This window comes from Pseudomonas sp. HS-18 (genome assembly GCF_020401845.1).
GTDB lineage: Bacteria > Pseudomonadota > Gammaproteobacteria > Pseudomonadales > Pseudomonadaceae > Pseudomonas > Pseudomonas nitroreducens.
Genome location: NZ_CP084413.1, coordinates 2,036,276 through 2,092,515, shown reverse-complemented (window position 1 = coordinate 2,092,515; position 56,240 = coordinate 2,036,276). Strand labels below are relative to the sequence as shown.

The 56,240-nt window shown below is 67.0% G+C and carries 52 protein-coding genes (2 of these 52 running past the window's edge); 26 read left to right on the top strand and 26 right to left on the bottom strand.

Annotation, left to right across the window (positions count from 1 at the left end; genetic code table 11):
• Positions 1-77, bottom strand: partial view of a phosphogluconate dehydratase gene (gene edd, locus LDJ84_RS09740; RefSeq protein WP_226046265.1) — the 5' end (the start) only. 1,750 nt of this gene lie to the left of the window's left edge; 77 of the gene's 1,827 nt are visible here — the first part of the coding sequence; its start codon is at positions 75-77; its stop codon lies beyond the left edge, outside the window.
• 128 nt (positions 78-205) lie between these two features.
• Here edd and gap point away from each other — a divergent pair, with 128 nt between their 5' ends.
• Complete coding sequence (gap, locus tag LDJ84_RS09735; protein ID WP_226046264.1) at positions 206-1,210, top strand: type I glyceraldehyde-3-phosphate dehydrogenase; 1,005 nt, start codon at positions 206-208, stop codon at positions 1,208-1,210.
• 186 nt (positions 1,211-1,396) lie between these two features.
• On the opposite strand, the gene LDJ84_RS09730 is transcribed toward gap, so the two are convergent.
• A complete protein-coding gene (locus tag LDJ84_RS09730; protein ID WP_024766417.1) occupies positions 1,397-1,579 on the bottom strand; it encodes a DUF1289 domain-containing protein in 183 nt (60 codons plus the stop codon).
• Positions 1,580-1,745: 166 nt separating this feature from the next.
• On the opposite strand from LDJ84_RS09730, the gene LDJ84_RS09725 reads away from it, so the two are divergent.
• The gene (locus LDJ84_RS09725) at positions 1,746-2,525 is read left to right on the top strand and encodes a hypothetical protein (protein ID WP_226046263.1); all 780 of its coding nucleotides are present in this window, start codon (positions 1,746-1,748) and stop codon (positions 2,523-2,525) included.
• Between the two features lie 61 nt (positions 2,526-2,586).
• Here LDJ84_RS09725 and bglX read toward each other — a convergent pair whose 3' ends face one another.
• The 6 genes from bglX to LDJ84_RS09695 all read right to left on the bottom strand — a co-directional run bounded on the left by bglX (position 2,587) and on the right by LDJ84_RS09695 (position 10,364).
• On the bottom strand, positions 2,587-4,884 hold the full coding sequence (bglX, locus tag LDJ84_RS09720; RefSeq protein WP_226046572.1) for a beta-glucosidase BglX: 2,298 nt from the start codon (positions 4,882-4,884) through the stop codon (positions 2,587-2,589).
• A gap of 205 nt (positions 4,885-5,089) precedes the next feature.
• Positions 5,090-6,130 carry an SMC-Scp complex subunit ScpB gene (gene scpB, locus LDJ84_RS09715; protein WP_193453059.1) on the bottom strand — a complete coding sequence of 347 codons (1,041 nt, stop codon included), beginning with the start codon at positions 6,128-6,130 and terminating at the stop codon, positions 5,090-5,092.
• An 82-nt stretch (positions 6,131-6,212) separates the two neighbouring features.
• On the bottom strand, positions 6,213-7,067 hold the full coding sequence (locus LDJ84_RS09710; RefSeq protein WP_226046571.1) for a segregation and condensation protein A: 855 nt from the start codon (positions 7,065-7,067) through the stop codon (positions 6,213-6,215).
• A 519-nt stretch (positions 7,068-7,586) separates the two neighbouring features.
• Positions 7,587-8,762, bottom strand: coding sequence for a tryptophan--tRNA ligase (locus LDJ84_RS09705; protein ID WP_263987031.1), 1,176 nt, complete (start codon positions 8,760-8,762; stop codon positions 7,587-7,589).
• A 100-nt stretch (positions 8,763-8,862) separates the two neighbouring features.
• The gene (locus LDJ84_RS09700) at positions 8,863-9,492 is read right to left on the bottom strand and encodes an L-threonylcarbamoyladenylate synthase (protein WP_024766423.1); all 630 of its coding nucleotides are present in this window, start codon (positions 9,490-9,492) and stop codon (positions 8,863-8,865) included.
• On the bottom strand, positions 9,489-10,364 hold the full coding sequence (locus tag LDJ84_RS09695) for a PHP domain-containing protein (protein WP_193453056.1): 876 nt from the start codon (positions 10,362-10,364) through the stop codon (positions 9,489-9,491). The genes LDJ84_RS09700 and LDJ84_RS09695 overlap by 4 nt, the downstream gene beginning before the upstream one ends.
• A 167-nt stretch (positions 10,365-10,531) precedes the next feature.
• Here LDJ84_RS09695 and LDJ84_RS09690 point away from each other — a divergent pair, with 167 nt between their 5' ends.
• The 7 genes from LDJ84_RS09690 (at position 10,532) to LDJ84_RS09660 (ending at position 15,238) form a co-directional block, all read left to right on the top strand.
• Positions 10,532-11,125: a septation protein A gene (locus LDJ84_RS09690; RefSeq protein WP_037011033.1), complete on the top strand. Its 594-nt coding sequence runs from the start codon at positions 10,532-10,534 to the stop codon at positions 11,123-11,125.
• Position 11,126: 1 nt separating this feature from the next.
• Positions 11,127-11,426, top strand: coding sequence for a YciI family protein (locus LDJ84_RS09685; RefSeq protein ID WP_037011035.1), 300 nt, complete (start codon positions 11,127-11,129; stop codon positions 11,424-11,426).
• Positions 11,427-11,529: 103 nt separating this feature from the next.
• Entirely contained in the window at positions 11,530-11,988 is a 459-nt protein-coding gene (locus LDJ84_RS09680) for a hypothetical protein (RefSeq protein ID WP_037011037.1), read from the top strand.
• A 13-nt stretch (positions 11,989-12,001) separates the two neighbouring features.
• Positions 12,002-12,679, top strand: a complete 678-nt coding sequence (locus LDJ84_RS09675; protein ID WP_065086337.1) for a response regulator transcription factor — start codon at positions 12,002-12,004, stop codon at positions 12,677-12,679.
• A gap of 169 nt (positions 12,680-12,848) precedes the next feature.
• Positions 12,849-13,304, top strand: coding sequence for a Spy/CpxP family protein refolding chaperone (locus LDJ84_RS09670; protein WP_024766429.1), 456 nt, complete (start codon positions 12,849-12,851; stop codon positions 13,302-13,304).
• A gap of 90 nt (positions 13,305-13,394) precedes the next feature.
• Entirely contained in the window at positions 13,395-14,732 is a 1,338-nt protein-coding gene (locus tag LDJ84_RS09665) for a sensor histidine kinase (protein WP_089285866.1), read from the top strand.
• A gap of 26 nt (positions 14,733-14,758) precedes the next feature.
• The gene (locus LDJ84_RS09660; RefSeq protein ID WP_084359809.1) at positions 14,759-15,238 is read left to right on the top strand and encodes a hypothetical protein; all 480 of its coding nucleotides are present in this window, start codon (positions 14,759-14,761) and stop codon (positions 15,236-15,238) included.
• On the opposite strand, the gene LDJ84_RS09655 is transcribed toward LDJ84_RS09660, so the two are convergent.
• Positions 15,219-15,779: an NAD(P)H nitroreductase gene (locus LDJ84_RS09655; RefSeq protein WP_024767432.1), complete on the bottom strand. Its 561-nt coding sequence runs from the start codon at positions 15,777-15,779 to the stop codon at positions 15,219-15,221. The genes LDJ84_RS09660 and LDJ84_RS09655 overlap by 20 nt on opposite strands.
• A 76-nt stretch (positions 15,780-15,855) precedes the next feature.
• Positions 15,856-16,227, bottom strand: coding sequence for a YkgJ family cysteine cluster protein (locus LDJ84_RS09650; protein ID WP_024767433.1), 372 nt, complete (start codon positions 16,225-16,227; stop codon positions 15,856-15,858).
• Between the two features lie 155 nt (positions 16,228-16,382).
• Between LDJ84_RS09650 and LDJ84_RS09645 the strand changes: the two genes are divergently transcribed.
• On the top strand, positions 16,383-17,837 hold the full coding sequence (locus LDJ84_RS09645; RefSeq protein ID WP_024767434.1) for a TrkH family potassium uptake protein: 1,455 nt from the start codon (positions 16,383-16,385) through the stop codon (positions 17,835-17,837).
• Between the two features lie 180 nt (positions 17,838-18,017).
• Here LDJ84_RS09645 and LDJ84_RS09640 read toward each other — a convergent pair whose 3' ends face one another.
• Positions 18,018-19,016 carry an AraC family transcriptional regulator gene (locus tag LDJ84_RS09640; RefSeq protein ID WP_065086467.1) on the bottom strand — a complete coding sequence of 333 codons (999 nt, stop codon included), beginning with the start codon at positions 19,014-19,016 and terminating at the stop codon, positions 18,018-18,020.
• A gap of 144 nt (positions 19,017-19,160) precedes the next feature.
• On the opposite strand from LDJ84_RS09640, the gene LDJ84_RS09635 reads away from it, so the two are divergent.
• Positions 19,161-19,478, top strand: coding sequence for an Mpo1-like protein (locus tag LDJ84_RS09635; protein WP_024767436.1), 318 nt, complete (start codon positions 19,161-19,163; stop codon positions 19,476-19,478).
• A 22-nt stretch (positions 19,479-19,500) separates the two neighbouring features.
• On the opposite strand, the gene LDJ84_RS09630 is transcribed toward LDJ84_RS09635, so the two are convergent.
• Both LDJ84_RS09630 and LDJ84_RS09625 read right to left on the bottom strand, forming a co-directional pair.
• Positions 19,501-21,021, bottom strand: a complete 1,521-nt coding sequence (locus LDJ84_RS09630; RefSeq protein ID WP_226046261.1) for a glycosyltransferase family 39 protein — start codon at positions 21,019-21,021, stop codon at positions 19,501-19,503.
• A gap of 57 nt (positions 21,022-21,078) precedes the next feature.
• Entirely contained in the window at positions 21,079-25,395 is a 4,317-nt protein-coding gene (locus LDJ84_RS09625; protein WP_226046260.1) for a DEAD/DEAH box helicase, read from the bottom strand.
• 112 nt (positions 25,396-25,507) lie between these two features.
• Between LDJ84_RS09625 and LDJ84_RS09620 the strand changes: the two genes are divergently transcribed.
• Complete coding sequence (locus tag LDJ84_RS09620) at positions 25,508-25,876, top strand: hypothetical protein (protein WP_084359812.1); 369 nt, start codon at positions 25,508-25,510, stop codon at positions 25,874-25,876.
• Between the two features lie 76 nt (positions 25,877-25,952).
• Here LDJ84_RS09620 and cheR read toward each other — a convergent pair whose 3' ends face one another.
• Both cheR and LDJ84_RS09610 read right to left on the bottom strand, forming a co-directional pair.
• Positions 25,953-26,774, bottom strand: a complete 822-nt coding sequence (gene cheR / locus LDJ84_RS09615) for a protein-glutamate O-methyltransferase CheR (RefSeq protein ID WP_024764333.1) — start codon at positions 26,772-26,774, stop codon at positions 25,953-25,955.
• Positions 26,775-26,895: 121 nt separating this feature from the next.
• Entirely contained in the window at positions 26,896-27,834 is a 939-nt protein-coding gene (locus tag LDJ84_RS09610; RefSeq protein WP_037011045.1) for a chemotaxis protein CheV, read from the bottom strand.
• A gap of 67 nt (positions 27,835-27,901) precedes the next feature.
• Here LDJ84_RS09610 and flgA point away from each other — a divergent pair, with 67 nt between their 5' ends.
• From flgA to LDJ84_RS09590, 4 genes are all read left to right on the top strand, one after another.
• Positions 27,902-28,660 (top strand): flagellar basal body P-ring formation chaperone FlgA, encoded by a 759-nt coding sequence (flgA, locus tag LDJ84_RS09605; RefSeq protein ID WP_052239092.1) that lies wholly within the window; start codon positions 27,902-27,904, stop codon positions 28,658-28,660.
• Between the two features lie 141 nt (positions 28,661-28,801).
• Complete coding sequence (gene flgM, locus LDJ84_RS09600; RefSeq protein WP_024764336.1) at positions 28,802-29,116, top strand: flagellar biosynthesis anti-sigma factor FlgM; 315 nt, start codon at positions 28,802-28,804, stop codon at positions 29,114-29,116.
• Between the two features lie 43 nt (positions 29,117-29,159).
• Complete coding sequence (locus LDJ84_RS09595) at positions 29,160-29,621, top strand: flagella synthesis protein FlgN (protein WP_024764337.1); 462 nt, start codon at positions 29,160-29,162, stop codon at positions 29,619-29,621.
• A 105-nt stretch (positions 29,622-29,726) separates the two neighbouring features.
• A complete protein-coding gene (locus LDJ84_RS09590; protein WP_038803415.1) occupies positions 29,727-30,476 on the top strand; it encodes a flagellar brake protein in 750 nt (249 codons plus the stop codon).
• Between the two features lie 43 nt (positions 30,477-30,519).
• Here the strand turns inward: LDJ84_RS09590 and LDJ84_RS09585 are convergent, their stop codons facing one another.
• The 6 genes from LDJ84_RS09585 to LDJ84_RS09560 form a co-directional block, all read right to left on the bottom strand.
• Entirely contained in the window at positions 30,520-31,860 is a 1,341-nt protein-coding gene (locus tag LDJ84_RS09585; protein ID WP_024764338.1) for an MFS transporter, read from the bottom strand.
• Positions 31,861-32,147: 287 nt separating this feature from the next.
• Complete coding sequence (locus tag LDJ84_RS09580) at positions 32,148-33,386, bottom strand: glutamine synthetase family protein (RefSeq protein WP_162484004.1); 1,239 nt, start codon at positions 33,384-33,386, stop codon at positions 32,148-32,150.
• Positions 33,387-33,698: 312 nt separating this feature from the next.
• Positions 33,699-35,303, bottom strand: coding sequence for an inorganic phosphate transporter (locus tag LDJ84_RS09575; protein ID WP_226046259.1), 1,605 nt, complete (start codon positions 35,301-35,303; stop codon positions 33,699-33,701).
• Between the two features lie 303 nt (positions 35,304-35,606).
• Positions 35,607-36,524, bottom strand: coding sequence for a polyphosphate kinase 2 (gene ppk2 / locus LDJ84_RS09570; RefSeq protein WP_024764340.1), 918 nt, complete (start codon positions 36,522-36,524; stop codon positions 35,607-35,609).
• A 273-nt stretch (positions 36,525-36,797) separates the two neighbouring features.
• Positions 36,798-39,077 (bottom strand): acylase, encoded by a 2,280-nt coding sequence (locus LDJ84_RS09565; protein WP_024764341.1) that lies wholly within the window; start codon positions 39,075-39,077, stop codon positions 36,798-36,800.
• Between the two features lie 345 nt (positions 39,078-39,422).
• Positions 39,423-40,454: an AraC family transcriptional regulator gene (locus LDJ84_RS09560; protein ID WP_038803413.1), complete on the bottom strand. Its 1,032-nt coding sequence runs from the start codon at positions 40,452-40,454 to the stop codon at positions 39,423-39,425.
• 123 nt (positions 40,455-40,577) lie between these two features.
• Here LDJ84_RS09560 and LDJ84_RS09555 point away from each other — a divergent pair, with 123 nt between their 5' ends.
• Entirely contained in the window at positions 40,578-41,471 is an 894-nt protein-coding gene (locus LDJ84_RS09555; protein WP_024764342.1) for a TauD/TfdA dioxygenase family protein, read from the top strand.
• Positions 41,472-41,482: 11 nt separating this feature from the next.
• Positions 41,483-42,265 carry a 2-keto-4-pentenoate hydratase gene (locus LDJ84_RS09550; RefSeq protein WP_024764343.1) on the top strand — a complete coding sequence of 261 codons (783 nt, stop codon included), beginning with the start codon at positions 41,483-41,485 and terminating at the stop codon, positions 42,263-42,265.
• A gap of 40 nt (positions 42,266-42,305) precedes the next feature.
• Here LDJ84_RS09550 and LDJ84_RS09545 read toward each other — a convergent pair whose 3' ends face one another.
• The gene (locus tag LDJ84_RS09545) at positions 42,306-43,208 is read right to left on the bottom strand and encodes a LysR family transcriptional regulator (protein ID WP_037012587.1); all 903 of its coding nucleotides are present in this window, start codon (positions 43,206-43,208) and stop codon (positions 42,306-42,308) included.
• Between the two features lie 106 nt (positions 43,209-43,314).
• Between LDJ84_RS09545 and LDJ84_RS09540 the strand changes: the two genes are divergently transcribed.
• Both LDJ84_RS09540 and LDJ84_RS09535 read left to right on the top strand, forming a co-directional pair.
• Entirely contained in the window at positions 43,315-44,385 is a 1,071-nt protein-coding gene (locus LDJ84_RS09540; protein ID WP_024764345.1) for an AbrB family transcriptional regulator, read from the top strand.
• A gap of 275 nt (positions 44,386-44,660) precedes the next feature.
• A complete protein-coding gene (locus tag LDJ84_RS09535; protein WP_226046258.1) occupies positions 44,661-45,905 on the top strand; it encodes a flavin monoamine oxidase family protein in 1,245 nt (414 codons plus the stop codon).
• A 121-nt stretch (positions 45,906-46,026) separates the two neighbouring features.
• Here LDJ84_RS09535 and LDJ84_RS09530 read toward each other — a convergent pair whose 3' ends face one another.
• Positions 46,027-46,581, bottom strand: coding sequence for a TetR/AcrR family transcriptional regulator (locus LDJ84_RS09530; protein ID WP_226046257.1), 555 nt, complete (start codon positions 46,579-46,581; stop codon positions 46,027-46,029).
• Between the two features lie 88 nt (positions 46,582-46,669).
• Between LDJ84_RS09530 and LDJ84_RS09525 the strand changes: the two genes are divergently transcribed.
• Complete coding sequence (locus tag LDJ84_RS09525; protein ID WP_024764348.1) at positions 46,670-47,866, top strand: MFS transporter; 1,197 nt, start codon at positions 46,670-46,672, stop codon at positions 47,864-47,866.
• Position 47,867: 1 nt separating this feature from the next.
• Here the strand turns inward: LDJ84_RS09525 and LDJ84_RS09520 are convergent, their stop codons facing one another.
• Positions 47,868-48,662 (bottom strand): LysR family transcriptional regulator, encoded by a 795-nt coding sequence (locus LDJ84_RS09520; RefSeq protein WP_024764349.1) that lies wholly within the window; start codon positions 48,660-48,662, stop codon positions 47,868-47,870.
• A 112-nt stretch (positions 48,663-48,774) separates the two neighbouring features.
• Here LDJ84_RS09520 and LDJ84_RS09515 point away from each other — a divergent pair, with 112 nt between their 5' ends.
• Positions 48,775-49,500, top strand: a complete 726-nt coding sequence (locus tag LDJ84_RS09515) for an SDR family oxidoreductase (protein WP_024764350.1) — start codon at positions 48,775-48,777, stop codon at positions 49,498-49,500.
• A 166-nt stretch (positions 49,501-49,666) separates the two neighbouring features.
• Here LDJ84_RS09515 and LDJ84_RS09510 read toward each other — a convergent pair whose 3' ends face one another.
• The gene (locus LDJ84_RS09510; RefSeq protein WP_024764351.1) at positions 49,667-50,899 is read right to left on the bottom strand and encodes an NADH:flavin oxidoreductase/NADH oxidase family protein; all 1,233 of its coding nucleotides are present in this window, start codon (positions 50,897-50,899) and stop codon (positions 49,667-49,669) included.
• Between the two features lie 91 nt (positions 50,900-50,990).
• Here LDJ84_RS09510 and LDJ84_RS09505 point away from each other — a divergent pair, with 91 nt between their 5' ends.
• Positions 50,991-51,479, top strand: coding sequence for a MerR family transcriptional regulator (locus tag LDJ84_RS09505; protein WP_024764352.1), 489 nt, complete (start codon positions 50,991-50,993; stop codon positions 51,477-51,479).
• Between the two features lie 22 nt (positions 51,480-51,501).
• Here LDJ84_RS09505 and glcC read toward each other — a convergent pair whose 3' ends face one another.
• Entirely contained in the window at positions 51,502-52,272 is a 771-nt protein-coding gene (glcC, locus tag LDJ84_RS09500; protein WP_024764353.1) for a transcriptional regulator GlcC, read from the bottom strand.
• Between the two features lie 228 nt (positions 52,273-52,500).
• Between glcC and glcD the strand changes: the two genes are divergently transcribed.
• The 3 genes in view from glcD to glcF are tightly spaced (each overlapping or abutting the next) and all read left to right on the top strand, a layout consistent with a single transcriptional unit that may run on beyond the window.
• Positions 52,501-54,000, top strand: a complete 1,500-nt coding sequence (glcD, locus tag LDJ84_RS09495; protein ID WP_084359818.1) for a glycolate oxidase subunit GlcD — start codon at positions 52,501-52,503, stop codon at positions 53,998-54,000.
• A complete protein-coding gene (gene glcE, locus LDJ84_RS09490; RefSeq protein ID WP_065086451.1) occupies positions 54,000-55,040 on the top strand; it encodes a glycolate oxidase subunit GlcE in 1,041 nt (346 codons plus the stop codon). The genes glcD and glcE overlap by 1 nt, the downstream gene beginning before the upstream one ends.
• Positions 55,040-56,240, top strand: the 5' portion of a protein-coding gene (glcF, locus tag LDJ84_RS09485) for a glycolate oxidase subunit GlcF (RefSeq protein ID WP_037016817.1). The gene runs 74 nt beyond the window's last position; the window shows 1,201 of its 1,275 coding nt (coding positions 1-1,201); its start codon is at positions 55,040-55,042; its stop codon lies beyond the right edge, outside the window. The genes glcE and glcF overlap by 1 nt, the downstream gene beginning before the upstream one ends.

Here is a 56,240-nt window from a genome sequence, read left to right as displayed (position 1 = left end):
AGGTCGAGGTAGCGCTGTCGCGTGGCCGCGCTGCGGGCCTGGATACGCTGGGTGACTTCAAGCACACGGGGGTGCATGGCAGCATTCTCCTACAGACTATCAGTTGTTGTTTTTACAACATAATTGTTTATTCCAAGGCGTTTACTTTTCAACGACGTGGAAATTTAATGGTTTTTACCACAACAAAAGAAAAGAGACGACCTCAATGACTATACGCCTGGCAATCAACGGATTTGGCCGCATCGGTCGGAACGTGGTCCGCGCGCTCTACTCGGGCGGCTATCGCCAGCACCTGCAAGTGGTGGCGATCAACGACCTTGGCGACGCCGCGATCAACGCCCATCTGCTGCAGTTCGATAGCGTGCATGGGCGTTTTCCCGGCCAGGTCGAGCATGACGCCGAAAGTCTCAGGGTAGAGGGCGACGTGATTGCCGTCACGGCCATCCGCGATCCGGCGCAGCTGCCATGGAAGGCGCTGGCGGTGGATATCGTGCTCGAATGCACCGGCCACTTCACCTCTCGCGACAAGGCTGCCGCGCACCTGCAGGCCGGCGCGCGCCAGGTGCTGATCTCGGCGCCGGGCCAGGGTGTCGACGCCACGGTGGTCTTCGGCGTCAACGAAGGCATCCTGCGCGCCGAACACCAGATCGTCTCCAACGCCTCCTGCACGACCAACTGCCTGGCGCCGGTGGCCCAGGTGCTACACCGCGAACTGGGCATCGAGCACGGCCTGATGACCACCATCCATGCCTATACCAACGACCAGAGCCTCTCCGACGTCTACCACAGCGACCCGTACCGGGCGCGTTCGGCCACCCAGTCGATGATCCCGACCAGGACCGGCGCCGCCGAAGCGGTGGGCCTGGTGCTGCCGGAACTGGCCGGCAAGCTGACGGGGCTGGCGGTGCGGGTTCCCGTCATTAACGTTTCGCTGGTGGACCTCACGGTGCAGGTCGGCCGCGATACCAGCGCGCAGGAAATCAACGAGTTGATGGAGCGTGCCAGCGAGCTTTCGCCGATCCTCGGCTTCAACCGCCTGCCGCTGGTCTCGGTGGATTTCAACCGCGATCCTCGCTCGGCCATCTTCGATGCCAGCCATACGCGGGTGAATGGGCGGCTGGTGAAGGTGATGGCCTGGTACGACAACGAGTGGGGGTTTTCCAATCGGATGCTGGATACGGCGCAGGTGATGGTTGCCTCACGGGGGTAAACGGTACCGGCTGCCCGCAAGAGCCCCTCACCCCAGCCCTCTCCCAGAGGGAGAGGGAGCCGATTGTTCCGGCTGGCGCCATTGGCTCTCCCTGCGCCAAACGGTCCCCTCTCCCTCTGGAGCGGGGCGCGCAGCCAGGGTCAGGGTGAGGGAAAGGCGGGGCACAGAGCTGCCAGGTTGGCCTGTTCAGCGATACAGCCGCTTCCCCTGTGCCTCCAGCACCAGCAGGCGCATGTCGGCCTCGGCCCGGATCGCTTCCTGGCCGAGATGATCGACGCGCTTCCACGCCTTGATTTCCTCGCGGCTGCGGCCACAGCCCAGGCAGATACCTTCTTCGAACTCGCAGACCTTGATGCACGGACTCTTCACGGACTTCCTCGTGGTTTCGGCTGGATGAATGTCAGTGGGTCTCTACTAATGGACACCCGCGCGGCGCCAAGGTCCAACTCGATTTCCCCATCGGCGCCATCGACCCTGGCAATCGAAGGGTGCGCACCTTGCTAGAATCCGCCGTCCACGCTGCCCGACCTCGCCCATGCTCGCCCTCAAGCTCACCCTCGTTCCGCTGTTCCTGCTGCTGGTCTCGCTCTCCGGGCGCTGGTGGGGCCCGGCCGTGGCCGGCTGCCTGGCCGCCCTGCCCGCCATCGCGGGGCCGATCCTCTACCTGATCACCGTGGAGCACGGCCGCGACTTCGGTGCCCACGCCGCGCTGCTCGCACTGGCCGCGATCTTCGCCGCTGAAGCGTTCAACTTCGCCTATGCCTGGATCTGTCGGCGCCATGGATGGCTGCTGGCATTGACCGGCGCCATGCTCGCCTGGCTGGTGGCCGGCTGGGCTCTGACCCAACTGCCCGCCTCGCCCGTATGGGCGTTGCTCGCTGCGGCCGTGGGCGCGTTGACCAGTCAGCTGTGCATGCCCCGTGCCGAGCTGAGCGCCGCCGTCGCTCCACTGGGCCGCTTCGAGCTGGGCCTGCGCATGCTCGCCGGCGCGCTGCTGACGCTGGCCGTCACCGCCCTCGCCGGCTGGGCCGGCCCCAGCTGGAGTGGCTTGCTGGCGGTGTTCCCGCTGCTCTCCATCGTGCTTTGCGTGTCGTCCCAGCGGCTGCACGGGCCGGGGTTCGTCATTGCCCTGTTGCGCGGCATGGTCACCGGGCGCCCGGCTTTCGCGGCTTTCTGCCTGTGCCTGGCGCTGCGTTTGCCAGGCAATGACATCCTGCCCAGCTTTGCCGAGGCGGCACTGCTGGCCGTTCTGCTACAGGGCACAGTGCGCTGGCTGATCGGCGTGCGATCGCGACGACTCGCCAAAGCCGCCTGACAAAGAAAAACGCCACGGCTGAACCAGCCGTGGCGTTTTCGTCTGCAGCAGCGGGTAACGCTTAGAGCAGCGTGAAGCTCTGTTCCTTCACGTTGTCCGAATCCAGGCCGACGTAGACCTTGAACTCGCCCGGCTCCGAGGCATAGCGCAGCTGGCTGTCATAGAAGCGCAGGTCTTCCTCGCGGATCGGGAACTGCACCACCTTCGACTCGCCCGGCTGCAGCAGGATCTTCTCGAAGCCCTTGAGCTCCTTGATCGGACGACTGATGGACGCGGCGACGTCGCGCAGGTAGAGCTGCACGGTGGTTTCGCCGGCGACCTTGCCGGTGTTCTTCACGGTGACGCTGGCGGTCAGCTGGTCGCCCTTCTTCAGCTTGCTGCCCGACAGCTTCACGTCGGAGACGCTGAAGTCGGTGTAGCTCAAGCCGTAGCCGAACGGGTACAGCGGGCCGTTCTCCGAGTCGAAGTAGCGCGAGGTGTACTTGTTCGGGTGCTCGTGGTCGAACGGGCGGCCGGTGTTCAGGTGGTTGTAGTAGATCGGCACCTGGCCCACCGAGCGCGGGAAGGTCATGGTCAGCTTGCCCGACGGGTTGTAGTCGCCGAACAGCACGTCGGCGATGGCGTTGCCGCCTTCGGTGCCGCTGAACCAGGTTTCCAGCACGGCGTCGGCGTTGGCGCTTTCCCAGCGCAGGTCCATCGGCCGGCCGTTCATCAGCACCAGCACCAGCGGTTTGCCGGTGGCCTTGAGGGCCTTGAGCAGCTCGATCTGGCTTTGCGCGATGTGCAGGTTGGTCTTGCTCGACGCCTCGTGGGCCATGCCCTGGGATTCGCCGACCACGGCCACCACCACGTCAGCCTGCTTCGCCTTCTCGACGGCTTCGTCGATCATGGCCTTCGGGCTGCGCGGGTCGACCTTCACATCGTCGCTGTACTCGTTGAGGTATTTGACGATCTCCGGATCGTCGGTGACGTTGGCGCCCTTGGCGTAGAGCAGCGCGGCGTGGCCACGGGTGGCGGTGCCCATGCCTTCGAGCACGGTCACGGCCTGGAAGGCCTTGCCGGCGGCGGACCAGCTGCCCATCACGTCGCGCTTGCTGTCGGCCAGCGGGCCGATCAGGGCGATCACGCCGTCGCGCTTGAGCGGCAGCACACCACCCTCGTTTTTCAGCAGGACCATGCCCTTGCGCGCGATCTCGCGGGCGTCGGCGCGGTGCAGGCGCTCTTCGGCATCGTTATCCACCGGGTCCTTGCCCTGCAGGTAACGGTACGGGTCCTGGAACAGGCCCATGTCCCACTTGGCGGCGAGCACGTCGCGGCAGGCACGGTCGATCTCGTCCTGACTGATCAGCCCGGCCTTGAGCAGCTCGGGCATGTGCTTGCCGTAGAGGTCGTCGTTCATGTTCATTTCGACGCCGGCGTTGATCGCTGCCTGGGTGGCATCGCGCTCCGTGGCGGCCACGCCGTGCTTGATCAGCTCCAGCACCGCGCCGTGGTCGCTCAGGGTCAGGCCCTTGTAGCCCCACTGCTTGCGCAGCAGGTCCTGCAGCAGCCACTTGTTGGCGGTGGCCGGCACGCCGTTGATGCTGTTGAGCGAGACCATTACCGCGCCGGCGCCGGCATCGATGGCCGCGCGGTAAGGCGGCAGGTAGTCCTGGAACATGCGCTGCGGGCTCATGTCCACGGTGTTGTAGTCGCGGCCGCCTTCGCCGGCGCCGTACAGGGCGAAGTGCTTGACCCCGGCCATGATGGTTTCCGGCTGGTTCAGGCCCTTGCCCTGGTAGCCCTTGACCACTGCGGCGGCGACCTTGCTGGTCAGCCAGGCGTCTTCGCCGAAGCCTTCGGAAACACGGCCCCAGCGTGGATCGCGGGCGATGTCGACGGTGGGCGAATAGGTCAGGTTGAGGCCATCGGCGCTGGCCTCGATGGCCGAGACGCGGGCGCTGCGTTCAATGGCCGCCAGGTCCCAGCTTGCCGCCAGCCCCAGGCCGATGGGGAATACGGTGCGGTGGCCGTGAACCACGTCGTAGGCAAAGAACAGCGGAATCTTCAGGCGGCTCTTCATGGCCGCGTCCTGCAGGTCACGGATGCCCGGACGGACCACGGTGTTGAACACTGCGCCGGTGGTGCCCTCGGCGATTTCCTTCAGCAGTACCGGCTTGGGATGGTCCGGCCCGACGCTGACCAGGCGCAGCTGGCCGATCTTCTCTTCCAGTGTCATGCGCTGCATCAGGCTGTCGATGAAGGCGTCCTTCGACTGGCCGGCGAGCGGTACGGCAGGAGCATCGGCAGGCGCCTGGGCGGCGGAAAGCGAAGCGCTGGTCAGGCCCAGCAGGAGACCGAGCCAGCAGATACGGCTGATTGGAGTTCTTTTCATATGGGTACTCAGCAGCCTGCGCGAAGCGCCGGGCCACTGTGGAATGTTGTTAGAGGGGCATCGAACAGGTGGGATTCCGGCGACTCCCCCGGGTGTAGTCGCCAGCGCCTTTCGAACGCGGCACATAAGGTCGTCGCGCCGAGGGCGGAAGTCAATCACCGAACAGCTGGAAAACGCCGGTGAATGGGTCTCAATGGTCGCGATTGAGCCGGTTGAATTCCATTTCCTCGCGCATGGCTTCGCGCAGGGCGCGTTCCTCGTCCCACTCTTCTTCCGGCGCGGGGGCCGGTGGCTGGGGCGCCGGTTCCGGCTGCGCAGCGGGCTCGGCTGGCGCACCGGGTTCGGCGGCACCTGCAGCCTCGGCGTCGGACGCGACTTCGGGCAGGCCGTGGACGCCGCTGAAATCGGCATCCACGCCGCTGTCTTCGTCGTCACTCGGCGGAAGGTCGATGAGGTCGTCGAAGTCGGTCTTCAGGCCCTGCTCCATCTCGTCCAGCTCGGCGAGCAGGCTGCGGAAGCTGGTTTCTTCCTTCGGTTCTTCCGGCGGCGCGGGCTCCGGCTCCTCGCCGGCATCGCGCACGGCCTGGTCGGCCAGTGCCTGCAGGGACGGCGGGATGTAGTCCTCGTCGTACTCCTCGGGGCCGGGCAGGCTGACGGTGGGCGCCATGTCCTCGAGGATCGGCTGCGGCTCGGGCTCCATCAGCTTCAGCTCGGCCAGCGGCGGCAACTCCTCCAGGCTCTTCAGGTTGAAGTAGTCGAGGAAGGTCCGGGTGGTGGCCAGCATGGCCGGGCGGCCGGGGACTTCACGGTAGCCGACGATGCGGATCCACTCGCGCTCCATCAGCGTCTTGACGATCTGGGTGTTCACCGCGACGCCACGGATTTCCTCGATCTCGCCACGGGTGATGGGCTGGCGGTAGGCGATCAGCGCCAGGGTCTCCAGCAGCGCGCGGGAATAGCGCTGCGGGCGCTCCTCCCACAAACGGCCCACCCAGGAGGCGAACTTCTCGCGCACCTGCAGGCGGTAGCCGGTGGCAACTTCCTTCAGTTCATAAGCCCGCCCGGCACAGGACAGGCCCAGCACCGCCAGCGCGTCGCGGAACTGCTGCGGCTCGGGGCGCTCGGCTTCCTCGAACAGCTCGCCGAGGCGCTCCAGCGACATGGGCTTGCCGGCAGCCAGGAGGATGCCTTCGAGCAGGGTCGCCAGTTCTTGCGGGTCGGAGAGATTCATCGGGAAGCTCGGGTCAGGTCATAAGGTTGCGGTACAGGCGGGAAAACTACTCAAAGCGCGGCGCCAGGGCAACGCTGTCGGATCACAGCGGTTCTTCGTCCGGCTCGCTGCCGGCCTCGGCGATCTCGTCGAAGTGGCCGTCCTCGAAGGTCAGGTCAGCCGGCACCTCCTCGCGGGGCTCGAAGACATCCTCGTCGCCCTCCTCCAGCACCTCCTCGACGGGTGCAGCGCCTTCCTGCACCTCGCTGCGGGCACGGACGTGGATCGGCGCGAAGGCCTCGTTCTGCACCAGCTCCACCAGTTGCTCCTTCACCAGTTCCAGCACCGCCATGAAGGTCACCACCACGCCCAGCTTGCCTTCCTCGACACGGAACAGCGTGATGAAGGGCACGAAACCCTCGCCCTTCAGGCGCTCGAGGATCTCGCTCATGCGCTCGCGGGTGGAGAGCATTTCGCGGGTGACCTGGTGGCTTTCGAACAGGTCGGCGCGGCGCAACACCTCGGCCATGCACAGCATCAGCTCCTGCATGTCCACGTCCGGCAGCAGCCGGCGCGCCCGCGCATCCGGCGCGGCGATGGTCGGCACCACGTAGTCGCGACCCAGGCGCGGCAGTTCGTCGAGGTCCTCGGCGGCCTTCTTGAAGCGCTCGTACTCCTGCAGGCGGCGGATCAGCTCGGCGCGCGGGTCGTCCTCTTCTTCCTCGGCCTCGGCCGAGCGCGGCAGCAGCATGCGCGACTTGATCTCGGCGAGCATGGCGGCCATTACCAGGTACTCGGCGGCCAATTCCAGGCGCACCGACTTCATCAGCTCGACGTAGCCCATGTACTGGCGGGTGATCTCCGCCACGGGGATGTCGAGGATGTTGATGTTCTGCTTGCGGATCAGATAGAGCAGCAGGTCGAGCGGGCCCTCGAAGGCTTCGAGGAACACTTCCAGAGCATCCGGCGGGATGTACAGGTCCTGCGGCATCTCCGTCAGGGCCTCGCCGTAGACGAGCGCCAGCTGCACCGGCACCTGGTATTCAGGGGCGGCGGCAGGGGCTTCCGGCTCGGTCAGGTCACTCATCGGCCACTCGTCAGGCTCAGGGTTGGAAGGCGGCATTATCCCTGCTTTTGCCGGCGGCGCGAGGGGCTTTTGGCGGATTCGCAGCGCACTCGGCACACCTGTGCGTAGGAGCAACTGTCTTCTTCTGCGAGTCCGTGCTCGGGGGTTCCTCCCTCTCCCCAGCCCTCTCCCTGAAGGGAGAGGGAGCCGTCCGTCCCGGCTGATGCCATGGTTTCATCCTACTCCGAACGGTCCCCTCTCCCCCTGGGAGAGGGTTAGGGTGAGGGCTGATCCGAGTACAGGACTGTCGGGTAGGAGCGACTCTGTCCGCGATCGTTTTCCGGCGGCTCCGAGCCGGCCGGCGGCACATGGCGGACGGAGTCCGCTTACGCAGTCGGCAAGACCGCGTGCTCAGCGGTACGACAGCCCCATGGCATGCCGCACCTCCACCAGGGTCTCCCGCGCCGCCTCACGGGCGCGCTCGGCGCCTTCGGCGAGGATGCTGCGCACCAGTTCGGGGTTGTCCTCGTAGTCCAGCGCGCGCTCCTGGATCGGCGCCAGCTCCTGGAGGATCGACTCGATCAGCGGCCGCTTGCAGTCCAGGCAGCCGATCCCGGCGCTGCGGCAGCCTTCCTGCACCCACTGGCGGCAGCCGTCGTCGGAATAGATCAGGTGCCACTGCCACACCGGGCAGCGTTCCGGATCGCCCGGATCGCGACGGTGCACGCGCGCAGGGTCCGTGGGCATGCGCGCGATCTTTTCCTCGATCACGGCCGGGCTGTCGCGCAGGGCAATGGTGTTGTGGTGCGACTTGGACATCTTCTGCCCGTCCAGCCCCGGCATCTTCGGTGCGTGGCTGGTCAGGGTGTGCGGCTCGGGCAGGAGCATGCGGCTGCTGCCTTCGAGGTAGCCGAACAGCCGGTCGCGGTCCCCCAGGGTCAGGCTCTGCTGCTCCATCAGCAGCGCGCGGGCGGTTTCCAGCGCTTCGGCGTCGCCCTGCTCCTGCCAGGCCCGGCGCAGGCTGACGTACAGCTTGCCGGTCTTCTTGCCCAGGCGGGCGATGGCAGTCTGCGCACGGTCTTCGAAGTCCACCTCGCCGCCGTACAGGTGGTTGAAGCGGCGGGCGATCTCGCGGGTGAATTCGACATGGGCGAACTGGTCGGAGCCCACCGGCACCAGGCCTGCGCGGTAGATCAGGATATCCGCGGCCTGCAGCAGCGGGTAGCCGAGAAAGCCGAAGGTGGAGAGGTCCTTGTGGACCAGTTTCTCCTGCAGTTCCTTGTAGGTGGGCACACGCTCCAGCCAGGACAGCGGGCAGATCATCGACAGCAGCAGGTGCAACTCGGCGTGCTCGGGGGCCTGGGACTGGATGAACAGCGTCGCCGCGCTGGGGCTGACGCCCACCGCCAGCCAGTCGATGGCCATGTCGCGCACGTGCTGGCGGATGCTGGCGGTCTCGTCGTACTCGGTGGTCAATGCATGCCAGTCGACGATGGAGAAGTAACACTCGTATTCGTGCTGGAGTTTCACCCAGTTCTGCAGCACGCCGTGGTAATGCCCCAGGTGCAGGCGCCCGGTGGGGCGCATGCCGGACAGCACGCGGCGCAGGGATTCGACGCTGGTCAAGCGGTCAACCTCGCGGGTTCGGCGATGGAACGAGGGAGTATAGCCAGCACGCCGGGCGTGTTCAGGCGTTGACCATGAAGGGTTCCGGATCGCCGCAGCCGACGCGTACCACCACCGGGTCTTCGTCGGTGAGGGCGATCACGGTGGAGGCTTCGCCGCCGCCGAAACCACCATCGATGATCAGGTCGACCAGGTGTTCCAGCTGGTCGCGCATCTCGTAGGGGTCGTTCAGTGGCTCCGTCTCCCCCGGCAGGATCAGGCTCACGCTCATCAGCGGCTCACCCAGCTCCTCCAGCAGCGCCAGGGCGATCGGGCAGGCCGGCACCCGCAGGCCAATGGTGCGGCGCTTGGGGTGCAGCAACATGCGCGGCACTTCGCGAGTGGCATTGAGGATGAAGGTATAGGGGCCGGGTGTATGCGCCTTGAGCAAGCGGAACAGGCGCGTGTCGACCTTGGCGTAGAGGCCGAGCTCCGACAGGTCACGGCAGACCAGGGTGAAGTTGTGCTTGTCGTCCAGCCGGCGGATGTGGCGGATGCGCTCCACCGCGGCCTTCTCGCCGATGCGACAACCCAACGCATAGGACGAGTCGGTGGGATAGGCGATCACTCCCCCCTGGCGGACGATCTCCACGGCCTGCTTGATCAGGCGCGCCTGGGGATTTTCCGGGTGGATCTGAAAGAACTGGCTCATGGAGTCTCCTCGATCCCGATAGCGTTCTCGGCACTGGCGAAGCGCGGCCAGAGTGGCGGCAGGTCCTCCGGCACGCTGCGGTACAGCCCCAGCTCCGACCAATCACTGGGACCGTGGAAGTCGCTGCCAGCCGTGACCATCAGGCCGAACTCGCGGACCAGGATGCTCAATACGCCGACCTGCTCGGCCGGCTGCGGGCCGTTACAGACTTCCAGCGCATGGCCGCCGGCGGCGATGAAATCCGCCACCAGCTTGCGCCGCTTGGTGCGGGTGAAATCGTACTGGTAGGGGTGCGCGAGGCTGACCCAGGCGCCGGCCGCGCGCAGGGTGCCGACGGCGTCGGCGAGGCTCGGCCAGTGCTGCTTGACGTCGCCCAGCTTGCCGGCGCCCAGCCACTTGCGGAAGGCTTCGGCGCGGTCCTTGACATGGCCCTGGCGCAGCAGGAACTCGGCGAAGTGCGGGCGTGCCGGCGCGTTTTCGCTGTCGCCCAGCTCCGCCTGGATCGCCCGCGCGCCCTCGAAGGCTCCGGGCATGCCCTTGGCTTCCAGGCGCCGGCCGATCTCCTCGGCACGGCTCCAGCGGGCGCGGTGCAGGTCGCCCAGCGCCTTCACCAGCGGCTCGGCCGTCACGTCGAAGCCATAGCCCAGCACATGAATGGTCGCCCCACCCCAGGTGCAGGAGACCTCGACGCCATCCACCAGCTCCATGCCCAGCGCCTCTGCAGCGCGGCGCGCCTCGGGCAGGCCGTCGAGGGTGTCGTGGTCGGTCAGCGCCAGCACGCGCACGCCGCGCCCGTGGGCACGCTCGACCAGGGCGGTCGGGCTGAGCTGTCCGTCGGACGCGGTGCTGTGGCAGTGCAGGTCGACTCGCATGCGGTTTCCTGGGGACGAGGGGATAACTTTCTGTATAGACGCTTCTGTGCCAACGCTCCCGCGGCAACGGCTTGAAACCATGATCTGACGCAGCGTTGGGCGGATGGCCCTTTCAGTTCACCCGCAGGTTGGTATTATGCCGGCTCTACTGGGCTCTGGCTGCCGTAATGAAGCAATTCATCGATTTCATTCCCCTCATCCTCTTCTTCATCGTCTACAAGCTCGACCCGCGCAACGTCGAACTCGCCGGCCAGAGCTTCTCGGTCGGGGGAATCTACAGCGCCACGGCCGTGCTGATCGCCACCTCCGTGGTGGTCTACGGCGCCCTGCTGATCAAGCAGCGCCGATTGGACAAAGGCCAGTGGGTGACGCTCGCCGCCTGCCTGGTGTTCGGCGGCATGACCCTGGCCTTCCACAGCGAAACCTTCCTCAAATGGAAGGCACCGGTGGTGAACTGGCTGTTCGCCCTGGCCTTCGCCGGCAGCCACTTCATCGGCGACCGCCCGCTGATCCAGCGCATCATGGGCCATGCGGTCAACCTGGCCGACGCTCTCTGGGCGAAGCTGAACATCGCCTGGGTGCTGTTCTTCCTGATCTGCGGCTGTGTCCAGTTGTTCGTCGCCTTCACCTTCCAGAGTATCTGGGTGGACTTCAAGGTATTCGGCAGCCTGGGCATGACCCTGCTGTTCCTGATCGGCCAGGGCGTGTTCCTGGCCCGCCACATGCACGATGAACCTACCGGCGAAAAACCCAAGGACTGACATGCTCTACGCGATCATTGCCCGTGACATCACCGCCTCCCAAGAACGCCGCCTGGCCGCGCGCCCCGCGCACATCGCCCGCCTGGAGCAACTGAAGGAAGAGGGCCGCCTGGTCCTGGCCGGCCCGCACCCGGCCATCGACAGCAACGACCCGGGCGCCGCCGGCTTCACCGGCAGCCTGATCGTCGCCGAATTCGACTCCCTGGCCGCCGCGCAAGCCTGGGCCGACGCCGACCCGTACCGCGCCGCTGGCGTCTACGCTGAAGTCGTGGTCAAGCCATTCAAGAAAGTCCTGCCGTAACGACGCCCCATCGTTGCAGCCCCAGGGCAGGGACGCCGGGGATGCGCAGTCGTATCCGCCGGCCCATCCGGGCAGGCGCCGTATCATCGAACAAGGAGTCCCGATGTATCGTCTGCCCTTGCTGCTCTGCCTCGCCCTGCCCCCCGCCGCCCTGGCCGAAGAGCCCGCCACGGAACCACCGGCACCGGCACTGTCCAATACTCAGCCCGCCGCCCTGCCCGACAATGCCCCCAGTACCGAGGCCAATGCCGAGCAGGAAACCGCTGAACGCCTGAAGGAACTGGAAAGCCGCCTCGCCGAAAGCGAGCAGCAGCGCCAGGTTCTGGCCACACAATTGGCCAACCCGGACAATAGCCAGGACGAAGCTCAGATCGTCGGTCTGCGCCAGGAGAACCAGCGCCTGAAACTGCAATTGCGCGAAGCGCAGGCCAACCAGCCGCCTCGCCTGTTAACCGAGCAGCAGACCTGGTACGTCGCCGGCGCCGGCACGGCCCTGCTGGCCTTCATCCTCGGTGCACTGGCCCGCGGCAGGCGCCGCCAGCGCCGCGAATGGATCAACTGAAAGATGTCCCTGCATGAGTGAATTGCTGCTGATCGACGACGATGTCGAACTCTGCGAACTGCTGAGCACCTGGCTGACCCAGGAAGGCTTCAGCATCCGCGCCGCCCATGATGGCGCGCAGGCCCGTGCTGCACTCGGCAGCCGAGCGCCGGACGCGGTCGTGCTCGACGTCATGCTGCCCGACGGCAGCGGCCTGGAGCTGCTCAAGTCGCTGCGCAGCGACCACCCGGACCTGCCGGTGCTGATGCTCTCCGCCCGAGGCGAGCCGCTGGACCGTATCCTCGGCCTGGAACTGGGAGCCGACGACTACCTGGCCAAGCCCTGCGACCCGCGCGAACTGACCGCCCGCCTGCGCGCCGTGCTGCGCCGCAGCCACCCGGCGCAACCCGCCGCGCAACTGGAACTGGGCGACCTGGCGCTGAACCTGTCGCGCGGCGTGGTCAGCATCGGCCCCGAAGAGATCAGCCTGACCCTCTCCGAGAGCCGCATCCTCGAAGCCCTGCTGCGCCAACCGGGCGAGCCACTGGACAAGCAGGCCCTGGCGCAGCTCGCGCTGGGCCGCAAGCTGACGCTGTACGACCGCAGCCTGGACATGCACGTCAGCAACCTGCGCAAGAAGCTCGGCGGCCACCCCGACGGCCGCCCGCGCATCCTCGCTCTGCGCGGGCGCGGCTACTTCTACGCGCCCTGAACCCTCCGCACTGCTGGCCTGGGCCGCTCTGGCCCGGGCTTTCGTAAAGATTCCAGCAGGGCCTCACCTAATCTTTACCGAAGCTTTACGTGGGCCTGACCGCCCTTGACCTTGCCGACCCTAGACTGGGCTCATCCGGTAACGACCGGCCCCTGAAAGGAGAAACACCATGCGCAAGACCCTGACCGCCCTGCTGATCGCCGCCGCCCTGCCGACCGTCGCGCTGGCGGCCACTCCCGCGCCGACCGACGCTCCGCCGCCGGCCCCGTTCATGAAAGACCATGGCCCCGGCAAGCACGGTGGCGAACGCGGCGGTGCGTTCCGCGAACTGAACCTGACCCAGGACCAGCGCCAGCAAGTCGGCAAGGTGATGGGCGACTCGATGAAGGATCGCCGCGCGATCACCGAGAAATACTGGAACAAGCTGCCCGAAGCCGATCGCAAGGCCATGCAGGAAGAGCTCAAGGCCAACCACGACAAGGCTGACGCCAGCATTCGCGGCATCCTCACTCCCGAGCAGCAGAAGAAGTTCGACGAGCTGAAGAAGCAGCGTGAACAGCGCAAGGCCGAATGGGCGGAATTCCAGACCTGGAAGGCCCAGAAGGACGGCGCCAAGACCAACTGATCGCTCCACGATGGGCAGGCGCCGGGTTATGCCCGGCGTCTTGCCGTGAGCCCTGACAACGGATAGACCATGCGGCTGAACAGGAAGACCATGCGTTCACTCTTCTGGCGGATCCTCGCCGCCTTCTGGCTCGCCCTGCTGCTGGTGGCCGGACTGTCCATCCTGCTGGGCCGCGCGCTGAACCAGGACACCTGGGTCATCGCCCGCTATCCGGGGCTGCACGACATCGCCAAGCAATGGACCCTGCTCTACGAAACACAAGGCCCGGAAGCCGCACAGCAATTGCTGGAAAGCCGGCGCAAGGACTACGAACTCTCGGTGCAGGTGCTCGACGAGACCGGCCAGCGCCTGGTCAACGGCACCTACCTGCCGCGCCCGCCGCGTCCGCGAGACAACCATTTCGACCGCGAGAACCTGCCGCGCTTCCCCTGGCGTCAGCTGAGCCAGGAATACACCAGCAGCCGCACCGACCAGACCTACCTGTTCATCTACCGCATTCCACACCCGACCCTGCAGGCCTGGCACCGCAGCAGTCTGCTCTGGCCGCTCAGCGCCCTGGGCATCGCTCTGGTGGTGCTGACTGTGTTCAGCCTGCTGCTGACCCTGTCCATCACCCGCCCGCTGAATCGCCTGCGCCGCGCCGTGCATGACCTCGGCCAGACCAGTTATCAACAGGACAGCCTCGCCCGCCTCTCTCGCCGTGGCGACGAACTGGGCGTGCTGGCCCGCGACTTCAACCGCATGGGCGCCCGCCTGCAAGGGCTGATCGGCAGCCAGCGCCAGCTGCTGCGCGATGTGTCCCACGAACTGCGTTCACCACTGGCGCGCCTGCGCATTGCCCTGGCCCTGGCCGAACGTGCCGGCCCCGAACAGCGCGCCGCCATGTGGCCACGCCTGGAACAGGAATGCGATCGCCTGGAAGCGCTGATCGGCGAAATCCTCGCCCTCGCCCGTCTCGACGCCGATCCCGGCCCCACCAGCCGCATCGACCTGCTGCCATTGTTCGAACGCCTGCGCAATGACGCGCAACTGCTCTACCCGGAACAGGACATCCAGCTCGACATCGCTGCGCAACTGGCCCTGGACGGCTGGCCGGACATGCTCGAACGCGCCCTCGACAACCTGCTGCGCAATGCCCTGCGATTCAACCCGGCGGACCAGCCGCTGGAAGTGCAGGCCCGGGTCGATGGCGATCGTGTGCGCATCAGCATCCGCGACCACGGCCCCGGCGCCAGCGAGGAACACCTGACGCAACTGGGCGAACCTTTCTTCCGCGCTCCCAACCAGAGCAGCGCAGGCCATGGCCTGGGCCTGGCCATCGCCCGGCGCGCCATCGAGCGCCACCATGGACGACTGCGCCTGGCCAACCATCCCGACGGCGGATTCGTCGCCAGCATCGACTTGCCACTACGCCGCCAGGTCGGCTGAACCCTGCGCACTTTCGGAGAGCAACCATGAGCCTGCCTGCCTTCGCTACCCCGATCCCCGCTCTGCAACAGCCACTGCCGCCGTCAGTCCTGCTGCGCAGCGAGCCCTGCGACGACCCGCAGTACCTGGTGCTGGCTGTAGAACTGGCACGTCACGCCGCGCGGTGGCGCACACGCTGGCCCGGCTTGCGCCTGAGCCTGCCGCAGAGTGGCACCTGGCCACTGGAAAGCTGGCCGGACGCGCTGGGCGAGGCCCTGGATTCGTTGCTGGAGGCGGCACTGGCGCGGCAACCGCACGCAGCGCTGAAACTCTTGCTCAGCTCCGCCCACGGAGAACTGCGCCTGGACCTGCACGGCCACGACCCGCAAGCGCGGGCCTGGCTGCCGGAGGCCCTGCCCCCGGCGCGGCGCCTGGCCGGCTGGCAGGGTGGCCACCTGTTCTGGCGCGCGCGCGACGGCGGCTGGAAGGTTCGCCTGGAACTGCCGCTCAGCCCCGCCAGGCGCTGACGAAGCCGGCCGGGTCCAGCGGCGCCGGGCGGCGCAGTTCGCCGACCGGCGTGCCGAGGTAGATGAAGCCGACGATGCGCTCATTCTCGGTCAGGCCGAGGCCCTCGCGCACCAGCGGATCGAATGCCATGGCGCCCGTCCGCCACATCGCCCCCAATCCTTCGACATAGGCTGCCTGGACGATACCGTGGGCGGCACAGCCTGCGGCCAGCCACTGCTCGATTTCCGGCACCTTGGGGTGCTCCTGCAGGCGTGCCACGGCCACCACCAGCAAGGGCGCGCGCAGCGGCATGGCGCGAGCCTTGTCCAGCGCCTCGGGCTTGCCATCCGGCTCGCTCGCTGCCACGGCGCGGGCGAACAGTTCGCCCAGTTCCTTCCGCGCCTCGCCTTCCACGGTGATGAAACGCCAGGGGCGCAGTTGCCCATGATCCGGCGCGCGCAACGCCGAACGGAACAGGCGGTCCAGCTGCTCGGCGGACGGTGCCGGCTCGCTCAGGCGGGCGTGGGACACACGGTTGAGCAACGCGTCGAGAGCCTCCATGGGCTGCCTCCAGTCAAACTCGAAAACCGCCATTGTAGACGCAAGGGGTTCGCATTTGCTGAGGAAAGACAGCGCCTCAGGCCACCCGCTCCGGTGACAATGTCGGCAACACCGGTGGTGTCAGCGGCGGCAGCCCATAGGCGGCGCGGGCCGCGTCGCAGTTCGGGTTGTGAACGCCATCGGTCCAGGACGCTTCGAACTCCCGGCAGGTCGAGGAACGCTGCTCGTACAGGGTGCAGCGCACCCCGCAGCCGACATCGCCCAGCAGCGCCGTACAACGCGATGGACGCACCTCGGTGCCACGCATGGCAACCAGGTGCGGGCTGACCTGGACAACCTGGTCATCGGGGACGATACCGCCAGAAGAGCGGCACTCGCCAAAATAGAAGGACACACGAAAATGCGCGCAGCAGGCGCCGCAGCTCAAACACGGATTGTGAGTGGACATGGATTCGAATGCACTAGAGAAACCGGCGAGCGCCGGCGGGCGGAGACAGATTCTATCCATCCCGTTGCACTTGTGAAGAGGGGGATTTCACGCGGTTTACAGGCAGCAGGCGACAGGTAAAATGGCCGATTCCCATTGGTTTCAGACCTCAGCGCATGGCCCTGCCGACACTACGCACCCTCGGATTCATCATCGGCATCTTCGTGATCACGCTGGCGGTCGCCATGCTGGTTCCCATGGCCACACTGCTCTACTACGGCCGCGCCCACGAACTGCACCCCTTCATCTGGTCGGCGATCATCACCTTCACCTGCGGGCTTGGCATGGTCATCCCCGGCCGCCCGGAGCAGGTGCACCTGCGTCCGCGGGACATGTACATGCTCACCGTGTCGAGCTGGGTGATCGTCTGTTTCTTCTCCTCCCTGCCCTTCATGTTCGCCCGGCACATCAGCTTCACCGACGCAATCTTCGAGAGCATGTCCGGCATTACCGCCACCGGCTCGACCGTCCTCAGCGGGCTGGACAAGATGTCGCCGGGTATCCTCATCTGGCGCTCGCTGCTGCACTGGCTGGGCGGTATCGGCTTCATCGCCATGGCGGTGGCGATCCTGCCGATGCTGCGCATCGGTGGCATGCGCCTGTTCCAGACCGAATCCTCGGACCGCTCCGACAAGGTCATGCCGCGCTCGCACATGGTGGCCAAGTACATAGTCGGGGTTTACGTGGCCATCACCATCGCCGGCACGCTGGCCTTCTGGTGGGCCGGCATGGGCCTGTTCGACTCGCTCAACCACGCCATGTCGGCGATCTCCACCGGCGGTTTCTCCACCTCCGACCAGTCGCTGGCCAAGTGGCACCAGCCGGCGGTGCACTGGGTCGCGGTGGTGGTCATGATCCTGGGCAGCATTCCCTTCGTGCTGTACGTCTCCATGCTGCGTGGCAACCGCAAGGCGCTGATCCGCGACCACCAGGTCCACGGCTTCCTCGGCCTGCTGCTGGTCACCTGGCTGGTGATGGGCACCTGGTACTCGGTGACCTCCAGCCTGCCCTGGCTGGACGCATTCCGCATCGTCGCGGTGAACGTGACCTCGGTGGTCACCACCACCGGCTTCGCCCTGGGCGACTACAGCCTGTGGGGCCACTTCTCGATCATGCTGTTCTTCTACCTGGGCTTCATCGGCGGCTGCTCCGGCTCCACCGCCGGCGGCATCAAGATCTTCCGCTTCCAGGTGGCCTTCACCCTGCTGCGCGCCAGCCTCTACCAACTGATCCACCCGCGCGCGGTGATCAAGCAGAGCTACAACGGCCACCGCCTGGACGAGGAGATCGTGCGTTCGATCCTGACCTTCTCGTTCTTCTTCGGCGCCACCGTCGGTGCCCTGGCGCTGGGCCTGTCGTTCCTCGGCCTGGACTGGATGACCTCGCTGACCGGCGCGGCCAGCACCGTGGCCGGCGTCGGCCCGGGCATGGGGCCGATCATCGGCCCCTCGGGCAACTTCGCCTCGCTGCCGGATGCCGCCAAGTGGCTGCTCTGCGGCGGCATGCTGGCGGGCCGTCTGGAGATCATCACGGTGCTGGTGCTGTTCACCCCGGCGTTCTGGCGGCACTAGCAAATTTGCAGGATGAACACGCAGTAGGATGGCGTGGAGCGCAGCGATACCCATCAATCCCAGGCGCCGACTGCGCCAGGCTTCTGTAGGAGCGAGCTTGCTCGCGAACGCTTGGGCGCCGGTATCAAGCGGTTCGCGAGCAAGCTCGCTCCTACAACCAGCCGCTTGGCGCCGGCGGAATCACAACTCCTCGCGGTACTCCCCCGGCGTCTTGCCGAACCAGCGGCGGAAGGCACGGAAGAAGTTGCTCGGCTCCGAGAACCCCAGCAGGTAGGCAATCTCCAGCAGTGTCATGCGCGGCGTGGCGAGGTACTGCTGGGCCAGCTCGCGGCGGGTGTCGTCGAGCAGTTGCTGGTAGCTGGTGCCCTCTTCCTGAAGGCGGCGCTGCAGGGTGCGTTCGGACAGGTGCAGCGCCTGCGCCACGTTCTCGCGCTTGGGCTCGCCCTGGGGCAGCAGGCGGCACAGGACCTGGCGCGTCTGGTGGCTGAAGCGGCTGCTGACGAAGCGCGCCAGGTATTCCCCGGCAAAGCGGTCGTGCAGGCGCGCCAGTTCCTCGTTGGCAGTGGGTAGCGGCGCAGCCATGTCCTCGTGGGAAAACAGCATCGCGCAGTCGGCGTGGCCGAAGCTCAGCGGCGCCTGGAACAGTTCCCGGTAGGGCTCGATGTCCTGCGGCGGCTCGCCCGCCAGGCGTACCTCGAGCGGCTTGATTGCCCGCCCGGTAATCCAGCGCAGCATGGCGGTCAGGCTGGCCAGCGAGCATTCCGCGCTCTGCCGCGGCACCGGCAGGCGGTCACCGTGGACCACGATGCGGTAGAGGCAGCCTTCGGGGAGGCGGCGGAAGCTCAGGTCGGCGCCCTCGGCAATGATCCGCTGGTAGCGCTCGAGCCGCTCGAAGCCCTCGCCCAGGTTGCGGCTGGACATCAGCGCGTAGCCCACCACCGGGAAAGCCGGGGTGTGCACGCGGGCAATGTTCAGACCGATGGCCGGATTGCCGGACAGCTCCACGGCGCGGTTCCACAGGCGGCTCATGGCGTCCTGCGGGAAGCGCGCATCGGGGTCGTCGAGGGCAGCGAAATCCAATCCCAGTTCGGCGAACAGCGCTCGGCTGTCCAGGCCTTCCAGTTCCAGGGACTGGACGATTCCCCGCACCCAACTGGACAGGGTCGTACGCTCAGGCATGCGTTTTCTTCTGGTTATGGTGGTCAACGGCGCCACCGCCAGTCAGCTGGCGGCGCAGGGGGATACTAAACTGGTCCCCTATGCCATCCGCAAGTCCGATAGCTCCAGCCTACACTGGGCCACCACAACAACAGGAGGTGCGCCATGAGCACCCAGACCGCCGATCGGTTCCGGAGCTTCGCCGAGTTCTACCCGTATTACCTGCAGGAGCACAGCAATGCCGTGTGCCGTCGCCTGCATTACGTGGGCAGCCTGCTGGTGCTGTCGATCCTCGCCTACGCCATCGTCAGCGGGCACTGGTTGTGGCTGCTGGCCATGCCATTGGCCGGCTACGGCTTCGCCTGGGTCGGCCACTTCGTGTTCGAGAAGAACCGCCCCGCCACCTTCAAGTACCCGTTGTGGTCGCTGATGGGCGACTGGGTGATGCTCAAGGACGCCTTTACCGGACGCATCCGCTTCTAAGGCTGCAACGCAACGGTTGCCCTCAGCGCGCCGCGTTACGTTGTGCCGTGCGCTCGAAGAGGATCGCCTGCACCTCCCCGCCGGCATGCTGCGCCACCCGTTTCCAGGTGGCCGGCACGTCGGGAATCTCCTGGTCGTTGTAGCGGCTCATCACCAGCCAGACGCGCCCCTGGTCCTGCGGCAGGTCCGCCAGGTGGTCGACGAAGGCATGCTGGCGGTCGTCGATCAGCGAACCAAAGCCATAACGCCCCGGCCGGCCCGAGCTGCCATCCGCCGCCGGTGCGGTGTAGAGCAATGGTTCGTGGCCGGTCTGGTTGTAATAGCGGAAGGTCAGGTACCAGAGGATGTCATCGACCACCACCCGGTCGCCGGCGCGGTAGTGGGCGTTGACGTAGGCCGCCATGCCGTCGAACTGCTCGTCCGGGTCGATGGCGATCGCGCGCCCCACCCCTAAGCCCTGCAACCCCAGCAGGGTCACCAGCAGCACCGTCCCCAGCGCACGGCGCTTATCCAGCAGGCGATCCAGCGCCAGCGCCAGCAGCAGCGGCAAGCCCAGGGCGAAAGCCGTGAGGTAGCGTTCGACGAAGACCGGGGAAATGAACGAGATGCCATACAGCAGCAGCAAGGGCATGCCGCAATAGAGCGCCAGCAGTACCCCGCCACGCTGGGGACTGCGGTCGGCGCGCAGCACCAGTGCAGCCGCCGCCACCAGCAGCAGGGGCACGCCGAGCAGCACGGGCCAGGGCAACTCGTTGCCATCGGATTGCGCCAGCCACTGCCAGAGCATCGAGGGTAGCGAGCGCGCATCCACCGGCGGCTGCCAGCCCACGTCGCCACCCGCTTCCAGCACCGCCATGTGGCGGATCAGGTCGAACAGCCCGGGCAACCAGGGCAGGAACAGCACGGCGATGGCCAGGTTGGCCAGCCACCAGTCGCGTCGGCGCAGCGGGCTGTTCGGCAGCGTTGCCAGCCACAGCCACTGCACGAGTGCGCCGAACAGGCTGAAGTAATGGGTGTAGAAGGCCGCGGTCATCAGCGCGACATACACCAGCAGATAGCGCCGCCGCTGCACCTGCCGCCAGTACAGCAACGCCAGCGTCGCCGCCAGCAACCAGCAGCCGAGCAGCGAATACATGCGCACTTCCTGGCTGTAACGTACCGCCGTGGGCAGCATTGCCAACAACAGCACAGCGATGAAAGTGGCCCGCGGCGAAGCCATCCGCCACACCAGCCAGCCGCCGAGAAACACCGCAAAGGTGCCGAACACGGCGCTGAACGATCGCAGCGAAAGAACGCCCTCGCCCGCCACTGCGACCCAGGCATGCAGCAGGAAGAAGTACAGCGGCGGATGCACGTCGTGAGCGGCGTGCTGCCAGAGCTGGACGGGCGAATAGCGGGCGAGGAACAGGCTGGAGGTCTCGTCCCCCCACAGTGCCGAATCCGACAGACCATAAAGGCGCAGGCACAGGGCGAGCACCAGCAGCGGCAGGAACCACCACTGGCGCAACAGGACAGGCAGAGTCGGCGGCTCGCGGGACAGCATCACACCCTCGCAGGAAAGACGTGCGTGCCGCTGAGTGTAAGCCAGGCAAGGCCGAAATCAGCGACGGATCAGCAGCTCCCGCGCACGGGCCTGGTCCGCGGGCGGCAGTTCAGCCAGCAGTTCCACCTCACCGGCGATCAGCGCACCCACCGGCACACCATCGCGATAGAGCACGCGGTTGCCGCTCACTGCCGGCACCTTGCGTCCCGGCAGCAGCGTGCCGGCGAGGTTCAGCGGATCCACCGCGGAGACCACCACCCATTCGCCGTTCGCCTCCCGGCGCCGGACTTCGCGCAGCAGGCCGACCGCTTCAGGGAGGGCGAACTGCTCGCCGGTCAGCCCGGCGACGAAGCGCCCGCCGCGGATTTCCCCGCGCGCCTCCAGGCGATGGTAGACCCGCAACAGGTCGCGCCACGGCGGCAGCCAGTCGGCCTCGCGGTCAAGCAGGCGCCAGCAGACCACGCCATAGCGGCGCAGCAGGGTCATGGCAACGTGTTCCAGGGTTTCCGCCGGCAACCGTGCTCCGGGCTCCAGCGCGGAGCGCCGCAGCAACGCCCAGCGCCCGGCATCGGCCATACCGAACAGCGGCGTGCGCGAACGGCGCTGCGGATGGCGACGCGCCGCCGGCATCAGCAGGGCGCGCAGGCCGGCGAAGCTGTCGGCATTCACCCGCCCAGCCGCCACCAGCTCGCCCAGCACGCTTTCCAGTTCGGTGCGCAGCAGGTGGCTGTCGCTGGCCAGTTCCTCGAAGAACGACGCGCCGTGCTCTTTGAGCACGTCAAGCACCTTGCCGGCCTTGGCCGACAGCTCGGCATCCGCCTGCCCCGCACTCAGCTCGCTCCACTGCGCCATCTGCGTGCGCGGAAGCAGCACGATGGGCGTGCTCTTCAGTGGCCCGCCGCGGGCCTTACCGGCGCTGCGACCGGGCAAGCGCGCCCAGACGATGCGACCGGCGCGGCAGAGGTCGTCCAGCCAGTTGATCCCGTAGTCGGCCACGCGGCTGGGCAGGATGTCGCTCTCCCAGGCCGAGGCTGCGGCCTGGAAGCCTTCCAGCTGACTGAGCACGCCGGCCAGGGACTCGGCCCCGCGCACCCGCGTGCCGCTGGCGACGCGCTGCCAGTCGAAGAGGAAGCGCATGAAATCGGCACGTTGCACCGGTTCGATTTCCCGGCGCAGGCGCTTCACCGTGTAACGATGGATACGCGCCAGCAAGTGGCGCTCGCACCACTCCTCTTCCTGCGCGCCCGGCGTGAAGCGGCCGCGCAGTACGTAACCCTCGCGCTCCAGGCTGGCCAGGGCGAAACCGGCATCGCCGGTGGATATCCCCAGGTCGTCGGCCAGCTCGCGCAACAGCCGCGGGCCGAAACCGGTCAGGCGCGCCCGTACCAGTTCGACCTGCGCCTCATCGGTCGTGCAGGGTTGAAGCAGTGACGGTGGCAGGTCCAGCAGTGGCGTCCGTGTGACCTGCGGATGCAGCGCCAGCCACTGGCTGAGCCGCTCCGCCGCCACCCAGACATCGCCCACCGGCAGCGCCAGGCGCGTCGCCCGGCCCGCCCTGGCCAGCGACTTGAGCAGGAAGGGCCAGCCCTCGTTGGCCTGTGCCTCGCTCTCGCGAATACCGCCCAGGCCCGTCAGCGCCTCGTGCATCTCGTCGGCGTCGCGAGCCTCCGGCCAGGCCTCGGCGCGCACCGCGTCGATGGCGTCGGCATCCAGCGCACCGAGGTCGTCGGCGCTTTCCGGATCGGTCCAGCGACGGCTCTGCACCGCCTGGGTACGCCGCTCCTCCAGTGGCGCATCGTCGAGGAAGGCATAGGGGCTGGCCGACAATACTTCCGCCGCCAATGGCGAAGGTGCTGGCAGATCGCGCGCCAGCAAGGTCACCTCGCCGCGCTCCATGCGCCGCAGCAATGCCAGCCAGCCCTCGCAGTCCATGGCTTCGTGCAGGCAGTCGTCGAGGGTCTGCGCCACCAGCGGGTGATCGGGAATCTCGCGCTCGCCAACGATGTTCTCCAGGCACGCCACCTGGTCGGGGAACACCGAGGCCAACAGGTCTTCGCTGCGCATGCGCTGCAACTGCGGGGCGACCTTGCGGCCGCCGCTGTAGCGCGGCAACGCCAGCGCCGTGGTGGCGTTCCAGCGCCAGCGCACGCCGAACAGCGGCGCGTCGAGCAGCGCCTGGGTCAGCACGTGCTCGGCGCTGTTGGAATGCAGGTAGCGCCAGACCTCGTCCAGCGGGAAGCTGTGGCTGGTGGACAGCGACAGGATGATCGCGTCTTCGGTGGCGGCGGCCTGCAGTTCGAAGTTGAAGGTGCGACAGAAGCGCTTGCGCAGCGCCAGGCCCCAGGCGCGGTTGAGGCGGCTGCCGTAGGGCGAATGGATGACCAGCTGCATGCCGCCGGATTCATCGAAGAAACGTTCGAGTATCAGGGTCTTCTGCGTCGGCAGTGCACCAAGGGCATGGCGCGCACGGGCCAGGTATTCCACCAGTTGCCGCGCTGCCGCATCGTTCAGGCCGAGCTGTTCCCGCAGCCAGTCGATGGCCCGTGCCAGCGGTTCGCGATCGTTCTCGCCCTGGGCCAGCAACTCGTCCAGCTGGCCGCGCAGACGAGCGACACTGGTGGATAGCTCATCGCTGCGCCCCGGCGCCTCGCCGAGCCAGAAGGGAATGTTCGGCGGTTGGCCCTGGGCGTCCTCGACGCGCACGCGGCCCGGTTCGACGCGCAGGATGCGGTAGGAAATGTTGCCGAGCTGGAACACGTCGCCCGCCAGGCTTTCCACGGCGAAGTCCTCATTCACCGTGCCCACGGTCAGGCCTTGCGGCTCCAGCAGTACGGCGTAGTCGCCGGTATCGGGGATGGTGCCGCCGGAGGTCACGGCGGTCAGCTTGGCACCGCGCCGGCCGCGCAGGCGCTGGTGGACCGCATCGCGGTGCAGGTAGGCGCCGCGCTGGCCATTACGGCTGGTGTAGCCCTCGGCGAGGGTGCGCAACATGCCGTCGAAGTGCTCGCGGCTCAGTTCGGCGTAGGGCTGCGCGCCGGTGAACAGGTCGAACAGCGCGTCCTCGCGCCATTCCTGGCAAGCCACTTCAGCGACGATCTGCTGGGCCAGGACGTCCAGCGGTGCACGGGGAATTGCCAGCGCGTCCAGCTCCCCCAGGCGCACGCTGTCGAGCAGCGCTACGCATTCGATCAGATCGTCCCGCGAGGTCGGGAACAGCCGCCCCTTGGGCGTGCCGCCAACACTGTGCCCGGAACGCCCCACACGCTGCAGGAAAGCGGCGATGGAACGCGGCGAGCCGAGCTGGCAGACCAGCTCCACGTCGCCGATATCGATACCCAGCTCCAGCGAGGCCGTGGCTACCAGCACCTTCAACTGCCCGGCCTTGAGCCGCTGCTCGGCGCCCAGGCGCAGTTCCTTCGACAGGCTGCCATGGTGCGCCGCCACCCAGCCGGCGCCGATGCGCTCAGCGAGATGCCGGGTCACGCGCTCAGCCAACCGCCGGGTGTTGACGAACACCAGCGTGGTGCGGTGTTCGCCGGCCAGTTCGGCCAGTCGGTCGTAGACCTTGTCCCAGACGTCGTGGGACATCACCGCTTCCAGCGGCGCGGACGGCACCTCCAGGTTCAGGTCGCGCTGGCGGCTGTAGCCGATGTCGACGATACGGCAGGCCGGGTGGCGGCCGACCAGGAAACGCGCCACCGCTTCGATGGGTTTCTGCGTGGCAGACAAGCCGATGCGCACCAGCGGCGCCTCGCACAACGCCTGCAAACGCTCCAGCGACAGCGCCAGGTGGCTGCCGCGCTTGCTCGCCGCCAGTGCATGGATTTCATCGACGATCACGCTACGCGCCCCGGCCAGCATGGCGCGGCCGGAGTCCGAGCCGAGCAGCACGTAGAGCGATTCGGGCGTGGTCACCAGGATATGCGGCACCTGCTTGCGCATGGCCTCACGTTCCTTGGTCGTGGTGTCGCCGGTGCGCACGGCAGTGCGGATCTCCACTTCCGGCAGGCCCATCTCGCCCAGCGCGGCACGGATACCGGCCAGCGGTTCCTCGAGGTTGATGCGAATGTCGTTGGACAGCGCCTTGAGCGGCGAGACGTAGACCACCGTGGTGCGGTCCGGCAGCACGCCGCCGTTATCCAGCCCCTCGCGGACCAATGCATCGATGGCCGAGAGGAAAGCCGTGAGCGTCTTGCCCGAACCGGTGGGTGCGGCGACCAGTGTCGATTCCCCCGCCTGGATCGCCGGCCAGGCCTGTACCTGCGCCTGGGTCGGCGCCTTGAAATGCGCACGGAACCAGCGGGCCACCGCCGGGTGGAAGGCGGACAGCACATCGGCGCGCTTGCCGCGGGTGGAGGTTCGAGGGGCAGTCATGCAGACCAATATGGTGGTGCGCGAAGCCCGTCACAAGGACCACTGATCGCGCCTCGCCGCACGCTGCGCCAGCCGTTACGCTGCACCCATCCAGCCGGCGGAATGACACTCGATGAGCGAGCGTGATCGCGACTACTACTGGGAACAGGTCAAACAACAGAACCGGCAGAAGCCGCCCGATGTGCCGAAGCGCAAGTGGCGGATGCTGGTGAAGGCGTTGCTGTGCTTCCTCATCCCCTTGCTGATCGTGGCGGCAGGCGCAGCCCTGTGGCGCAACCCCGCCAGCCAGTTCTGGCTCCAGGAACGCTGGGGGCTGCTGCAGACACGCCTGGGCATTTCCCCGAGCGGCCTGCCGGCCACTCCGCCAGCGTCGCCCTACAGCGACAGTCCGCGCAGGCTGTCGGACTGCATCAAGCCGGGCAACGTGATCGACGACGAAGTGCGAGCCTGCGTCAAAGGCTACCGGCCGAAGACCTGGTGACGGGCAGCCTGCGGATCATGGCCATGGCCGCACAGCGCGATGAGAACCCCGCCCGCTCGGGCGGGGTATCGGCCGATCACTTGGCCTTGTAGATGATGCCCGGGCTGCACTGGACCATCTGGTAATGATCCGGCAGTGCGTTGAGCGCCTCGGAAGCGCCGAGGAACAGGTAGCCGCCGGGCTTGAGGGTGGCATGGATGCGCAGCAGGATGTCGCGCTTCACCTCGGCCGAGAAATAGATCAGTACGTTGCGGCAGAACACCATGTCGAACTTGCCCAGCGTCGCGTAGCTGTCCAGCAGGTTCAGCGCGCGGAACTCCACGCGGCTCTTGATCGCCGGCTTCACCGTCCAGCGCCCCGGGGTCTTCTGGTCGAAGTAGCGCGCCAGGCGCTCCTGCGACAGGCCGCGGCCAATCGCCAGGCTGTCGTACTCACCGGCCTTGCAGGCGCTGAGCATCGAGCCGGAGAGATCCGTGGCGACGATCTGCACGCCCGCCTTGAGCTGGCCGAGGTTGGTGCGCTCGAACTCGTCGATGGCCATCGACAGCGAATAAGGCTCCTGCCCCGAGGAACAGGCCGCCGACCAGATGCGCAGGCGCTGGCCGGGCGCAGCCTTGATCATCTCCGGCAGCACGCGGTTCTTCAGTACTTCGAAGGGGTAGGTATCGCGAAACCACAGGGTCTCGTTGGTGGTCATCGCGTCGACCACCTGCTCGCGCAGCTGGCTGCGCATCTGGATCTTCTGCACCAGCTCGCCCAGGGACTTGATGCCCTGCTGTTCCATCAACTTGTTCAAGCGGCTGGAGACCAGGTACTGCTTGTTGGCGCCCAGGAGGATGCCGCAGGTCTTCTCCAGGAAATCCCGGAACAGCTCGAATTCAGAATTGGTGGATGTCACAGATAAACCTCTTTGCTCGTGGACGGCTGCCGACGGTGCGGCGGCAACTGCCTGACCGGTGCTCAAAAAAACATAGACGATGCGGGCGGCACCGGCGCCACCCGCACCTCGTCACTGCCCGTCAGGCCGACGCGCCATCCACGGCCTTGATCCGGTCCGACACGCGGGCCGCCAGGTCATCGGGACGGAACTTGGCAAGGAAGTCGTCAGCGCCGACCTTCTTCACCATGGCCTGGTTGAACACCCCGGACAACGAAGTATGCAGGAGAATGTGCAGATCCTGCATGCGCGGGTCGTGACGGATTTCCGCCGTGAGCGTGTAGCCGTCCATCTCCGGCATCTCGATATCCGAGATCACCATCAACAGGTCGCTGCCCGGATGCCCGCCGGCCTCCACCATCTGGTGCAGGTAATCCAGCGCCTGGCGGCCATCGTTGAGTGCCAGCACCTCGACGCCGACGGTTTCCAGGCAACGCACCAGTTGCTTGCGCGCCACCGAGGAGTCATCCACCACCAGCACGCGCTTGCTCACCGCGCGGGCCTGAGTGTCGGCATCCAGCACGCCTTCGGAGATATCCTCCGAGGTCGGCGCCACTTCGGCGAGGATCTTCTCCACGTCGATGATTTCCACCAGCTGGTTGTCCACCCGCGTCACTGCCGTCAGGTAGTGGTCGCGACCGGTGCCCTTGGGTGGCGGATGGATCGACTCCCAGTTCATGTTGACGATGCGCTCCACCGAGTGCACCAGGAAGCCCTGCACCTTGGTGTTGTACTCGGTGATGATCACGAAACTGTTGGCGACATCCCGCAGGGCGTGACGCCCCGTGGCCAGCGCCAGATCGAGGATCGGGATGGTACCGCCGCGGATGTTCGCCACCCCGCGCACCACCTGGCTGGACTTGGGCATCACGGTCAGGCGGGGGCACTGCAGCACCTCCTTCACCTTGAACACGTTGATCCCGTACAGCTGGCTGCCGTTCAAACGGAACAGCAGCAGTTCGAGACGATTCTGGCCAACCAGCTGCGTACGCTGGTTGACCGAATCCATGACTCCGGCCATTGAGCCTCCTGTGCACGCAACGCCGCCCTGCTGGCAGAGACGGCATGACCATTGCTTAAACCGTTGCATGAAACAGGCAACGACATTTTTCCGACATCCGAGACCCGCGCGCGCCCTGGTGGCTGCGCTACTCGGCATGGCGGGTGCGCTGACCCTCTCCCCGGCTGGGGCGGAAGGCTTCACCGCGCCTGAGATCCTTATCGGCTCCACCCAGGGCTTTCTTGAGTTCAAGGTGGAAGATTATCTGCAGACTTCCGGCATAGACGCACGCTACGAGATCGAAGTCGCCCGCATCGACCCCCGGCTGCGCCTGGCGCAGTGCGACAAGGACCTGACGCAGAAGCTGGAAAGCCCGGCACAGCCCGTTGGTCGGGTCACCGTGCGGGTCATCTGCGAAGGCAGCTCTCCCTGGACGGTATTCGTTCCGGCGACGGTCAGGCTGTACCGTCAAGTTGTCGTCACCACCCTGCCCCTGCAGCGCAACCGGGTCATCGAGCCTGGCGATATCAGCGTCGTCGAGCGCGACGTCGGGCAACTGAACCAGGGCTACCTGACCGATCCGCAGCAGGTGGTCGGCATGAAGCTCAAGCGCCCGACGGTCAACGACCAGGTACTGGCGCCGGTGTTCCTCGAACAGGCAGCGGCCGTGCGCAAGGGCGACCAGGTGGTGATTCGCGCCAAGACCAATGCGATCAACGTATTCATGCCCGGCGAAGCGCTCTCGGACGGGGTGCCCGGCGAGCAGATCCGCGTGCGCAACCTGCGCTCCCAGCGTATCGTCAGGGCTCGCGTGGTCGAGCCGGGGACCGTGGAAGTCAGCCTGTAGCGCTCGGCCCCGGCGATTTTCTGGCATGATGAACGCAGCCCTCTGCAAAATGTGCTCGGGCGCACGAAAATTCGGCCTAAAGTTTCTCTCAGGACGGCCGAAAAGCTTGGCAAGCGTCCAATACCTCCAGAGGTTTCCACCATGGTCATCGACTTCAACCGGCTGAACCCAGCCTCTACGACAGCCAGCACTGGCCGTAGCAGTGCTGCCCAGAGCGGTCGCAGCGAAGCCGCCGCAGAGAATGCCTCCGTCAACGCCCCGGTCAAGAGCGGCGAGTCGGTACAGCTGAGCGATACCGCGCAGCAACTACAGAAAGTAAGCGATCAACTGAAGGACCAGCCCGTGGTCGACAACGAGAAAGTGGCTCGCATCAAAGCGGCCATCGCTGACGGCAGCTACCAGGTCGACAGCCAGAAAGTCGCCAGCAAGCTGCTCGATTTCGAATCCCAGCGCTGAGTTCACTCAGCGCCTGGTCAACCGCTAGTACGCCGAGCCCAAGATGTCCGACGCCCTGCTTTCCCTGATCAACGGCGACATCGAAGCAGCCAGCACCCTGCTGCAACTGATCGACGACGAGTACCAGGCGCTGCAAGCGCGGGATCTCGATCAGCTGCAGAAGCTGCTCGACGGCAAGCTGCCGCTTCTGCAGCAGCTTGAGCAGAATGGCCGCATCCGCGCCCAGGCACTGCTGCAGGCCGGCGTCAGCGTGGATCGCGAAGGGCTCGCGCAGATCGCCCAGGCCACCGGCAATCCCCTGCTCTCCGCACGCGCGGAAGAACTGGGTGCGCTGCTGGAACGCTGCCAGGAAGCCAACCAGCGCAACGGCCGAATCATCCGCTCCGGCCAGGCCAGCACCGAGCGCACGCTCGACATCCTGCGCGGCCAGGACACCCCACGCCTCTATGACCGCTACGGCGGTTCGACCCAGGGCAACCGCCAGCGTCCGCTGAGCCAGGCCTGAGCGTTCGTCGGAAAGCTGGCTTGGCAGCCAGCCTTTGGGCAAAATGCCACTATCGATCCTGCCCCGTGCCTTACTCATAACAAACACAATGGAGATTCGCGGACCGTGTCCAATCCGTTCGTCGAGGAAAATGGCCCTCAACCACCGAAGGTCCTGAAAGCTCCGGTGGAGATCCACGCCAGCCTGAAATTACTGATGGACAGTCACGATCCCCTGGTCATCACCTTCGAAGGGCGCGGCCAGCGCTTCCAGAGCTTTGTCGTTGAGGTCAACCGCGAACGCAACATCGTCGCCCTGGACGAACTGATCCCCAACGATGGCGAGCGCTTCCTGCAGAACGGCGAGCAGTTCCGTATCGAAGCCTTCCATGAAGGCGTGCGCATTGCCTGGGAGAACACCCAGAACGCCTACTTCTCCGAGATCGACGGTGCCCGCTGCTACTGGCTGCCGGTACCGACCGAGATGCTCTATCACCAGCGCCGCAACGCCTTCCGCGCCCCCGTGGGCCAGGGCCAGCCGGTGGCCGTGGAAATTGCCGGCAGCAAGCTCAAGGCCCCGCTCAAGGGCAACCTGATCGATATCTCCGCCACCGGCTGCAAGATCCGCCTGGAAGGCAACGCCGCCGAGCGCCTGCAGCCCGGCCAGATCTACGAGGAATTCACCGCGCGCCTGCCCTTTGGCGCCCTGACCATGGAAGTCGAACTGCGCCATGTGCATTTCGAGGAAAAGGTCGGCTACAGCTTCGCTGGCGTACGCTTCCACCAGATGAGCGGCCTGGCCCAGCGCAACATCGAGCGCTTCGTCTATCAGCTGCAGCGCGAAGCCCGACGCTTCGAGAAGGACGAACTGTTCTAGTCCCTGCGGGGCGGCAAGCACCTGCCGCCCTTCCCTCTCGGCCTCACGCGGGCCGGCTTTCTTCCTCTGCTTCCGTGCCCTTCTCGGGTACCGGCGCGCTGTTGTCGTTGCCCTTCATCTGCTCTTCCACGGCGGCCTCGTCGACCCGCGGGTCGAGCGCGGCGGACAATGGCGAGGATGCCAGGCTGTCCGGCGTGGCGACGTGCTTGACCGGCGCCTCGTCGACCCGGTGTACGCCGCTGACCCTCTCCGGGCGCACGCGCCAGATCAGGATCAGCGAACAGGCGCAGACGAACGCATAGAGCATGTTCGCACCGAAGACCTTCATCAGCGCACCGGCCGCCAGCGGGCCGATACAGGCACCGACACCGAAGGTCACCAGCAGCATGGCGGTCAGCGAAACGCGCCGCTCGCCTTCGACGTGGTCATTGGAGAACGCCACCGCCAGCGGGTAGAGGGTGAACTGCACCAGGCAGACCACGAAGCCCAGCGGCAACAGCCAGGCCAGCGTCATCGGCGGCAACGGCAGCACCGGCAGCAGGGCCAGCGGCAGGGCGACCACCAGCAGCAGTATCGCGGCATTGCGGATGAGCGCCGCGCGGTCATAGCGATCCGACAGCCAGCCCAGCGGCCACTGCACCACCAGCCCGGCGAAGATGCAGCCGCCCATGAACAGGCCGATTTCCTCGGTGCTCAAGCCCTGGCGCACCGCGTAGAGCGGCGCCAGGCCGTAGAACGAACCGATCACCAGCCCCGACACCAGCACCGTGGTCAGCGACTGCGGCACCCGCTGGATGAAGAAGCGTGGCTCCAGTGGCGCCGGGCGCAGCGGCGCGGGGTGGACCTTGTGGGTGATCGCCACCGGGATCAGCGACAGCGCAAAGCACAGCGCAATCAGCATCGGCAGCTCCGGGCCCAGGCCCGGATGCACGACCAGCACCAGTTGGCCAAGTACCAGGCCCAGGTATGACGCGACCATGTAGCCGGCGAACACCAGCCCGCGCTGGCGCGCCTCGGCCTGCTCGTTGAGCCAGCTCTCGATGACCATGTACTGGCACATCATGCCCAGGCCGATGGCGACCCGCAGCACCAGCCAGAAGCCCACCCACGGCAGCAGACCAATGCCCAGCACGGCGGCAGTCACCAAGCCGCCACAGGCGACGTAGGCGCGGATATGGCCGACGCGGGCGATCAGCCGGTGGCCGATCTTGCCGCCCAGCACCAGGCCAAGGTAGTAGGCGGCCATCATGGCGCCGATCCATAACCCATCGACCTTCTCCGCGCCCAGGCGCAGGGCGAGATAGGTACTGAGCAGACCGGAACCGGTCAGGAGCATGACGGCGGCGAAGTACAGAGCGCGGAAGGCAGTGACGATCCGAAGCATTGGACCTCCTGGTCCAGAACAACCCCGGCACAGTGTCCGGGCAGCGGAAAGCGGGACTTGCCGTGACACATTAGAGGCTGCCAATCGACGCGTCGAGAGCCCTGCCGGGCCCGGAATAGCAAGTGTCGCGCCCGGTGATGCGGGCCAGTTCGAAGGATACCGGCGGGATGAGCGAGGATGGCTTGAAGATCGCCTGGAGATAGGCGCCGATCACAGCTGCATCAGACTTTCGCCGCAGCTGTGTCGGCGGGCACGCGGCTCACGACCTTGACATCAGGCTTTCGACTTCAGGCCTGGGCTGCGAGTACGCGGCGCTCCCAGGGGCTGATCTCGTCGAAGAAGCTGGTCAGCTCCATGGACTTGGTCGCGCAGTAGCCGTCGATGAACTCGTTGCCGAATACCTCGCGGGCCAGCTCGCTGCGTTTGAGGCGCTGCATCGCGTCGTACATCGTGCACGGCAGCAGCAGCTCGTCCGGCACCTCGAACTCACCCTGGATCGGCGCGGTGGGCTCCAGCGCCTGCTCGATGCCGTGCAGGCCGGCCGCCAGGCTCGCGGCGATGGCCAGGTAGGGGTTGGCGTCGGCGCCGGCCAGGCGGTTTTCCACTCGCCGGGCGACCGGTGCGCTGGCCGGAATGCGCAGGCCGGCGGCGCGGTTGTCGTGGGACCAGCAGGCGTTGTTCGGCGACGCGTAGGGGTGGCACAGGCGCTGGAAGGAGTTCACGTTCGGCGCGAACAGCAGGGTGAAGTCCGCCAGGCACGCCTGCTGGCCACCGATGAAATGCCGGAACGCCGGCGTGGCCTCGCCATGGGCATCGGTGAAGATGTTGCGGCCCTCGCCATCGACCACGCTCTGGTGGATGTGCATCGAACTGCCCGGCGTGTGCGCCAGCGGCTTGGCCATGCACACCACGATCAGCCCGTGCTTGAGCGCGACTTCCTTGAGCAGGTGCTTGAAGAGGAAGGTCTGGTCGGCCAGCAGCACCGGGTCGCCGTGCAGGAAGTTGATCTCGAACTGGGTGGTGCCCATCTCGTGCATGAAGGTGTCGCGTTCCAGCCCCACCGCTGCCATGCAGCGGTAGACGTCCTGGAAGAACGGCCGCAGGCCGTTGTTGGAGGACACGCTGAAGGCCGAGTGGCCGATCTCGCGGCGACCGTCGAGGCCGACCGGCGCCTGGAAGGCTTCGTTGGCGTCGGGGTTGGGCGCGAAGACGAAGAACTCCAGCTCGGTCGCCACCACCGGGCTCCAGCCGCGCTCGGCGTAGCGCGCGACGACTTGCTTGAGCAGGCCGCGGGTGGACAGGCCGGACGGCTTGCCGTCGAGTTCCACCGCATCGCAGATGGCGAAGGCGCGGGGTTCGTCGCTCCAGGGCAGGCGGTGGATCTGGGTGGGCTCGGCGATCAGCGCGAGGTCGCCGTCGTCGCTGCCGTAGTACTTGGCCGGCGGGTAGCCGCCCATGATGCATTGCAGCAGGACGCCACGCGCCAGTTGCAACCGGCGCCCGGTGAGGAAGCCCTCGCCGGTCATCACCTTGCCACGCGGCACCCCGTTGAGGTCGGGGGTGACGCACTCGATCTCTTCCACTCCAGCCAGGCGTTCGGCGAGCGGGATTCCTAGATCGTTACTCATGACTTCTTATCCTTGTTCTTCTTGTCCTTGTCACAGGACGCCGCGCGAGGTGCGCGAGCCCGTACAAAATACGCACCACGCGTTCGATATTTCAAGCGGGCCGAAGATCGGATTTTCCTCGCCGGATCGCAGGCAGGACACGTGCGGAATGAGTTCGCGCGAATGGAGACGCCGCTCCCTGGAGCGGCGTCTCCATTGAGTCACCCGCCCTCAGAACAGGTGGGTGAACAGCCAGTACAGCGAAGCGGAGAGCACGATGGCCGCCGGCAGGGTCAGCACCCAGGCCATCAGCAGGTTGCGGATGGTGCGCATCTGCAGGCCGGAGCCGTTGGCGGCCATGGTGCCGGCGACGCCGGAAGACAGCACGTGGGTCGTCGATACCGGCAACCCGTACATGTCCGCTGCGCCGATGGTCATCATCGCCACCAGCTCCGCCGAGGCGCCCTGGGCGTACGTCAGGTGGGTCTTGCCGATCTTCTCGCCGACGGTGACCACGATGCGCTTCCAGCCGACCATGGTGCCCAGGCCGAGGGCGATGGCCACGGCAACCTTCACCCACAGCGGGATGAAGCGGGTCGACTCGTCGATCTTGCCCTTGAACGCCGCCAGCTTGCTGGTGGTATCGGCGTCGAAGTTGCCGACCTTGTCCTTGTCCATCAGGCGGATCGCCTCGCTGGTCAGGTACATGTCGTTGCGCACGTTGCCCACGGCTTCGGCCGGCACGCGAGCAAGGCTGCCGTAGCCCTTCACTTCCGCGCCGATGGCGCCGGTCAGCGCCGCCAGCGACGGGATCAGTTCCGGCCTGGCTTCCTTGGTACGCACGTATTCCGACAGCACCGCGCGCGGGTCGGCCGGGGCCGGCTGCGGCGCGGCGCGGACCAGCGCCTGCTGGGTGACTTCGGCGATGGCGACGAACTGCACGGTCTGGTCCGCCGGCATGGTGCGGTTCAGCGCGTAGGCCATCGGCAGGGTGCCAACCAGGATCAGCATGATCAGGCCCATGCCCTTCTGCCCGTCGTTGGAACCGTGGGCGAAGGACACGCCGGTGCAGGTGAGAATCAGCAGGCCACGAATCCACCACGGCGGCGGCGTCTTGCCCTTGGGCGCCTTGTACAGCGCGCGGTTCTTCACCAGCAGGCGCAGCGCCAGCAGCAGGAGCGCGGCGCAGACGAAGCCGATCAGCGGCGAGAGCAGCAGCGAGTAGCCGACCTTGGTCGCCTGCGCCCAGTCGACGCCGCTGGTGCCGTCGCGGCCGTGCATCAGCGCATTGGCGATGCCCACGCCGATGATCGAGCCGATCAGCGTGTGCGAGGACGACGCCGGCAAGCCCAGCCACCAGGTGCCGAGGTTCCACAGGATGGCGGCGATCAGCAGGGCGAAGACCATGGCGAAACCGGCCGAGGAACCGACCTGCAGGATCAGCTCCACCGGCAGCAGGGCGATGATGCCGAAGGCCACCGCGCCGCTGGAGAGCAGCACGCCGAGGAAGTTGAAGCAGCCCGACCAGACCACCGCGAAGTGCGGCGGCAGCGAGTGCGTATAGATGACGGTGGCCACCGCGTTGGCGGTGTCGTGGAAACCGTTGACGAACTCGAATCCCAGGGCGATGAACAGGGCGACCCCGAGCAGCAGGAACGGCGTCCAGGTGGTGACCGCAGTGGTGACGTCGTCGACGTCACGCACCAGGCTCCAGGCCGAGAACAGCAGGCCGACGGCGAGCACGGCGAAGAAGACGAAGGCGGTCAGGCGGCCGGGTTTGTGCTCCAGATGGGGCCGTCCTTCGGCGATGGGAACGGCCAGGGTATCGGTGGTCATGCTGGGAGTCCGCGTGGGGGATGTCCCAGTCATGATCGGCGGGGAATGTTACAGGTTATGTCTCTGCCGGAGCTGTCCGCAGGTGGGCTTTACGTAGGAGCGGACTCCGTCCGCGATGTGCCGCCGGCCGGCTCGGAGCCGCTGGAAAACGATCGCGGACAGAGTCCGCTCCTACCCGACAGTCCTGTACTCGGATCAGCCCTCACCCCAGCCCTCTCCCTCTGGGAGAGGGCTGGGGTGAGGGAAGGCACTAGCACGGACTTACCTGAAGAAGACAGTTGCTCCTACGGGGTATGCAACGCCTCAGTAAACCTCTGGCACCACGATTTCCCGTGGGGTCGGCGTGCGCGAGTAATCCTCGTTGCGCTGCCGCGCGGGCAGGATCACCGACGGATGCTCCACGTCCTCATAGGGAATCAGGTTCAGCAGGTGGCTGATGCAGTTCAGCCGCGCGCGCTTCTTGTCGTCGGCCTGCACCACCCACCAGGGCGCCTCGGCAATGTGGGTGCGCTCCAGCATGATTTCCTTGGCCTTGGTGTAGGCCTCCCAGCGCCGGCGCGACTCCAGGTCCATGGGGCTGAGTTTCCACTGCTTGAGCGGGTCGTGGATGCGGCTGAGGAAGCGCAGGTGCTGTTCGTCGTCGGAGATGGAGAACCAGTACTTGATCAGCTGGATGCCCGAGCGCGCCAGCATGCGCTCGAACTCCGGCACGCTGCGGAAGAACTCCTCGTACTGCTCGTCGTTGCAGAACCCCATGACCCGCTCGACGCCAGCGCGGTTGTACCAGCTGCGGTCGAACAAGACGATCTCCCCCGCCGCCGGCAGGTGCGAGACGTAGCGCTGGAAGTACCACTGGGTCTGCTCGCGGTCGTTGGGCGCGGGCAGCGCGGCGACCCGGCACACGCGCGGATTGAGGCGCTGGGTGATGCGCTTGATCACGCCGCCCTTGCCGGCCGCGTCGCGGCCCTCGAAAAGGATGACCACCTTGTGGCCGGTCTTCACCACCCAGCTCTGCAGTTTCACCAGCTCGCCCTGCAGGCGGAACAGCTCGCTGAAGTAGCGACGGCGGGCGAGCTTCTCCTCGTCGACGTCGGCGTGCTCGTCGAACAGCTCATCGAGGTTGCGCACGTCTTCCAGCAGTTCCAGCTCCAGCTCTTCGTCGCTGTGGTCGAGCAGTTCGCGGTGGATGCGGCGGATCACGGATTCATGGGTCAGGGGCATGGCAGCGGCCTACGCGTCGGGGCTTTGCCGCCAGACTAGGGGCGCCCGGTGTCAGGCTGGTGACAGCCTTGCTCGGCCCTCTGTGCTGAGGCTTGCCCCTCTCCCCCGCCCTGGCTGCGCGCCCCGATCCGAAGGGAGAGGGAGCCGTTCGGCGCAAGCTGATAGATCGGAGAGTTCATGACGCTGCCTGCACTGAGGACAGTTCCCTCTCCCTTCAGGGAGAGGGAAACCGGCACACGCACCGACCTCGTATCCGCTCTCGCTGCTATCTCCCTACTTCTCGCGCAGTTCCATCACCTTCAGCTCCGGATCGGCCTTGATCTGCTCGTCGGTAAACGGCAGCTCCGGCCATTGCTGCCGGGCGAACAGCTCCGTCTGGTCGCGATGGTGCGGCGAGCCGGGTTCGCTGGACTGCGAGAACGCCAGCAGCCCGCGCGCCTTCGGCCCGTCGGCGGTGAAGTCGACCAGCTGGATATAGCTGCTGCCGCTGAGCACGCGATAATGGTCGCCCTGCCACTGCGAAGTGATGGCGTTGTACACGCCCTCGTTGCCGGTGCCGCCAGGGATGCCCAGGGGATTGGCCTGGTCGCCGGTCAGTTGCAGTTCGCCCCAGGTCTCATCTGCCTGGATCTTGCGGGCGCCGATCTCCTGCCCGGCTGCCACCAGGGCCTGCTGCGCCTGCTGGCGGACCTCCGGCTTGTCCAGGGCGATGCCCGAGGGCGTGGCCAGCGGCAGCTTGGGATCGAAGGGCAGGCGCCAGCCACCCTCGATCTTCAGGAAGCGCGCGACAAACGCCTGGAAGTAGGCGAAGCCGGGATTGCTGTCGAGGTTGACGTGGCGGTCCCACGAGCCCAGCGCGGCGCAGGCCGCCTCCGCGCCCGCCGGGGCTGGCTTGCACAGTTGCAGCAGGTCGTCGAGGAGCATGTCGGCCACGTAGACGCGGTTGTCGGTGACCAACTTCTGCAGGTCATCCGGGCCGATCTTGCCGTCGCCCTTCAGACGTTCCAGGGCGAAGCGAGCACGGGCACTGACCGGGATCGAATCGCGGCTCACCAGCGGCGAGAAGCCGGTCAGCGGCTGCGCCGGGTTGCTCAACCAGGCGCTGTCATTGGAGTTCTGCACGAAGTCCTGGCGTTCCAGCGCCGGCATCTGCTCCGGCGGCGTGAGGCCGGCATGACGCGCCCCCGGTGCGCTCGACCAGTTGCAGGCACGGCGTCCGCCCTGCAGCACCGGTAGGCCCTGCTTCTGGAGCGCGGGGATCGCGCAGTCGGCCAATTGTTGCTGGCTCAGGTAAGGCACCACCGATTGATTGAGGTAGAGCACCTTGCCTTCTGCGTCAGTGGCCAGGGTGTTGACCCACGGAATCCCCTGTATCCGCTCCACGCTGTCGCGCAGCTCATCCAGGCTGCGCGCGTGATCGATGGCGTACCACTGCTGCAGCACGCGGTCGTTGCCCAGGTTGGCGTCGCGCACGGCGAAGGCTTCATTGGCGTTCCAGGGGAATTTGCCGGGCACGCTGAGCAGCGGGCCGTACTCGGACTCGTACAGCGTATGGCTGCGCGTGCCCACGCGGCCGTCGGCCTCACGTACCCGCACGCGCAGGGTGACTTCCTTCAACGGCCGCGACTGGCCATCGACGCGGTAGCTGTGCGGGTCCTGCGGGTCGAGATCCAGTCGATACAAGGTGAAGTGGCTGGAGGTGTCCACCGTATGGCTCCAGGCCAGGTCCTTGCCGAAGCCGATGTTCACCAGCGGCATGCCCGGCAGCGAAGCGCCCATCACATCGAGCTGGCCGGGAATGGTCAGGTGCATCTGGTAGAAACGCAGCGCGCCGAACCAGGGGAAATGCGGGTTGGCCAGCAGCAGGCCGTTGCCGTCCACAGAACGCTCGCTGCCCACCGCGACGGCGTTGCTGCCGTGGTTCTGATGGAAGTTCTCGCGACGCTCCATCGCCGCCAGCACCTCGCCGGCGCTGACGATGGAGGACGTTGCCTGGCCCGGCGGCGTCGCTGCCATCATCGCCTCGGCGAACTGCCCGGCACCGGATTGCACCAGCAGCCGGCGGGTCAGGCGCAGCAGGTCGTCGCTCTCCAGCGGGCGCAGCCAGGCCTTGCCCGCGCACTGGGTGCCGGCCGCCTGGGTATCCCACAGCCAGCGGTTGTAGCCGGCCGCGTAGCCATCGAGCAGGTCGCGGATCGGCTGCGGCTGGGCGCTGCGCAGGCGACGCAGGGATTCGTTGTCGTTGAGCCAGGTGTAGAAGAAGTCCGAGGGCAGGTTGCCGATGCCGGCGGAGGACTTGCCGTCCACGCCGAAGTAGCGCGAGCGTTCGCCCCGCGCGGTGAGGACTTCCTCGGCCAGCAGGCAGGCGTTGTCGCGGGCATAGGCGTAGCCGATGCCGTAGCCCAGGCCCAGTTCGTCCCGAGCCTGGATGTGCGGAATGCCGTAACGGGTCCAGCGGATCTGCGCCTCGAGTTCGGCGCCATAGGCCAGCGCGGGTAGTCCGGAAGCCAGCAGGCTGCCGGCCACGGCGGCCAGTCGGAAGGTCTTGCTCATTGATTCCCTCAATGCTCGGATGACGGCCGGATGCCCGGCCAGGGGCACGCGGCCGCGCCGCTCGCGCGGTGCCGGTGCAAGGGTTGAGTGGCGGCTCACGCCGGCCAATGCAGTGCGCTGAAGGTCATCGCGCCGCGCCTTCCGAGGCACGCGCGCAGGCAGGTTGCTGAGGACATGGGTTCTCCTTTTTCTTGTCGGTCGCCTCGCGAAAAAAGCGACGCGCCTCTTCAGGGGAACGGATGGGCCGCACGCGAAATTAACCCGCGACCGATGGCAATCGGCCACACAGCAAGGCTCTATCTCGCGGCTTTCGCCCGTTCCAGAGGCGTCGCGGGCGGTTCGACTTCAGGGCGCCGGGAGGGTTCCGGACTGTCGCTTCCAACGACCGGGCGACTGCCCCGTCCAGCGCTGGAAAGCGCGGGAGAAACTCGCCGCCTCGGCGTAGCCCAGGCACTGCGCGATGCCATGCAGATCCATCCGCGATTCGCATAGCAGGCGCTCGGCCAGACGCCGTTTGATGCCGTCATTCAGCCCCTGCAGGCTCTGCCCCTCCTGCGCCAGGCGCCGTTGCAGCGTGCGCTCGGAAAGACCCAGTCGCTCGGCCACCGCGGCAGCGCCGAGCAGGCTGGCGGAATCACGCAACAGCAGTTGCTGGACCTGCCGAGCTGTCGGTGTGGCGGCCAGGGTCAGCGCCAACTCTCCACAAAGGCGCTCGCAGAGCTGCTCGCCGCTGTCGCGCGCGCTGATCTGCGCTTGCGGCAGCGGCGCCTGCAGGTCTTCCAGGGCAAAGAGCATGGCGTTGCGTGGCGCCTCGAACAGTGGCTCGATGCCGAAGATGTCGCGGAACACGCTGGCATCGGCTGGCGCCGGGCAGCGCAATTCGATGGCCAGGGGCTGCAGCGGCCGCTGCAGCAATTCGCCGGACAATTGCCAGCAACCGGCAATGCCGCGCTCCACCACGAAAGCTCGGGCATCCTCGGGCAGTACGCGATCGTCGTACACCAGCCACACCCCGCGCGCCTCCACCTCGCTGCTCACGGGGCAAAGGGTCAGGGCCAGGCTCTGGTAACGGCCGAAGGTTTCGAAGGCTTCCTGCAGGGTGCGGCTGGCGAGCATGGTGAAACCCAGCAGCCCCAGCGACGTCAGGTGATAGCGCCGCCCGGTGGCCAAACCCAGGCCCGGCCTGTTCCTACGCTGCAACAGGTTGCGGATCACCGCCAGTTCCTGCCACGCCTGGATGCGCCCGGCGCGCGCCTGCAGGTCGGCGGGCGAGATGGCGCTGCCCACCAGGCAATCGTCGGCGTCGATGCCTTCGTCGCGGGCGCTGTCGAGCAGGTACTGCACTCCGGTGATTTCGCGGGTCTGGCGCCAATCCATCACGAATTCCTCGTTGGCCGCTGCATGGCGGGAAAAGTCAATTTTTGGCGGCTTTGATCATGGAAGAAAGTGACGGCGCTGACCATGCTTGAGGTGCCAATAACACTCACAAGAGGCTTCCCCATGTTCGAGTTCTTCTACGCGTTGCCCAGCCAGAACCGCGCCGCCGAGTACAAGCACTTCCGCATCGTCCCGGCCACCGGCGCCATCGGTGCGGACGTCAGCGACCTTGACCTGACCACCCTGGGCGACGACGGCTTCGCCGAGCTGCGCCAGGCACTGCTGGCGCACAAGGTGCTGTTCATCCGCGGGCAGGACCTGAGCGTGGAAAACCTCGAAGCCGTGACCCTGCGCTTCGGCGAATTCGGCCGCGAACCCTATGTGGTCGGCATGGAGGACCACCCGCATGTGGTGCGGGTGGTGAAGGAAGCCAACGAGAAGACCCCGGTGGTGTTCGGCGGCGCCTGGCACAGCGACTGGTCGTTCCAGGAGCGTCCGCCGGCTTTCACCCTGCTCTACGGCCACGACATCCCGCCGTTCGGCGGCGACACCCTCTACGCCAACCTGGCGCTGGCCTACGAATGGCTGTCGCCGAAGCTGCGCGCACAGCTGGAAACCCTCGACGCCATCCACAGCCCGGAGCGCGCCTACGGCGCCGAGGCCAAGCACAACGACCTGATGGAGAACATGGCGGTGCGCTATGGCAGCCACGATGGCGAAGTGCGCTCCCATCCGCTGGTGACCCGGCACCCGGAAACCGGCAAGAAAGTCCTCTACATCAACCCGGCCTACACCAGCGGCATCAAGGGCATGCGCCCGGCAGAGTCGCAACCGCTGCTCGACTACCTGTTCGGCATCGCCACCCAGCCGGCCTTCACCTGCCGCATGCGCTGGACTGCCGGCACCCTGGCGATCTGGGATAACCGCAGCACCTGGCACTACCCGGTGTCGGACTACCACGGCATGCGCCGGGAGATGTACCGCACCACTGTGGTGGGCGAAGTGCCGAGCCGCTGAGGAGCCCCACGATGAACACGGACAAGTTCCACGCCGCCGCCCAGGCCCTGGCCGAGGCGCGGGCCAGCCGAACGCCCATCGCCACGCCAGCGGCACACTTTGGCCTCACCGGGCTGGACGACGCCTATCGCGTGCAGGCGCAGGGCATCGACCTCGCGCTGGCCGGCGGCGAGCGCCTGGCGGGCGCCAAGGCCGGGCTGATCTCGCCGGCAATGCAGGCGGCGCTCAAGGTCGACGAACCGGTTCACGGCCGCTTGCTCGCCAGCCTGCGCTGTCGATCCGGCGCGCTTATCGCCCGCAAACGCCTGCTGCAACCGCGAATCGAGGCAGAACTCGCCCTGCTCATCGGCCGCGACCTGCCGACGGGAGAGCTCGATCTGGCCACTTTTCGCGCCTGCATCGAAGGTGCGGTCCCGGCCATCGAGATCAACGACACCGCCGTGGCCAACTGGCAGATCGGCCTGCTCGACTCGGTGGCCGACAACCTCTGCGCAGGCCTCTACCTGACCGGCGACCAGCCGGTGGCGCTGGGAAGACTGGACGACGCCGCGCTGGCAGTGCAACTGCTGCGCAATGGCGCGCCGGCCTTTCCGCCGACCCGGACGACCCTCGGGGCGATGCTTGACATCGGCCTCTGGCTGGCGCGGCGCATGGCACGTCTGGACGCACCGTTGAAGGCCGGCGACGTCTTGCTGTGCGGGGCTCTGGCGCCGATGTCGCCGGTTGCGCCGGGAGATGCGTTCGAGCTGGAAATCGAGGGTGTGGGACACGTCGGCTGCAGCTTCGAGCGGTGAGTGACTGGACGGCCCGCTCGAGATTCGCGCGCGTGGTCTCCTACAACCCCGCCCCAAACCGCCCTGCATGCTCGCGCAGCATCCCCCGCAGCAACTGTGCGGCGGGCGACAGGTAGGCGCCCTCCCGCACCGTCAGCCCGATGGTCCGCGTCAGCGTGGTCTCGGCCAACTGCACCTCGCGCAACTGATCCATCCCGTGCCCGCCCGCCAGCGCCTCGCGGGCGATGAAACTGAGCAGGCGGGTGCGGGCGATCAGGTTGGGCAGCATGGGAATCGCGTTGGTCTCGATCTGCACCTGCGGCAGTGGCAGTTGGTAGGCCTGGAAGGTGGCGTCCATCCAGCGTCGCGACGACACCCCGGTAGCCGGCAGTACCCAGCGATAGCGGCACAGGTCGGCCATGGCTACGGGTGCGTCGAAGATCGGATGGTCGTGGCTGGCGACCACCACTACCTGGTCCTGCAGCAGCGGTTCGCTGCTCAGTTGCGGGTCGTCGACGATGCGCGAGCAGATCGCCATGTCCAGCCGCCCGCTGCGCAACGCTTCGCGCAGCACGTCGTCCTGGCCCAGCACCAGGCTCATGGTGACCTCCGGCGCACGGGCCAGCAGGTCCTCGGTGAGGCGCGGCAGCAGGTACTCGGCCATGGTCGCCGCGCAACCCAGGCGGATGTTACCTACGACACCACTGGCGAAGTCGCGCACCTCGCGGCGGGTTTCCTCGATGTCCTGACGCAATTGCCGGGCCCGCTGGAGCATCAGTTCACCGGCCGGTGTCAGGCGAATCCGTCGGCCGTCACGCTGGAACAACCGCGCACCGAGGGACTCCTCCAGGCGCTGGATGCTCTTGGTCAGCGCCGGCTGGCTGCGCCCCAGCCGCTCGGCGGCGCGCCCCAGGTGGCCGAGCTCGGCGATGGTTTCGAAGTAGGCGAGATCACGCAGGTCCATGGTGGCCAACCGATAAATTTCAGGAATGGATTCATGACTATTAGAAAATAGACTTGATCGATCCGGCTACCGATAATTCTTCCGTCTTCCCCGTCCGGAGCCGTCCGTGTCCAGTCGCCCCGCCCTCTTCGTCGCCCGTATCCCCGTCAGCCTGCAATGGTTGACCCTGGCGCTCGGGGCCGCAGGCGCCGGGCAACTGCTCACCTGGCTCGGCATTCCCGCCGCGCTGTTCCTCGGGCCCATGCTGGTGGCCATCGCCTTCGGCGTCAGCGGCGCGGAAATCCGCCTGCCGCGCAGCGCCTTCCGCCTCAGCCAGGGCTGCATCGGCCTGCTGGTCGCCCACGCCATGAGTTGGTCGGTACTGCAGGCGATGGTCGCCTCCTGGCCGCTGATGCTCAGCGCCACGGTGCTCACCGTGCTGCTGTCCGCTGCCGTCAGCTATGCCATGGTGCGCTTTGGCGGCATCCCCGGCAGCACCGCCGCCTGGGGCACCGCGCCGGGCGGCGCGGCGGCCATGGTGTCGATGGCCGAAGCCAACGGCGCCGACCCGCGCGTGGTCGCCACCATGCAGTACGTGCGGGTGGTCTGCGTGGTCATGGCCGGTGCGCTGGTGGGGCGCTTCCTCGGCATCGAGGGCGGCGGTTCAGTGGCGCACAGCACGCCGATTATCGACACCGCCACCCTGCCCGACCTGATCAATTGCCTGTTGCTGATCTTCGTCTGCACCACTGCCGGCGCGAAGCTGCCGGCCGGTCCGCTGCTGGTACCGCTGGTGGCCGGAGCGGTTCTTCAGCTCACCGGCGTGTTGCACATCACCCTGCCGCACTGGTTGCTGGCCAGCGCCTACGGCGTGATCGGCTGCTACATCGGCCTGCGCTTCGACCGCGAAAGCCTCGCCTACGTCGGCCGTCACCTGCCGGCCATGCTGGTCAGCGCACTGGCGCTGATCGCCAGCTGCGCGCTGTTCGCCTGGGCGCTGGCAGCCATCACCGGGATGGACTTCCTCTCCCTCTACCTCGCCACCAGCCCCGGCGGCCTGGATGCCATGGCGATCATCGCAGTGGACACCCATTCCGACGTCGGCCTGGTCCTGGCGATGCAGACGCTGCGGCTGTTCGTGGTGCTGTTCACCGGGGTTTCAGTCGCCCGCACGGTGATTCGCCTGAGCCGCGCCTGAGCCTGGCGCCGGGCCTGTAGGAGCGACTGTCTTCTTCGGTCAATTTGTGCCACTGAATTCCCCTCACCCCAGCCCTCTCCCACCGGGAGAGAGCTGGGGTGAGGGGGCTCTTGATTTTGCAGGAGCGAGCTTGCTCGCGAACCGCCCAACTCTGGAGACGCCGGCTGACTCCGTTCGCGAGCCAGCTCGCTCCTACACAATGCGCCCACCCGTGCCCTTGTGCCGGCGAACCCACCCCCGCTAAGGTCGTCGCTCCTTCACCGAGCGAGCCCGCCATGGATAGCCTTCGCTACCGCCCCACTGCCTTCCACGTCACCCACTGGAGCACTGACCCGTTCAGCCGCGGCGCCTACAGCACCCTGTTGCCCGGCGCTACGCCTGAGCATCGGCGTCGGCTCGGCGAAGTGCTGGGCGGCAAGCTGGTGCTGGCCGGCGAGGCCTGCAATCCCGTCGCCCCGGCCATGACCCATGGCGCCTGGAACGATGGCCTGCGCGCCGCCGAAGCCGCCATCGAAAGCGCCGCCCGCCGGGTGCTGGTGATCGGCGCAGGGTTCGCCGGGCTCGCCGCCGCGCGCCGTCTCAGGGAGGCGGGAATCGAGTGCGTCGTTATGGAGGCCCGTGGCCGCATCGGTGGCCGCGTCCACAGCATTTCCCTCGGTCCGGTGCGAGTGGACGAAGGCGCCGCCTGGCTGCAGCACTTCGACGATAACCCGCTGGCCGCTCACGCCCGGCAGCTCGGCCTGCCGCTGCGGGAAACCGATTTCGGCCAGCCTCTGGCCGCTGCGGTGGATGGCCCGGTGCCCGATATCGACGCGGCCTGGGAAGCCCTGCGCGCCGGAATCGACCGCAGCCTGCCGCTGGCGGAAGGTGTCGCGCGCTATCTCGAAGAGCGCGATGAGCCAACCCGCCGCGCCACCCGCTTCGCCCTGGATGCCAACCTGATCCTGGAAGCCTGCCTGCCGCTGGAATCGCTGTCGGTCGATGCACTGGACGAAGAAGGCGTCGGTGCCGGCGACCGTTTCCTGCCGCAGGGGTACTCACAACTGGTCGAGCATCTGGCCGAAGGGCTGGATATCCGCCTGAACCAGCCGGTGACCGCCATCGACTGGTCCGAAGCCTCGGTGCGGGCAGGCGGTGAAAGCGCCGATTTCTGTATCTGCACCGTGCCCATCGGCGTGTTGCGTGATATCCGCTTCACCCCGCCCCTGCCGGCGGCGCAGCAGGACGCGCTGGAGCACCTGGGCATGGGCCGACTGGAGAAGGTCGTACTGCAGTTCGACGAGCGCTGGTGGCCGGTGTCACCGTCGGGTTACCTGCGCTGGTACGACGAGCCGGCCAGCTTCGGCGAGTGGTTGGATCTCACCGACGCGGTGGGTACGCCGACCATTGCCGGGTTGATCGCGGCGAATGCGCTGGAGCGGGTGTTTGCGGGCCGCAGCGATGAGGAGATTGCGCGCGCGGCCTCTGAAGCTCTGCAGGCGTGGGCGAACGCCATTCGAAACGCCGACACTGACCTGTAGGAGCTGAACCGTAGGATGGGTGGAGCCTAGGTGATCCCCATGCTGCCGGTGCCGGGATCGATGGGTATCGCTGCCTCCACGCCATCCTACGGATGCGCCAATGGCAGGAGTGAGCCATCCGCTAAACCCCGTCCAGCGTCAGATCGACCAACCGCTCGACATAGCCCGTATCCAGCTCCTCGGCGGAAAACAGGATGCGGTACACCAGCGGCGCCATCAGCCGGTCGACGATGCGGTCGACGTCCGGCAGCTTCTCGCCACGCCCCTTGGCGCGCAGCAGGATGATGTCGAACTGGCCGCAGGCAATCGCCATGCAGCGCCCGGAGCAGCCGCCGCCAGCGGCCAGCAGGTCGAGCACTACCGCGCGGCCGGGCACCGAAGCGGTTTCCTCCATGTACTGCTCGCCCCAGGCCAGCAGGTCGCCACGCAGGCTGCCGGTATCGGCAGGCTCGGCATCCGGGCGAATACGCTCCAGGGCAACGTCGCCCAGCAACTCGCTGAGATCGCCCCAGCGCCGGTAGATGGTCGAGGGCGTGACGCCGGCTCGACTGGCGATCAGCGGCACGGTCAGTTCCGCGCGGTCGCGCTCTTCCAGCAACGCCTGGACAGCCTTGTGCACCGATGCCTGCACCCGCGCGCTGCGGCCGCCTGGACGAACACCCTGATTAATTGCCATAAGCACCTTAACGCAAAGAATTTGCTTTTATCCGAAATCGGGTCCAGCATCTCGCAAAAGCAAAATCTTAGCCTTTGCGAGCTGAATCATGGCACAGACCTTACCCAAAAGCGCGCCCGGCTTTTTCCCGGCCCTGCTGCTGACCGCGATCCTCATGGCCTTCCTCGCCGCCGCTGCCGCGCCCACGCCGCTCTATGCGCTGTACCGCGAGTCCTGGCAATTCTCCCCCGCCCTGCTGACGCTGGCCTTCAGCATCTACGCCGGCGGGCTGATGCTGGCGCTACTGGTGTTCGGTTCGCTGTCGGACCACCTCGGCCGTCGCCCGCTGATCCGCGCGGCACTGATCATCGAACTGCTGGCGATGAGCGTGTTCCTCTACGCCAACTCGGTGGAACTGCTGATCGCCGCGCGCCTGCTGCAAGGCTTCGCCACCGGCATCGCGACCGCTGTACTGGGTGCCGCCATGCTCGACATCGACCGCGAGCGCGGCCCGTTGATCAACAGCGTCGCGCCCATGCTCGGCATGGCGCTGGGCGCACTGGGCAGCAGCGCACTGGTGCAGTTCGGCGGCGACCCGCTGCACCGCGTCTATGTCTGGTTGCTGGCGGTATTCGCGCTGGCCCTGGTGCTGTTGCGCTGGCTGCCGGAAAGCGTCAGCAGGCAGCCCGGCGCGCTGGCCTCGCTGAAGCCGCGCATCCGCATTCCCCCGCAGGCGCGCCGGGCGTTCTGGAGCGTGGCGCCGCTGAACGCCAGCCTCTGGGCGCTGGGCGGTTTCTACCTGTCGCTGGGCCCGACCCTGGCGCGCCAGGTGACCGGTCTGCCGGTTCCGATGATCGGCGGTGGGCTGGTCTCGCTGCTGTGCTTCTGCGGCGCCGTGGCGATCTTCGCGCTGCGCAACCGGCCGGCAGCGGTCATCCTGCGCCGCGGCGGGCTGGCCCTGATCATCGGCCTGCTGATTACCCTGCTCGGCGTGGACTCCTCCAACCTCTGGCTGTTCTTCCTCGGTACCGCGGTGGCGGGCCTTGGCTTTGGCGGCGCCTTCCTCGGCGCATTGCGCTCGGTGGTGCCGCTGGCCCACGCCCACGAGCGCGGTGCGCTGATGGCGAGCTTTTATGTGCTCAGCTACCTGGCGTTCAGCGTGCCGGCGATCCTCGCCGGGCTGGCGATCCAGCGTTATGGCCTGGTCGCCACCACCAACGGCTATGCCAGCCTGCAGATTCTCGCGGCGTCGCTGGTCCTGCTGCTGTCCTTGCGCGCACCCGCCGCGCAGAAGGCGCCGGCCTGAATCAGGCCGCCTCGCGGGCGCGCAGGAAGTCGTAGAGCGCGCGCACGGCCGGCTGCTCCAGCGCCTGGGCGGCGTGGCAAAGGCCGATTCGGCGCACGGGTAGCGGCAGGTTCAAGGTTCCGCTGCGCACGGCCGGGGCGCCGCCCAGCAACGAGGCCGGAAGGATCGCCGCGCCCAGGCCGGCACTGACCAGCCGCAGGGCAAGATTCAGGGTGCTGGCCTGCGCGACCACCGGTGCGCTGCCGTAGGCAGTCATCAAACGCTGGTGCGACGGGTGCGACGGACAGGTGATCCACGCCTCGACTGGCACACTCTCGGCGCCGGGCGGCAGCGCCAATACGTACGGATCGTCCCACACCGGAACGAACAGTTCGTCTTCGCAACAGAACTCCTCCGCCGCCAGCCGCGCCTCCCCCACACAGCCTTCTTCCAGGTGCAGTTGCAGGTTGGGGATCGCTTGCCGGGCCAGGCCGACGAAGCGCTCGATCTGCTCGGCGCTGATGTCCCCTTCCACCCCCAGGTGCAGCGGCTGCCGCTCCGACGACTGGCGGAACAGCTTGCGCAAAACCTCCGCCTCGGCCAGCAGGGCACGGGCTCGCGGGTACAGTGTGCGCGCCGCTTCGCTGACATCCACACCGCGCGGTTGGCGCACGAACAGCTCGGTGCCCAGGCTCTCCTCCAACTGGCGAACGGTGGCGGACAGCGTGGGTTGGCTGACGAACAGGCGCTGCGCAGCGGCGGTGATGTTGCGCTCTTCGAAGACCGCGACGAACGCGGCGAGCTGTCGAATATCCATAGGAAATCCCGATACCAGGCACAGGAATAAGCCATTTTTCAGGCAGCAATGCGCTAAATATACTTCACTGCATTGTCCAGGCATCCAGATTTTCGATTGCAGGAGAACCACCATGAGCAAGCCCCTGATCATCGTCACCGGCGCCAGTTCCGGCATCGGCGAAGCCACCGCCCGCCTCTTTTCCCAGCAAGGTCACCCGCTGCTGCTGCTCGCCCGGCGCATCGAGCGCCTGGAAGCACTCAAGCTGCCAAACGCGCTGTGCCGTGCCGTCGATGTGACTGACCGCGAAGCCCTGCTGGCCGCCGTCGAGGAGGCCGAGAAGCGTTTCGGCCCGGCTGACGCGCTGGTGAACAACGCCGGCGTGATGCTGCTGGGCAATATGGTCGAGCAGGACCCGGCCGAGTGGGAGCGCATGCTCGACGTCAACGTGAAGGGCCTGCTCAATGGCGTGCACGCCGTGCTCAAGGGCATGGTCGAGCGCAACCAGGGCAGCGTGATCAATGTCAGCTCGGTGGCCGGGCGCAAGACCTTCCCCAACCACGTCGCCTATGTCGGCACCAAGTTCGCCGTGCACGCGATCTCCGAGAACCTGCGCGAGGAAGTCGCGGCGCATAACGTCCGCGTGGTAACCATCGCTCCCGGCGCGGTGGAAACCGAGCTGCTCAGCCACACCACCGACGAGGCGATCAAGAGCGGCTACCAGGACTGGAAACGCGAGATGGGCGGCAAGGTGCTCAGTGCCGAGGACGTGGCCAACGCCATCGGCTACGCCTACAACCAGCCGCAGGGCGTGTGCATCCGCGAGATCGTGCTGGCGGCGACTCGGCAGCAGGCTTGATCGGCCAGGCCCGAGGGTTCTCGCAAGAGCGCATGCGCGAACTCCCCGGAAGAACACCACCGTAGGATGGGTGGAGCCTAGGCGATACCCATGCTGCCAATGCGGCAGGAGTCGAGGGGTATCGCTTCGCTCCACGCCATCCTACGAAGGCGTCAGCCGGTGAAGATCATCCCGCCTGCCTAGCCGCCCAGCGGCGGTACTGCTTGGCCCGGCGCAGCGTGCGCCACTGCTCCATCACCAGCGTGCGCCACGGCGAAGCCTGCGGGTTGGGCGCACGGTGGGCGCCGATGCGGTGCAGCTGCAGCTTGACCAGCGCCATGTAGGCCAGCGCCGCCAGCGGCTTGGAGCGCCAGCGGATCGGCGGCAGTTGCGGCTGGGTCTGGCTGCCACGCTGCCAGTGCAGTACCAGTTGCGGCTCCAGGGCCAGGGCGGTGCCGATGCCGACCATGTCCAGCCCGCTGTCCAGCACCTGTTCCGCCACCGGCAGACGACGGATGCCGCCAGTGACCATCAGCGGCATGCGCGCCGCTTCGCGCATCTCGCGGGCGAATTCGAGGAAGTAGGCCTCCCGCGCCAGGGTACGGCCGTCACGGGCGTCGCCCTGCATCGCCGGCGCCTCGTAGCTGCCGCCGGACAGCTCGACCAGGTCGACCTTCTCGTCGTTCAGCCACTCGATCACCTGGCGCGCATCGCTGGCGTCGAAGCCGCCGCGCTGGAAGTCCGCGGAATTGATCTTCACCCCCACGCAGAACTCCGGCGACACTGCGGCACGCACCGCACGCACGACCTCGAGCAGCAGCCGCGCACGGTTTTCCAGCGAACCGCCCCAGCGATCCTGGCGCTTGTTCGCCAGCGGCGAAAGGAACTGGCTGAGCAGGTAGCCGTGGGCCGCGTGGATCTGCACGCCGGTGAAGCCGGCCTGCTCGGACAGCTGCGCGGCGCGGACGAAACGCCGGATCACCTCGGCGATATCGGCCTCGGTCATCTCGCGGGCGACGGCGAACAGCTTGGAGAACTTGCCCATCTCCAGCGGCACCACCGACGGCGCGATGGCGCCCTGGCCGAGGTTGGTCTGCACCTGGCGGCCAGGATGGTTCAACTGCAACCAGAACTGCGCCCCCCGGGAACGGCCGATGCGCGCCCATTCGCGGAAGCGCTCCAGATGCCGGTCATTTTCCAGCACCACGCCGCCGGGGCCGGTCATGGCGCGGCCGTCGATCATCACGTTGCCACTGAGGATCAGGCCGACGCCGCCGTCCGCCCAGGCCTGGTAGAGGCGCAGCAAGGCAGCCGAAGGCGCCTGGTCGGCATCGGCCATGTTCTCTTCCATGGCGGCCTTGGCAATACGGTTGGGGACTTCGCCGCCGTTGGGCAGGCGCAGGGGCTGGAAGGGCGACATGGCTAGGCTCCGAGGTTGTCCTGATGGGTTGTGACGGCAGCGAGGTTAAGTTTAAAGTTCACTTCAAGGTCAAGCCCCTTCGGAGCCCTGCATGAAAATCGGTGAACTGGCCAGGCTCAGCGGCCTCGCCCCCTCGCGCATCCGCTTCTACGAAGCCAGCGGGCTGATCGCTCCGGCCCGCCGCCTGGCCAACGGCTACCGCGAGTACCCGGCAGAAACCCTCGACCTGCTGGAAATCATCCGCAGCGCCCAGCAGACCGGTTTCACCCTGGAGGAAATCCGCAGCCTGCTGCCGCACTCCAGCCCCATCGAGAACGGCCACGGCGAACTCGTCGCCGGCCTGCGCCGCAAGGTCGCGGAGATCGAGGCGATGGAGCGGCAACTGCGGCAGAACCGTTTACGCCTGCTGGAAGTGATCGAGGGTATCGAGAACAAACCCGAGGGCATGGGTTGCGCGGCGAATGCCGAACGCATGCTGGCGGAGATGCGCGAGCGCAAGGCGCGCAGTGAAACCGCCAAACCGGCATCGCGGGCAAAATCCGCCTCCACGGCAAAACGCCCGGCGCCGACGCAAGCCTGAAAGCCGGCGTTCCGCTCCCGCGTTATTTCCAGCCTTCCATGCGCAAGGTCGCGCGCACCAGCCGCTGTTCCTCCTGCTCGATCTCCCGCAGATTGTCGCGCACGCCGTGGATATGCTCGCGGGCGGCGCGCTGGGCCTGTTCCGGCTGGCGCTCGACGATGGCGCGATACAGCCGCGCATGCTGGCGATCGATCTGGCGCTTCTGCGGCGGGCGGTTGTAGAGGTTGTTCACCGAGGCGAACACGGTGCTGAGCATCAGCTCGTTGAGCGACTGCAGCGTATGCACCAGCACCGGGTTGTGCGAGGCCTCGCTGACCGCCTGGTGGAAGGCGTGGTCGCGCCGCGCGTGTTCGCGTGGGTCCAGCGGTTGCGGCTCGTCGAAAGCCGCATGCATCTCCTCGAAGCGCCGGCCGATCAGCAACAGGTCGACCTCCGTGGCGCGCAGGGCGGCCAGCCGGGCAGACTCGCCCTCCAGCAGCGCGCGCACTTCCAGCAGGTCGTAGAGCGTGCGCGGCTGCGAGCGGAACAGGTGCATCAGCGGCGAGATGTCCTCGGCGCCGGTCAGGTCGGCAACGAACGATCCCCGCCCCTGCTCGGTATCGACGATGCCGCGTCCGCGCAACGCGCGCAGCCCTTCACGCAACGCCGAGCGCGAGCAGCCGAGCTTCTCCACCAGGCGCCGTTCCGACGGCAACGCCTGGCCGACCTTGAGTACGCCATCGACGATCAGGCGCTCGATCTTTTCCGCCACCTGGTCGGCGACGCGCTGCTTGCGCTGCTGGATGCTGGTCATCGAATGGCTCCACAACTGGTAGGACCAGCAGGTAACCACCTGCCTCATGCCCAACAACCCTAGCCGCCATGACGGGGCGTTTCCAGCGCAGCAGCACGCAACAACTGGTCCGACCAGTGTGAAAGCCGATGGACGCCCGCGAAGCGGCGGCCGCATGTTCACGGCGCTGTGGCTCATGAAGCCCGCCTGACGGGCTCGTCCAATAACAAGATCAGAGCACCGTGGCCCATGAATATCCTCTACGACGAGCGCGTCGACGGCGCGCTGCCTGCCGTCGACAAGTCCGCCCTGCTCGCCGAGCTGCGCGCGACACTGCCCGACCTCGAACTGCTGCACCGCGCCGAAGACTTGAAGCCCTATGAGTGCGACGGCCTCTCCGCCTACCGCAGCGTGCCGATGCTGGTGGCGCTGCCCGAGCGTATCGAGCAGGTGCAGGCGCTGCTCAAGCTCTGCCATGCGCGCCAGGTACCGGTGGTGGCGCGTGGCGCGGGTACGGGCCTGTCCGGCGGTGCGCTGCCGCTGGAGAAAGGCATCCTGCTGGTGATGGCGCGCTTCAACCGTATCCTCGAAGTGAACACCGCCGGCCGCTTCGCCCGCGTGCAACCCGGCGTGCGCAACCTGGCGATCTCCCAGGCCGCCGCGCCGCACGGGCTTTACTACGCACCCGATCCGTCGTCGCAGATCGCCTGTTCCATCGGCGGCAACGTCGCCGAGAACGCCGGCGGCGTGCATTGCCTCAAGTACGGCCTGACCGTGCACAACCTGCTGAAGGTGGACATCCTCACCGTCGAAGGCGAGCACCTGACGTTGGGCAGCGACGCCCTCGACAGCCCCGGCTTCGACCTGCTGGCGCTGTTCACCGGCTCCGAAGGCATGCTTGGCATCGTCACCGAGGTCACCGTCAAGCTGCTGCCCCGGCCGCAGGTGGCGCGGGTGCTGCTGGCCAGTTTCGATTCGGTGGAAAAGGCCGGCCGCGCGGTGGCCGATATCATCGCCGCCGGCATCATCCCCGGCGGGCTGGAGATGATGGACAACCTGTCGATCCGTGCCGCCGAGGACTTCATCCACGCCGGCTACCCGGTGGACGCCGCGGCCATCCTGCTGTGCGAACTGGATGGCGTGGAAGCCGACGTACAGGACGACTGCCAGCGCGTCGACGGCGTGCTGCGCACGGCCGGCGCCACCGATGTGCGGCTGGCCTGCGACGAGGCCGAGCGCGTGCGCTTCTGGGCCGGGCGCAAGAACGCCTTCCCCGCGGTGGGGCGCATCTCCCCGGACTACTACTGCATGGACGGCACCATCCCGCGCCGCGAACTGCCGCGCGTGCTGCACGGCATCGCCGAGTTGTCGAAGGAATTCGGCCTGCGCGTGGCCAACGTATTCCATGCCGGCGACGGCAACATGCACCCACTGATCCTCTTCGACGCCAACCTGCCCGGCGAGCTGGAGCGCGCCGAGGCCATCGGCGGCAGGATCCTCGAACTCTGCGTGGCGGTGGGCGGCAGCATCACCGGCGAACACGGCGTGGGGCGCGAGAAGATCAACCAGATGTGTGCGCAGTTCAACAGCGACGAGCTGACCCTGTTCCATGCGGTGAAAGCGGCCTTCGACCCGGACCGCCTGCTCAACCCCGGCAAGAACATCCCGACCCTGCACCGCTGCGCCGAATTCGGCGCCATGCACGTGCACCACGGCCAGTTGCCCTTCCCCGACCTGGAGCGTTTCTGATGGCCGATGCCAGTGCCGACCTGCTCGAACAGGTGAACCAAGCGCTCCACGCTCGAACGCCGCTGCGCCTTCGCGGCGGTGACAGCAAGGCCTTCCTCGGCCGCCCGGTGAACGGCGTGGACCTGGATACCCGCGCCCATTGCGGCATCGTCAGCTACGACCCGACCGAGCTGGTGCTCACCGCCCGCGCCGGCACGCCGCTGGCGGAGATCGAAGCGGCGCTGGAGGCCGCCGGGCAGATGCTGCCCTGCGAGCCACCAGACTTTTCCACGGCAACCTTCGGCGGCATGGTCGCGGCCGGGATATCCGGCCCGCGCCGGCCCTGGTCGGGCTCGGTGCGCGACTACGTGCTGGGCACACGGGTGATCACCGGCCATGGCAAGCTGCTGCGCTTCGGCGGCGAGGTGATGAAGAACGTCGCCGGCTATGACCTCTCCCGCTTGCTCGCCGGCAGTTTCGGCTGCCTGGGGCTGATCACCGAAGTGTCGATGAAGGTGCTGCCCAAACCCCGGATGTGCGCCAGCCTGCGCCTGCAAATGGACGTTCACCAGGCGCTGGGAGAACTGGCGGAATGGGGTGCGCAACCGATCCCGATCACCGCCGCCTGCCACGACGGAGCGGCGCTGCATCTGCGTCTGGAAGGCGGCGAAGGCTCCGTGTGTTCCGCCCGCCTGCGCCTGGGTGGCGAGGAGATCGACAGTACCTACTGGCAGGACTTGCGCGAGCAGCGCCTCGGCTTCTTCACCGGCCCCGGCACGCTGTGGCGGCTGTCACTGCCCAACGCGACCCCGGCGATAGCCCTGCCGGGTGAACAACTGATCGACTGGGGCGGCGCGCAGCGCTGGCTGAAGTCCGACGCGGACGCCGAGCTGATCCGCCACAGCGTCGCCGAGTTCGGCGGCCACGCCACTCGCTACGCGCCGGGTGACGATGCGTTCCATCCACTGCCTGCCGCCCTGCTGCGCTACCACCGCAGCCTCAAGCAGCAGTTGGACCCGCAAGGCATCTTCAACCCCGGCCGGATGTACAGGGAGCTCTGATGCAAACCAACCTGAGCGAACAGGCCAGGCACCTGCCGCGCGCCGAGGAAGCCGAGCGCATCCTGCGCTCCTGCGTGCACTGCGGCTTCTGCACCGCCACCTGCCCGACCTACCAGTTGCTGGGCGACGAACTGGACGGCCCGCGCGGGCGCATCTACCTGATCAAGCAGGTGCTCGAAGGCGTTGATCCCAGCGCCAGCACCCGCGAGCACCTGGACCGCTGCCTGAGCTGCCGCAATTGCGAAAGCACCTGCCCTTCCGGGGTGGACTACCACAACCTGCTGGACATCGGCCGCGCGGTGGTCGAGGAGCAGGTGCCGCGAACCTTCGGCGAGCGCGCGATGCGTCGCGGCCTGCGCGCCGTGGTGCCGAATGCCGCTTTGTTCGGCGCGCTGGCCAAGGCCGGGCGGACCTTCTACCCACTGCTGCCGGAGAGCCTGCAGAGCAAACTGCCGCGCCATCCGCACCCACCCGTGGAACGCCCGAAACCACACCACACCCGGCGCATGCTGATGCTCGAAGGCTGCGTGCAACCGGCGCTGTCGCCCAACACCAATGCCGCTGCAGCGCGGGTGCTGGATCGCCTGGGCATCAGCGTGATCCCGGCGGCGGACGCCGGTTGCTGCGGCGCCGTGGACTATCACCTGAATGCCCAGGCGCAAGGCCTTGAGCGTGCACGCCGGAACATCGACGCCTGGTGGCCGTCCATCGAAGCCGGCGCCGAGGCCATCGTGCAGACGGCCAGCGGCTGCGGCGCCTTCGTCCGCGACTACGGCCATCTGCTGGAACGCGACACCGCTTACGCCGCCAAGGCGAAGCGGATCAGCGAGCTGTCCCGCGACCTCTCCGAAGTGCTGCGCGACGAGCCGCTGGAAGAACTCCACCTGCAGGGCGACCGCCGCCTGGCCTTCCACTGCCCCTGCACGCTGCAGCACGCGCTGAAGCTTGGCGGCGCGGTGGAAAGCGTGCTCACACGCCTGGGCTTCAGCCTCACCGGCGTGCCGGACAGCCACCTGTGCTGCGGCTCCGCCGGCACCTATTCGCTGACCCAGCCGGCGCTGTCCAGGCGGCTGCGCGACAACCGGATGCAGGCACTGGAAAGCGGCAACCCCGAGGTCATCGTCACCGCCAATATCGGCTGCCAGACACACCTGGGCGGCGCGGGACGCACGCCGGTTCGGCACTGGATCGAACTGGTGG

Coding starts and splice junctions, on each gene's coding strand:
- gap (WP_226046264.1), top strand. CDS start 206: ATGACTATACGCCTGGCAATCAACGGATTTGGCCGCATCGGTCGGAAC.
- LDJ84_RS09725 (WP_226046263.1), top strand. CDS start 1,746: ATGCTCGCCCTCAAGCTCACCCTCGTTCCGCTGTTCCTGCTGCTGGTC.
- scpB (WP_193453059.1), bottom strand. CDS start 6,130: ATGAATCTCTCCGACCCGCAAGAACTGGCGACCCTGCTCGAAGGCATC.
- LDJ84_RS09705 (WP_263987031.1), bottom strand. CDS start 8,762: ATGCGCCCCACCGGGCGCCTGCACCTGGGGCATTACCACGGCGTGCTG.
- LDJ84_RS09700 (WP_024766423.1), bottom strand. CDS start 9,492: ATGAGCCAGTTCTTTCAGATCCACCCGGAAAATCCCCAGGCGCGCCTG.
- LDJ84_RS09695 (WP_193453056.1), bottom strand. CDS start 10,364: ATGCGAGTCGACCTGCACTGCCACAGCACCGCGTCCGACGGACAGCTC.
- LDJ84_RS09690 (WP_037011033.1), top strand. CDS start 10,532: ATGAAGCAATTCATCGATTTCATTCCCCTCATCCTCTTCTTCATCGTC.
- LDJ84_RS09685 (WP_037011035.1), top strand. CDS start 11,127: ATGCTCTACGCGATCATTGCCCGTGACATCACCGCCTCCCAAGAACGC.
- LDJ84_RS09680 (WP_037011037.1), top strand. CDS start 11,530: ATGTATCGTCTGCCCTTGCTGCTCTGCCTCGCCCTGCCCCCCGCCGCC.
- LDJ84_RS09675 (WP_065086337.1), top strand. CDS start 12,002: ATGAGTGAATTGCTGCTGATCGACGACGATGTCGAACTCTGCGAACTG.
- LDJ84_RS09670 (WP_024766429.1), top strand. CDS start 12,849: ATGCGCAAGACCCTGACCGCCCTGCTGATCGCCGCCGCCCTGCCGACC.
- LDJ84_RS09665 (WP_089285866.1), top strand. CDS start 13,395: ATGCGTTCACTCTTCTGGCGGATCCTCGCCGCCTTCTGGCTCGCCCTG.
- LDJ84_RS09660 (WP_084359809.1), top strand. CDS start 14,759: ATGAGCCTGCCTGCCTTCGCTACCCCGATCCCCGCTCTGCAACAGCCA.
- LDJ84_RS09655 (WP_024767432.1), bottom strand. CDS start 15,779: ATGGAGGCTCTCGACGCGTTGCTCAACCGTGTGTCCCACGCCCGCCTG.
- LDJ84_RS09650 (WP_024767433.1), bottom strand. CDS start 16,227: ATGTCCACTCACAATCCGTGTTTGAGCTGCGGCGCCTGCTGCGCGCAT.
- LDJ84_RS09645 (WP_024767434.1), top strand. CDS start 16,383: ATGGCCCTGCCGACACTACGCACCCTCGGATTCATCATCGGCATCTTC.
- LDJ84_RS09640 (WP_065086467.1), bottom strand. CDS start 19,016: ATGCCTGAGCGTACGACCCTGTCCAGTTGGGTGCGGGGAATCGTCCAG.
- LDJ84_RS09635 (WP_024767436.1), top strand. CDS start 19,161: ATGAGCACCCAGACCGCCGATCGGTTCCGGAGCTTCGCCGAGTTCTAC.
- LDJ84_RS09630 (WP_226046261.1), bottom strand. CDS start 21,021: ATGCTGTCCCGCGAGCCGCCGACTCTGCCTGTCCTGTTGCGCCAGTGG.
- LDJ84_RS09625 (WP_226046260.1), bottom strand. CDS start 25,395: ATGACTGCCCCTCGAACCTCCACCCGCGGCAAGCGCGCCGATGTGCTG.
- LDJ84_RS09620 (WP_084359812.1), top strand. CDS start 25,508: ATGAGCGAGCGTGATCGCGACTACTACTGGGAACAGGTCAAACAACAG.
- LDJ84_RS09610 (WP_037011045.1), bottom strand. CDS start 27,834: ATGGCCGGAGTCATGGATTCGGTCAACCAGCGTACGCAGCTGGTTGGC.
- flgA (WP_052239092.1), top strand. CDS start 27,902: ATGAAACAGGCAACGACATTTTTCCGACATCCGAGACCCGCGCGCGCC.
- flgM (WP_024764336.1), top strand. CDS start 28,802: ATGGTCATCGACTTCAACCGGCTGAACCCAGCCTCTACGACAGCCAGC.
- LDJ84_RS09595 (WP_024764337.1), top strand. CDS start 29,160: ATGTCCGACGCCCTGCTTTCCCTGATCAACGGCGACATCGAAGCAGCC.
- LDJ84_RS09585 (WP_024764338.1), bottom strand. CDS start 31,860: ATGCTTCGGATCGTCACTGCCTTCCGCGCTCTGTACTTCGCCGCCGTC.
- LDJ84_RS09580 (WP_162484004.1), bottom strand. CDS start 33,386: ATGACCGGCGAGGGCTTCCTCACCGGGCGCCGGTTGCAACTGGCGCGT.
- LDJ84_RS09575 (WP_226046259.1), bottom strand. CDS start 35,303: ATGACCACCGATACCCTGGCCGTTCCCATCGCCGAAGGACGGCCCCAT.
- ppk2 (WP_024764340.1), bottom strand. CDS start 36,524: ATGCCCCTGACCCATGAATCCGTGATCCGCCGCATCCACCGCGAACTG.
- LDJ84_RS09565 (WP_024764341.1), bottom strand. CDS start 39,077: ATGAGCAAGACCTTCCGACTGGCCGCCGTGGCCGGCAGCCTGCTGGCT.
- LDJ84_RS09560 (WP_038803413.1), bottom strand. CDS start 40,454: ATGGATTGGCGCCAGACCCGCGAAATCACCGGAGTGCAGTACCTGCTC.
- LDJ84_RS09555 (WP_024764342.1), top strand. CDS start 40,578: ATGTTCGAGTTCTTCTACGCGTTGCCCAGCCAGAACCGCGCCGCCGAG.
- LDJ84_RS09550 (WP_024764343.1), top strand. CDS start 41,483: ATGAACACGGACAAGTTCCACGCCGCCGCCCAGGCCCTGGCCGAGGCG.
- LDJ84_RS09545 (WP_037012587.1), bottom strand. CDS start 43,208: ATGGACCTGCGTGATCTCGCCTACTTCGAAACCATCGCCGAGCTCGGC.
- LDJ84_RS09535 (WP_226046258.1), top strand. CDS start 44,661: ATGGATAGCCTTCGCTACCGCCCCACTGCCTTCCACGTCACCCACTGG.
- LDJ84_RS09530 (WP_226046257.1), bottom strand. CDS start 46,581: ATGGCAATTAATCAGGGTGTTCGTCCAGGCGGCCGCAGCGCGCGGGTG.
- LDJ84_RS09525 (WP_024764348.1), top strand. CDS start 46,670: ATGGCACAGACCTTACCCAAAAGCGCGCCCGGCTTTTTCCCGGCCCTG.
- LDJ84_RS09520 (WP_024764349.1), bottom strand. CDS start 48,662: ATGGATATTCGACAGCTCGCCGCGTTCGTCGCGGTCTTCGAAGAGCGC.
- LDJ84_RS09515 (WP_024764350.1), top strand. CDS start 48,775: ATGAGCAAGCCCCTGATCATCGTCACCGGCGCCAGTTCCGGCATCGGC.
- LDJ84_RS09510 (WP_024764351.1), bottom strand. CDS start 50,899: ATGTCGCCCTTCCAGCCCCTGCGCCTGCCCAACGGCGGCGAAGTCCCC.
- LDJ84_RS09505 (WP_024764352.1), top strand. CDS start 50,991: ATGAAAATCGGTGAACTGGCCAGGCTCAGCGGCCTCGCCCCCTCGCGC.
- glcC (WP_024764353.1), bottom strand. CDS start 52,272: ATGACCAGCATCCAGCAGCGCAAGCAGCGCGTCGCCGACCAGGTGGCG.
- glcD (WP_084359818.1), top strand. CDS start 52,501: ATGAATATCCTCTACGACGAGCGCGTCGACGGCGCGCTGCCTGCCGTC.
- glcE (WP_065086451.1), top strand. CDS start 54,000: ATGGCCGATGCCAGTGCCGACCTGCTCGAACAGGTGAACCAAGCGCTC.